Here is a 57,671-nt window from a genome sequence, read left to right as displayed (position 1 = left end):
CTGCCTGGACATCGGCGCGTTCACCTACCTGACGAAGGCCGAGGGCGAGGACCACCTGGTCGCGGCGATCACGGCGGCCGCTTCCGGCGCGCCCTACACCCCGCCCGCGTTGTCCGGGGCGTTCGGCACCGATGACCGTCCACATCGGCCGCGCTTGTCGCCGCGCGAGACCGAGGTGCTGCTGGAATGGTTCCACAGCGAATCCAAGGAGATGGTCGCGCGCCGTCTGCACCTCACGGTGCATCGGGTCAATTCCTGTTTGGAGCGGGTACGCGTCAAGTATGCCAACGTGGGTCGTGCGGCACCGACGAAAGCGGCGCTGGTGGCGCGCGCCCTGCAGGACGGACTCGTCACCACCGACGACCTTTGAATCCCCGTGGGGGTCGAACGACCACCACCACCCATGCGCCTCGGTCGATACGTTTTGAATACGTTCGGCAGGGTGGTGACAGCGGGGGGTAGCGGTGCTTATCGGGCCGTGGCGTATGGTGCTGCGCTGGTCCGCCGCCATGTCGGTGGCGGTGATCCTGGTCGTTCTCGCCGTGGTCGTGGACCGGCAGGGCGAGCGGATCGACCAGTTGTCGCAGGAGGCCGCGGCGGCCCGCCACGGCACCGCCACCGCGAACGCCGTGCAGGACCAGCGGCTGGCCGGGCTCGACACGAGGGCGAAGGGGCTCGAGTCCCGGCTCGCCGCGCTGGACGAACGCAGCCAGCAGGCCTTCGACCCGCGCGCGGTGGCCGCCTCGGCGCTGCCCAGCGTGTTCCTGGTGATCGCCGGTCAGTTCTCCGGTAGCGCCTTCGCGATCGGTAAGCCGCAGGGCGGGCGGACCCGGATCCTGACCGCGTACCACGTGGTCGAGTCGGTGTGGACCAAAGGGCGCACGACGGTGCGGCTCGAACGCGGCGGCACGGCGTTCACCGCGAAGATCGAGGACGTCAGCCCGACGCACGATCTCGCCCTGCTGAGCATCAACGGCAAGGTCAACGGGATCGTCGCGGCCCGGGCGGCGCCCGCGTCCGGGGAGCAGATCCTCGTGGTCGGGGCGCCGCTCGGGCTGACCGAGACCATCACGACCGGGGTGGTCAGCGCCATCCGGGCGCGGGTCGGCGGGCCCGGCACGATGATCCAGTTCGACGCGCCGCTGAACCCCGGGAACTCGGGCGGCCCGGTCGTCAACACCCGCAAGGAGGTCGTCGGTATCGCCGACGCCAAGGCGAAGGACGCGGAAGGCATCGGCCTCGCCGTCCCGATCCAGACCGCATGCAAAGTATTCGATGTCTGCTGAGGAGTAGTCATGTCGTACCCGCCGGCCGAGGGTTATCCGACGCCTGGAACACAACCGACTGTGGGTATTCCGGCGCAGTCGCCGGCGCCCGCGTCTCCCGCATTTCCGCCGGCCGCTCCCGCGCCGGCCCCGACTTCGCCGGCCGTTTTCTCGCCGGCCTCGCCGGCGGCGCCCTCCTATTCGCCGGCCGCCGCTCAGATCTCCGGTACGCCGTACGGGCCGCCGGAGGGTCGCCGCCGTTCGTCGGCGCAGCTCCTGGCCGTGGCCGCCGCGGTGCTTCTGGTGTTCGGCGGGCTGATGCTGGGGTTGTACCTGAACGAGCGCGGCAACCTCAACGACACCAAGTCGACGCTGCGCGACACGCGGGCCGACCTGAGCGCCCAGGTGCAGGAGCAGAAGACGCTCAACGCCCAGCAGGCGGAGAAGCTGGCGGCGTCCGAGAAGCGGGCCGCCGACCTGGACACGCAGCTCGCCACGACGAAGGCGAACCTGACCAAGGTGACCGGCGAGCGCGACACTCTGGTGCCGTGCATGCGGCGGATCCAGGACGCGTTCGACGCGGCCGCCGACGGGAGCGCGTCGGGCGTCAGCAACGCGTTGCGGGCGGCCCGGACGGCATGCGACAAGGCCGAGATCAAAGTCGATTCCTGAGTAGCCCGGGCGGCGAACGAGGCGGCGGCCCTGGGCCTGCCGCCTTCCGGCCTTTCTCACCGGCCGCCGCGCAGCACCTCCAGGCCCACCGTGAGAGCGGCCTGGCGTAGCTCGTCCTCGCTCGCGTCGTCGTGCTCGGCGGACACGGCGACGGTCTGGATGGCGGCCAACGCCGTACGGGCTCGGGTCTTGTCCAGGATGGTGGGGTCCGGGCCGGCCAGGACGTCGAGCAGGCGGCGGTGGGTGGTGCGCAGTTCCTCCCCGACGGGGAGGTTGCTGATCTCGGTGATGTTCTCCCGGATCAGCCGGGTGAGGTTCGTGCCCCAGCCCGCCTGGTAGCCCGCGAAGCGGCGCAGCAGCTCCTCGCGACCGGCCAGCGCCGACGTGTCCGGCGCGTCGTCGCCGACCAGCGCGTCGAGCCCGTCGAGGTAGCCGCGCAGGATGCCGGCCATGATGTCGTCCTTGGTCTTGTAGTGGAAGTACAGCGCGGCCTTGGTGACGCCGAGCTCGTCGGCGATCTCCCGCAGCGACGTCGTGGCATAGCCCTGCCGCGTGAACAGGCCCAAGGCGACCGACAGGATCCGGTCGCGGGTGTCGGTGCGCCGATGGTCGACCCCTGGTGCCATGTGTTACCTCCCGGTCACCATTAGATAACTTGACGACGGGCTAGTCAAGTCGTACGCTCAGAGTACCTAACCGGCCGACTAGCTAGTTCGAAGAGGTGAGCTCATTGGGAGACCTGGAGAAGCCAGGACTCGGGTTCAGTCACCGCCAGATCATGGTGACCATGAGCGGCCTGGTGATCGCCATGCTGCTCGCACTGCTCGACAACATGATCGTGGCGCCCGCGCTGCCCACGATCGTCGGAGACCTGGGCGGTCTCGAACACCTGGCCTGGGTCACCACCGGCTACATCCTGGCCACCACCATCGCGACGCCGATCTGGGGCAAGCTCGGCGACCTGTACGGGCGGCGGATCGTCTTCGTGGCGTCCATCGCGCTGTTCCTGGTCGGCTCGGCGCTGTGCGGGATGGCGCAGAACATGTTCGAGCTGGTCGGGTTCCGGGCGGTGCAGGGCCTCGGCGCCGGCGGCCTCGTTGTCGGCGTGCTGTCGATCATCGGTGAGATGATCCCGCCGCGCGACCGCAGCAAGTACCAGGGCGTCATGATGGCCGTGATGCCGGTGGCCCTGATCGGCGGCCCGCTGATCGGCGGCTTCATCACCGACCACCTGTCGTGGCGGTGGGCCTTCTACGTGAACCTGCCGCTGGGCGCGATCGCGCTGGTCGTCTGCTGGATCACCCTCGCGAAACTGCCGCGCGGCACCGGCCGGGCGCGCATCGACTGGGCCGGCACCGGCCTGCTGACCGTGTGGATCACCTCGCTGGTGCTGATCACCACCTGGGGCGGCACCCAGTACGACTGGGCGTCACCGCAGATCCTCGGCCTGGCGCTGCTGACGATCTTAGGACTGGCCGCGTTCATCATGGTGGAGCGGCGTCAGCCCGAGCCGATCATGCCGCTGCGCGTGTTCAAGAGCCGCAACTTCGTGCTGGCCGGGGGAGTGGCCTTCGTCTCCGGCTTCACGCTCTTCGGCGCGGTCGGCTACCTGCCGCAGTTCCAGCAGTTCGTCCAGGGCGCGTCGGCGACCAACAGCGGCCTGCTGCTGATGCCGATGATGATCTCGGTGATGGCGGTCAGCCTGATCTCCGGCACCATCATCAGCCGCACCGGCCGCTACCGCATCTTCCCCATCCTGGGGTCGGTGGTGGTCACGGTGGGGATGTTCCTGTTCACCACGGTCGGCGTCGGCACCTCGCAGGCGGTCACCGCGATCTACATGGTGGTCCTCGGCGCCGGCATGGGCGCGATCATGCAGACCAGCACGCTGATCGCGCAGAACAGCCTGGAACTGCGGGACATGGGCGCCGGCACGGGCGCGTCGACGTTCCTGCGCAACATGGGCAGCTCGCTCGGGGTGTCCATCCTGGGCGCCCTGTACGCCAGCCGCCTGACGGATTCGCTGGCTCACTCCGCGGCCGGCACCGGCACCGGCGGGCAGGTCACCGCCTCGTCGATGACGCCGCAGGCGTTGCGGGCGCTGCCGGAAGCGGCCCAGCACGTGTTCCAGCAGGCGGTCACGAGCGGTATCACCGGACTGTTCATGCTGGGCAGTGTGGTCGCGGCCCTCGGGATCGTGGTGGCGCTGTTCATCCGGCACGTGCCGCTGCGCGGCGGCAAGGCGGCGCCCGAGCAGCGTGCCGCGACCGAGGTCGCGATGGCCGAGGCGGCGGTCTGAGAAAATGAGGCGGCGGCGCACCGGCGTCGCCGCCTCGCCCCCAGGCCTCACCCAGCCGGACAGCCGTAGGAGCCGTTGTGTACGAGGTTCTCTGGTCGCGGTCGTTGCACATGCGATCCGACGCGGTGGCCGTGGCGCCCGGGTCGGTGGTGGTGGCCGAGCGGCACTCTCGTCTGGTTCGGCTGGACGCCGCGAGCGGGCAGCCACGGTGGGAAGTGCGGGTCGAGGACTGCTGGGGCACGCTCGAAGTCGCGGGTGATCGTTGTCTGTATCTGAGCCAGGCCGGCGTCCTGCATTGTGTCGGCCTGGACAGCGGGCGACTGCTGTGGGCGACGCCCGGCCTCCGGCTGCGAAATCATGTCGCTGTCAGTGGCTCGGTGGTCTTCACCGGCGGCTGGCGGGGCTATCACCCGTTGACTCGGGTGAGCCTGGACGACGGCGTACCGCTGTCGTGGGACAGCACGATGTTTGCCGCGGCGGGACCCCTGGCCCGGCCCCGGCCCGTGCGGTCGGAGCTGGGCGGCGACGCCGTCCTGATCGCCGGTGCCGATGAGGCCGTCCTGTGGCTTGTGGGTTCCGCCGGCACCATCCTGGCCGAGTGGACACTCCCCGAACCGGTGGCCTTCGACGACGTCGGTGACGCGTTCGACGTAGCGGACGACGGCCGTGTCGCGTTCGTCTGCGGACGGCGCACGGTCGCGGTGCTGGAGCCCGGTGGAGGTGTGCGGGTGTTGTGGCAGCACGAGCGTGACGTCGTCCGGCATCCGCCGATGCTGCGTGGCGACACGTTGTGGCTGGTCGACGGTCAAGGGGTCGCGGTGGTCGACCTGACCCGCGGGGTGGTGGGCGAGTTCCCCGGTGTTGTTCGTGCCGCCGCGTCGGTGCCGGGCGAGGCCTTGTTCGCCGGCAAGGACGGCCGGCTAGTCGGCGTCGACCCTGCGGGTTTCGCCCGGCAGCTCGCGACTCGGCCGGCGCTCATCGGGCGGCTTCTGGCGGGCAGTGACGGACTGGTCCACGCGGTCGGTAAAGGACACCTGACCACCTTTTCGCCGACTACGCCGTGATCCGGCGGCGAATGTGGTGGACCATGCCCTCCCAGTCCGGCACCCGGGTGTCCGGAACCAGGCTCGCCGCGGCGGCGCAGCGCACGCTCGCGAGGTTGTCCGGCTCGATTCCGGCCGCGAACAGGACGACGTCGGCCACCTCCGGTGCGGCCATGGCGGCGAGCAGGGCCGCGGTGCCGTAGCCTCGCCGCCACCGCCGCGGGTCCACCACGTACGCGAACCCCATGGCCGGGCCCGGCTCGACCGCGTCGACGACCGGGCCGGCCGGCGTCTCGGCGTACCGGGACCAGCGGTCGTACACCTCCCCGCCGATGTGGGCGACCGCCTGACCGGTGGCGTCGAGTGCCACCCAGGAATGGGTTCTCAGCACCCGGCGCCCGCGGAACATCTCGCCGATGCCGGAATCGAGCAACTGCAACTCGTGTGCCGGCCAATCCGGTCCGCCCAGCCACCGCGACACCTCAGGATGGCGGAACCACGGCTGCACGACGGCCAGCGAATCCGCGGTGAAGGGCACCAGCGAGACCTGCGGCGGGTTCACCATGGCGACCAGTGTGCCGCGCTCTCAGGCCGGTGTGATGATCACCTTCAGGGCGGCGTTGGCGGCCGCGTTTCCGAAGACCCCGTACGCCTCGGTCATCTGATCGAAGGTGAACGTGTGGGTGCCCATCTTCTCCGCCGGGATCCGCCCGCTGGCCACCATCTTCAGCAGCGTGGGGATCGAGACCGTGTCGACCAGACCCATCGTCAGCCGTACGTTCTTTATCCACATGTCCTGCATCGGGATCTCCACCGGCACGCCGTGCACGCCGATGTTGGCGATGGTGCCGCCGGGCCGGACCAGCGACGCCGCGGTCAGTAACGTCTCGGGGAAGCCGACCGCCTCGATCGCCACGTCGACGCCCAGCCCGTCGGTGAGCGCGAGGACGTCGCCCGCCGTGCCCTGACCGGCCTCGAACACGTCGGTCGCGCCGAACTCGAGCGCCTTCTCCAGGCGGAACTTGTTCGAGTCGATGGCGATGACCCGGGACGCGCCCCACAGCCCGGTGGTGAGGATCGCGGCCAGCCCGACCGCGCCCGCGCCGACCACGGCGACGGTGTCACCCGGGCGTACCTGGCCGGCCAGGACCCCGACCTCGTACCCGGTGGGCAGCGCGTCGGCCAGGAAGATCGCCTGCTCGTCGCTGACGTCCGCGGGGACCTGGTAGAGCGACGTGTCGGCGTACGGGACGCGGACCAGCTCGGCCTGGGTCCCGTCGATCAGGTGGCCGAAGATCCAGCCGATCCCGCCGACGGTCTGGCAGTGCGAGGGCATGCCGCGCTGGCAGTAGTCGCACCGGCCGCACTTGGTGATCGCCGGCACCAGCACCCGGTCGCCCGGCCGGAAGCCCTTGACCGCGCCGCCGACCTCGGTGACGGTGCCGACCGCCTCGTGACCGAGGATCCGGCCGTCGGTCACCGCGGCGACGTCGCCGTGCAGGATGTGCAGGTCGGTGCCGCAGATCGTGGTCGTGTCCACCCGGACGACCACGTCGGTCGGCTCCTCGATCGTCGCGTCGGCAACGTCCTCCCAGGCCTTCTGGCCCGGGCCGTGATAGACGAGAGCTTTCATGAGGCCCGACGCTATCGGCGGAGAATCGCGCCGGCCGTCGCAATATGGGACGCGGCATTCGCTTTCTTCGCTACGCTCGCGCGATGACAACAACCGATGAGATCGTCCGTAGCCGGTATGTCAGCCTGACCACGTACCGCAAGGACGGCACACCGGTGACCACGCCGGTCTGGCACGTGCCGCACGAGGCCGCGCTGTGGATCGTGACGGAAGCGGGCTCCGGCAAGGTCAAGCGGATCCGCAACAACCCTCGGGTACTGGTGGCGCCGTGCTCGCTGCGGGGAACGGTCGCGCCGGACGCGCCGACCGCGACCGGCACGGCCCAGCTGCTGGACGAGGCCGGGACGGCGCAGGCGCGCAAGTTGCTGGCCCGCCGCTATGTCATGTCGCGGGCGGGGAACTGGTTCGCGCGCCTGGTGCGGCTGCGGCGCCCGCCGATGATCGGCATCGTCGTGTCCTTCTAAGGACGTTTCCGGTACGCGATGGCCCCGATCAGCAGGCCGGCCAACGCACCCAGCAGTGCGGTGCCGACGGCCGAGTCGACGGCTTCGTAGCCGTCCGCGCCGAACCAGCCCCAGGCGCAGCCGGCCGCCGCACCCAGGACCAGGCCGGCGACGGGCCACCTGGTTCGATTCATGCCCATCATCGTTGCCGGGACGCGCGATACGTCAAGCGGGGGACAACGCGGCGCGAGATCGGGCTCCTGGCTGGCGTGGCGTCCAACATGATCGTCCCGGACACCTCCGGTCAGCAACCGGCGGTCTGGTCAGATCGACATCGGTCGTCCTAAACTCACGCTCAGTCGGCGGGAGGTGCACGCGGTGCGGATCGTGGTGCTCGTCAAGCAGGTGCCGGCCGGGGACACGGAGTTCGGGCCGGATCTCACCGTGCGGCGGGACGGGCGGGCGGCGGGGCTCAACCCGGGGGACTCGTTCGCGGTCGATCAGGCGCTGCGGATCGCCGTGCGGCGGCGGGACGTGCGGATCACCGCCGTCACCATGGGGCCGGGCGAGGCCATCAATTCCTTGCGTACGGCGTTGGTGCTCGGCGCCGACGAAGGCGTGCACGTCAAGGACGCCGCGCTGCACGGGTCGGACGCGCTGGCCACCTCGCGGGTCCTGGCGGCGGCGGTCCGGCGTCTCGGGTTCGATCTGGTGCTCTGCGGCGCGGCGTCGGCGGACTCGGGCATGTCGGCGGTGCCGGCCATGGTGGCCGAGCGGCTCGGGGTGCCCGCGTTGTGCTTCGCCGACGCGCTGCGGGTGCGCGAGCGGCGGGTCGAGATCCACCGCGATGACGGGCGTGGTGAGCTGCGGGTGCTCGTCGCGGCGCCGCCGGCGGTCGTGTCGGTCACCGAGCGGTGCGGGGAACCGCGGTATCCGAGGTTCGCGTCGAGGGCCGACTCGCGGGACAAGCCGTTGTCCGTCTGGTCGCTCGCCGACCTGGGGATCGAACCGGCGGAGGTGGGCACGAGAGGTGCCGCCTCGGTGGTGCGGGCGGTGACGCCGCGACAGAGCGGCCCGGTGGTGGTGCAGGGCGACCCGACCAGCGCGGCGATCCGGGTGGCGGACTTTCTCGCGGAGCGCAGGTTCCTGTGAGCACGGTCCTGGTGCTTGCCGAAGGGCGGGAAGACGGCGGCGAGGACCGGGGAGAGGACCGCGCCACCTGCGCGTTGCTCACGCTGGCTCGCCGGCTTGGCACCCCGACGGTCGCGCTGGCCGGCAAGGGCGACACCCGCCTGCTGGCCGAGTTCGGCGCCGCGACGATCTACCCGCTGGCCACGCCCGCCAGATCAGCGGCGCCCGGCCGGACGACCGCGCCCGCCGCGCTCAGCCCCGTCGCCGCCCGGGTCGCGATGCTGGCCGAGCTCGCCCGCCGCACCCAGCCCGCCGCCATCCTCATCGCCTCCGGCCGCGACGGCCTGGAGATCGCCGGGCGGGTCGCGGTCCGGCTCGACTCCGGCGTGCTCAGCGACGTCATCGACGTCCACGACGGGCCGGTCGCCGTGCAGTCGGTCCCGGGCGGCTCGTACCTGGTGGAATCGCACGTCACGCGCGGCATCCCGATTCTCGCGGTGCGGACCGAGCACGTCGCCGTCCGGCCGGCCCCGGTCACACCCGCCGTCCACCCCCTGCGCATGCGATTTCCGGACAGCACGTACGCCGTACGGGAAATCACGCCCCGGCGACGGCAGTTGTGCACCGCCGCGGTGATCGTCGCGGGTGGGCGTGGGGTCGGCTCCCGGGACGCCTTCGACGACCTCGTCGAGCGGCTCGCCGCGGCCCTCGGCGGGGTGGCCGGCGGCTCGCACACCGCCACCGAGCTGGGCTGGTGCCCGCGGGACGCCCGGGTGGATCAGCTCGGCACCATCGTGCACCCCAGCCTCTACCTCGGCCTGGGCGTGTCCGGCTCGCTGCGGCACCGCGCGGGCATGCGGGACGCGGCCACCATCGTGGCGATCGACCGCGACCCGGCCGCACCGATCTTCCAATTCGCCGATCTGGGCGTGGTCGGTGACGTACACCAGGTAGTACCGGAACTGCTGGCCGAGATCGAGCGACGCCGAGCTCAACCCGTCATCCGTACGAGAGAGGCCTGAACATGGTGGTGCGACTGGTGATCGGCCTGGCAATGGCGGTGGCCGCGTTCGTGGTGGCCGGCCGTCGTCTGCTCGGGCTCTACCGGATCGGCCGGGCGGGGCAGCCGGTCGAGCCGGGTCGCACCCGGGGCGTGGGTCAACGCGTACGGGCTCTGGTCGGTGAAGTGCTCGGCCAGCGCAAGCTGCTCAAATGGAGTGTGCCCGGCGCGGCGCATTTCGCGGTTTTCTGGGGTTTCGTGATCCTGTTCGCCACGATCGTCGAGGGGTTCGGGGCGCTGTTCCAGCGTGACTTCCACATCCCGATCATCGGCACCATGGCGTGGCTGGGCTTTCTCGAAGACCTGTTCATCGTCGCGGTGCTGGCCGGGCTGATCGTCTTCGCGGTGATCCGGCTGATCCAGCGCCCGGAGCGGGAGGGCCGCCGATCACGGTTCTTCGGTTCGCATCTGGGCGCCGCCTGGCTCGTCCTGTTCATGATCTTCAACGTGATGTGGACGCTGCTGCTCTACCGGGGGGCGCAGATCAACACCGGTAACTTCCCGTTCCCGCGCGGTGCGTTCGCCTCCGAGGCGGTCGCGCGGTTGCTGGAGCCGGCCGGGCGTACGGCAAATGATGTCCTGGAGACCGTGGGCCTGCTCCTGTCGCTGGGGGTGGTGTTCGCGTTCCTGGTGATCGTGGCGTACTCCAAGCACCTGCACATCTTCCTGGCGCCGTTCAATGTGGCGTTCTCCCGGCGGCCGCGGGCTCTGGGGGCGCTGCTGCCGGTGTACTCCGGCGGCCAGGAAGTCGACTTCGAGGATCCGGGCGAGGACGACAAGATCGGCCGCGGGGTCATCGAGGACTTCACCTGGAAGGGCCTGCTCGACTTCGGCACCTGCACCGAATGCGGCCGCTGCCAGTCGCAGTGCCCGGCGTGGAACACCGACAAGCCGCTCAGCCCCAAGCTGCTCATCATGGGACTGCGCGACCATGCCGCCGCCAAGGCGCCCTACCTGCTGGCCGCCGACAAGGACGGGCTGCCGCGCGATGTGCTCGCCGAGGCCGAACGTCCGCTGATCGGGACGGCCGACGAGGGCGGCGTGATCGACCCGGACGTGCTGTGGTCGTGCGTGACCTGCGGCGCCTGCGTGGAGCAGTGCCCGGTCGACATCGAACACGTGGACCACATCGTGGACATGCGCCGCTACCAGGTGCTGATCGAGTCGCAGTTCCCGAAGGAGGCGCACACGCTGCTGCGCAACCTGGAACGGGCCGGCGATCCCTGGGGGCGCGGATCCAAGGCACGGCTGGAGTGGATGGCCGGGCTTCCTTTTGACGTACGCGTCCTGTCCGCCGGTTCGCAGCTCCCGGACGACGTCGAGTACCTGCTGTGGGTGGGCTGCGCCGGATCACTCGACGAGAACGCGAAGAAGACGACGCGCGCGGTGGCCGAGCTGCTCGACGAGGCGGGCGTGTCGTTCATGGTGCTCGGCGGCGAGGAGACCTGCACCGGGGACGCGGCCCGGCGGCTCGGGCAGGAGGTGCTGTTCCAGGAACTGGCCAAGCAGAACGTGGCGACGCTCAACAACGCGGGCGCGAAGAAGATCGTCGTGACCTGCGCGCACTGCTTCAACGCGCTCGGCAACGAGTACCAGCAGCTCGGCGGTTCGTACGAGGTCGTCCACCACACCCAGTTGCTGTCCCAGCTGGTGGCGTCGAAGCGGCTGGTGCCGGTGCGGCCGGTGGACGCCGCGGTGACCTATCACGACCCGTGCTATCTGGGCCGGCACAACCGGGTCTTCGACCCGCCGCGGGACCTGCTGGGCAGCGTTCCGGGCGTACGCCTCACCGAGATGCCCCGCAATCGCGAGACGTCGTTCTGCTGCGGGGCCGGTGGTGCTCGCATGTGGATGGAGGAGACGCTCGGCACCCGCATCAACGAGACCCGGACCGACGAGGCACTGGGCACCGGCGCCGAGCTGATCACGGCGGCGTGCCCGTACTGCATCGTGATGCTCACCGACGGCACCGCGACCCGCAAGCAGCAGGGCAAGGCGGGGGAGGAGGTGGAGGTCGTCGACGTGTCGCGGGTGCTGTTGCGCTCGGTACGCCAAACCGACGCCTGAACACGACCATCGGGGGACCGGCGGCGATGATCGGCTATTTCCATGTGCGACGGAGACCCCGCGACGCTTAAGAAGGAGGCATGGCCAACGAGGTGACTGTTCCCCTGCTGCCGTGCGCATCCATCGACGACATTCTCGCCTTCTACGAGGTTCTCGGTTTCCGCACCACCTATCAGCAGCGCAAGCCCAACGCGTGTGCGGGGGTGCAACGGGAAGATCTGCGCCTGCAATTCTTCGAGATCGCCGGATTCGACCCGGATCAGTCCTACGGCTCGTGTCTCGTACTCACCGCGGACGTCGAGGGACTGCATCGGGCATTCGCCGCCGGTATGCGCGCCGCGTACGGCAAGGTACTGGTGTCCGGAACGCCGCGGATGACCCGGCCCAGGGCACGGAAGAACGCCGAAGGGTTGGGCGGGTTCAGCGTCATCGACCCGGGCGGCAACTGGATCCGCGTCTTCCGGGACGCCGCCACCGCCCCCGCAGCGGCCGCCGCGCCTGCCGGGCGGCTGGCCAAGGCTCTGGCGAACGCTGTCGTGCAGGCCGATTCCAGGGGAAGCGCCGGGCAGGCGGTGCGGATCCTCGACAGCGCGCTGGCCCGCCCGCGCGCCGACGACGACCCGGTCGAGCAGGTCGAGGTCCTGGTCTACCGCGCCGAACTCGCGATGGTGCTGCACGATCCGAAGACTGCTGCGGAGATGCTGGCCCGCGCCGGGTCGGTCACGCTCACCGACGACGAATCCGAAAGGGCGGCACCCGCGTTCGACAACGCGGCCGACCTCGCAGCAGCACTGCGGTGACTCAACAGTCCCCTTAGATAACTATCGATGCGGTCTCGAGGCCGTTCCGGGTCGGGGTCCGAATCCGCGTCGTTGCCGGGCCGGGCCCGCGGTGGATCTCGATTCCGTGCGCGTCGAGGCTCCGCGGTCGGCAACCGGCACTGCGCAACCCGCAATCGGCACTACGCGGTCCACAACCGGCAACGGGTAACCGGGTAGGCGGCGGGCAAACCGCAATCGGGCGACACGCGGCAGTCCGCGACGGGCATCGGCCGCCGAGGTGACCGATGAGCCGCGCATTTGTCCAGGCCGACCGCAACCTGGTCCATCCATCCCACTATGCGGCGACCGCGGCCGCATCCTGTAACTGTTCAGCTGGTTCCGTCGGCCGGGAGTCCCCGTGCGAGGCGGCGCCGCCAGGCCCGGGCAGGTGCCAGTTCCCCACAGTGGGCGCCTCACCCGGGTGTGGGCAGTCGCGACGCCGGGAGGCTGTGGTTGCCCACAGCGCGGCCGCCCTCACCCACCTGTGGGGAGTCGCGACGGCGGGGAGGCTGTGGTTGCCCACAGCGCGGCCGCCCTCACCCACGTGTGGGGGGTCGCGACGGCCGGGAGGCTGCGGTTGTCCACACCGCGGCCGCCCTCACCCACGTGTGGGGAGTCGCGACGGTTTGGAGGCTGTGGTTGCCCACACCGCGGCCACCCACAGGGGGTGTGGGCACCCGTCACGGCTGGAACGTCCCAGCTCCCCACAGCGACGGCTCTCAGGTCCGCCGCGGAAGGCCAACGCGTCGGAGGGTGAGCGGCGTGAGAACCAGCTGAACAGTTCCGCATCCTGGACTTTTTCGAGACCTTGGAGACTTACGCCCACATGCGAGCCATAACTCTCCAAGGTCTACAAAACGCCTCGGAAAGCGGTCGAATAAAAGGCGCGAAAGCGGAGGAAAGACACTCCGTTGTGGACGATAATCTCATCTTGTGGACCCGCTGCCACGATGTGGTCGCCGGTCCCGTACAGCGGACACGGATCCCACATTATGGCCTCGTAGGGCGGTGGTCCACTCGTATCGATGATCCCGAAATGAAGAACGCCCGCGGATCCTCCACGCCCTGGCGGTCGGTGTGGTCGTAGTCGTCTCCCGGAGCGAAAGTGGTGGGTGCCCTGTGGAGAACGCTAAGTGATCCGCACCACATGCGACATAGATTGGGGTCATGGTGCAAGATTCAGCCCGCCGGCGGGCCGCGTCCGAGATGTCCCAAGCCGCCCAGGCGTGGCTGAGCTCGCTGACCGCTGACCAGCGCGAAATCGCCGTCGGCCACGCTCCGGACGACGGCGACACGGACCGCGAGCGCCGCCGCTGGTTCTACACGCCGACCGACCACGGCGGCCTGACTCTGCATCAGCAGCGGCCCGCGCAGCAGCGGGCGGCAATGCGGCTGGTCTCCACCGGCCTGTCCCGGCCCGGTTTCGTGACGGTGGCCACCACCATGGGGCTGGAGAACGTCCTCGATCACACCGAGGGCTTCGTCACCCGCTTCGACCGGGAACGCGGCCGCGATCCGGGCCTGTACTACCTGCGTGTCTTCGGCGAGCCGGGCGACGGCCGTACGTGGGGCTGGCGCTTCGGGGGGCACCACGTCTCGCTCAACAATCTGGTCGTGGACGGCGAGCTGGCCGCCACCACGCCGTGCTTCATGGGCGCCGACCCGGCCGTCTCCGAGCTGCTCGGCGGCGCGCTGAACCGCCCGCTCGGCCGGGTCGAGGATCTGGCCCGCGAGCTGGTCGAGAGCCTGAGCCCGGACCTGGCGCGCCGGGCGATCCTCTGCGACAAGGCGCCCTCGGACTTCGTGACCGGCAACCGCACCACGATCGCCGAGGGCGACCGGGTCATCCCGCTGGCCGGCGTCTGGCGCGGCGACCGGTTCGCCGACGCCGCCGAGCAGGCCAAGATGCAGGCGCTCAGCGACGCCATCGACGAGGCGGCCGGCTACGACGACGCCGACCACCGGTCGCTGGAGTACACCGCGCGGCCCAAGGGGATTCCCGCGTCCGTTCTGCGCGACGAACAGCGTGACCTGCTACGCGCCCTGCTCGGCACGTATTTCGGGCGGGTCCCGGAGGCGGTCCGGCCGGACTACGACGACGACGTTCTCGACCTCGTCCATTTCGCCTGGGCCGGACCGACCGAACCGGGCCTGCCGCACTATTACCGCGTACAGGGCCCTCGCTTGCTCATCGAATGGGACAACACGCAGCGCGGCGCCAATCACGCGCATTCCGTCTGGCGCGACCCGGCGAACGATTTCGGCCTCGACGTTCTCGCCGCCCACCGGCAGCACCACCACTGACGGCGCGGGCCCGGCGGACGAAGCGCCGGGCCCGCTTACTACGTCGCGTCGCGGGGGACGCCGCGACGTAGCGTCTAGCCCGCGTGACGCAGCAGCGCCCGCACCGCGCGGTCGACGTCGTCCTCGTCGGTGGCCCAATCCGACACCGAGATCCGCATCAGTCGCTCGCCGTGAAACGTGGTACCGCTGAAGAACGCGCTGCCCTCGGCGCGGACGCCGGCCATCACCCGGTCGGCCAGGGCGCCGTTGTCGCCGCCCGGGTTCAGCCAGCGCACCAGGACCTGGTTGGACACCACGTCGTTGACGATCTCGGCGCGGCCGCTGTCCCGGAGCCGGTCGGCGAACCGCCGCGCGAGCCCGGTGGTGCGGTCGATCAGCTCGGCCACGCCGTCGCGGCCCAGCGAGCGCAGCGTGGCGTAGACGCCGACCCCGCGGGCCCGGCGGGAGAACTCCGGACCCCAGTCCAGCGGATCCCGGGCGCCGGTGTCCTGTTCCAGGTATGCAGCCTGCACGCTCATCGCGGCGCGATGAGCAGCGGCGTTGCGGCAGATGGCGATGCCGCAGTCGTACGCCACGTTGAGCATCTTGTGCGCGTCGGTCGACCAGGAGTCCAGACGGTCAAGGCCGGCCACCTTCGCGCGCATCGCCGGGGCGGCCGCGGCCAGCAGCATGACCGCGCCGTCGACGTGCACCCAGGTCGGGTTGCCGGCGGCGCGATGCCGGTCGGCCAGGTCGGCGACGGCGGTGAAGTCGTCGAACCCGCCGGTGTTGAGGTTGCCGCACTCGACGGTGACGATGGTCGGACCCTCGATCGACCGCAGTGCTTCAGCGAGCGCGTCCGGGCGTACGTTGTCCTGCTCGTCGCAGTCGACGGTGATCACCGAGCGTTCGCCGAAACCGAGGAAGCGCAGCGCGCGCAGCACGGTGGCGTGCCCGCCCGCCTTGATGACGACGTTAACCGCGGGTGCGCCGCTGAGCCCGTCGGCCTCGACGTCCCAGCCGGCCTCGCGCAGCACCTCGTGGCGGGCGGCGGCCAGGCAGGTGAAGGTCGCCATCTGGCCGCCGGTCACGAAACCCAGCGAGCTGGCCGGCGGGAGCCCCAGTAGATCGACGAGCCATCGCGCGGCGAGTTCCTCGGCGACCGCGACCCCGGGCGTGGCGGCGAACATCGGCGCGTTCTGGTCCCAGGCCGACACCAGCACCTCGGCCCCGAACGACGCCGGGTGCAGACCGCCGACGGCGAACCCGAAATATCGCCCGCCGGCCTGGGCCGCGACGTACGGCCCGAGATCGCGGACCAGCTCCTCGACGACCGTTGTGGGGTCGAGGCCGGCCGCGGACGGCGGGTGGTCCAGCGCGGCGCGCACGGCGACGTGGTCGGCCGGCGGCATCACCGGCCGGTCCGGCAGGGACGTCAGGTGCCGCAGCGCGGCCGAGCCGGCCGCGTCGAGCACCGACTTCCAGTCCGAACGACGCATCAATGCTCCCGGGAGTCGTAGAAAAGAGGCACGCACGGCAGGGTGATGGGAAACAGTATCCCCCATATGCGGGCATGTGCCCCCAGTGATTAGGGGCACATGCCCGTGTCAGTCACGCTGTGACCGCCTCCGTGGGCGCCCACTTCTCCAGCTCGGCCAGGCGCGACCGCAGCGAGGCACGGATCGCGTCGACGGCGTCCTTGCCGACCGGCAGCCGCAGCGGCGGCTCGTCCATGGTCACCACCGAGACGATCGCGTCGGCCACCTCCTCGGGATTGCCGAACGCGCTCGGCGGCAGCTGCGAGAAGTCGCTGAGGAACTTGCCGACGGTCGGCGCGTACACCTCGTCCGGCATGATCACGTGCAGCGAGGTCTGGAACCCGGTGCCGTACACGCCCGGCTCGATCAGCGTGACCCGCACCCCGGTCGGCTCCAGCTCCGCCGCCAGGGCCTCGGTGAAGAGCTCGACCGCACCCTTGACCGCCGAATAGAGGCCGGACGAGGCCCACGCGTACTGGCCGTTCATCGACGACATCTGCACGATCCTCCCGCGCGACGCACGCAGGGCCGGTAGCGCGGCACGCAGCACGGTCAGGTTTGCCAGCACATTCGTCTCGAACGCCGTACGGGCCTCGGCGTCGTTGATCTGCTCGACCGCGCCGAACAGCCCGTAGCCCGCGTTGTTGACCAGCACGTCCAGACCGCCCGCCGTTTCGATGGCGGCGCTCAGCGTCGACTGCGCGTCCGGTGCGGTGACGTCCAGGACGACCGGCGTGATCCGCGATCCGGCGGGCGTCCCGGCGGCCAGCTGACCGAGCAGTTCCGCGCGGCGGCCCACCGCGATGACGTGCGCGCCCCGGTCGAGTGCCCGGCGCGCGACGAGGCGCCCGAATCCGGAGGTGGCACCGGTGATCAGCCAGATTTCCGACATGAGTTGACTCCTTTGCTTGACGTCCCTCCATCAACCCATCCCGTACGCCCGTCCGGAGCCGTCAAGCTGGTCCTCCCGACCGTAGGACGCGCAGGGCCAGCCAGCGGGGCCGCCGCACGATCGGCCGAGGCACCATGGGGGCATGGCGCACAACGAGGAGCTGAGCAAGTTCTTACGTGCCCGGCGCGCGGCGCTGAGCCCCGAGTCGGCCGATCTCGGCGGCCCCGGGCGGCGGGTGCCGGGCCTTCGCCGCGAGGAGCTCGCCTCGCTGGCCGGCATCAGCGTCGACTACTACACGCGGCTCGAACAGGGCCGCAACATCGCCCCGTCAGACGCGGTGCTCGACGCGATCGCCTCGGCCCTGCGCCTCGACCCGGCGCAACGCGCCTACCTCTACACGGTCGCCCGCCAGTCGCCGCCTTCCCAGCGGCGCGCCGCGACAAAGGCGCAGTCGGTACGCCCGGGCCTGCTCGCCCTGATCGACCAGCTCGGCGACACCCCGGCGTTCGTGCTGGGCCGGCGCACCGACGTCCTCGCCGCCAACCGCATGGCCCGCCTGCTGCTCGCCGACTTCAACGCGATGCCCGCCCGCGACCGCAACGCCGCCCGCTGGCTGATCCTCGACGAGGGCGCCCGATCGCTGTTCGCCGGCGACTGGGACGGCGTCGCCTCGGACATGATCGGCATGCTGCGCATGGACGCGGCCCGCCACCCCGACGACCCGAAGACGACAGCGCTGGTCGGCGAGCTGTCCATGAAGAGCCACGACTTCCGGCGCTGGTGGGCCGACCAGAAGGTGGTCGAGTTCGGGTACGGGAGCAAGACGCTGCACCACCCGCTGGTCGGTGAGTTGGTCCTCGAGACGGAGGCGATGACGTTCCCCGCCGACCCGGACCAGATGCTGATCGCCTTCCTCGCCAAGCCCGCGTCACCGTCGCGGCACGCCTTGGAATTGCTGGACGCCTTCACCTTGCGCGGGTAAGGGCGCGGTCGGCTCAGGGCAGCCTGGCGTCGCCGTCGGTCGAGGTGCCCGGCGTACGGAAGTAACCGATGAGGGGACGCCGCTCCGGCCTTCCGCGTCATGGGGAGAGCGGTCGGCGTTGGCCACATCCCTGTGGCGATAATTCGTGAGTGGATCCGCTCCCCAATCTTGCGGTCGTGCCGTGGGCGTCGCTGCACGGTACGCATGGCTCGGCTGAAAGCGTCCCCGAGCACATCGCGGCGCTTCGCTCCTCGGATCCGACCGCGTCGGCCGCCGCGCTGAGCCGGTTGTGGGATGTCGTCGTTCATCAAGGGACCCGCTGGCAGGTCAGCGCGCACGTGGTGCGCTTTCTCGTGCTGTTGATCGATGACCCGGGCAATCCGACTCGGGCCGCCGTGACGTCGCTGCTCCGGGAGGTAGGTCTCGGGGCCCGTGACGATCGCGATCTGCCGTTCGATCCGAAGGCGGCCTTCAGCGGACCGACGGTGACAAAGCAGCAGGAAGACATGGTCATCGAACTCGTCTACTACCGCGACGAGGGCTTCACCGAGGACTCGGTGGACATCGCCGACGCCTGCGTCGGAAAGTGGGACGCCGACGCGTATTGGGCCGCCGCGGCGCACGTGGACACCTACCGTCGCTGGCTCGGCGGCGATCCACTGGTCGCGTCCCATGCTGCCGAGCTGCTGGCGTGGTTCCCGCCGGACGAGCGCACGATCACCGCGCTGCTGTCAGCCGACGGCAACGACGCTGTCCGGGCGAGCGCGAACCTCGCTCTGGCGCACCTGACGGTGTCACCCGCCACGATCGCGGCGCGGATGACGGCCCTGCTCAATCACGACTCCTTCGTAGTGCGGCTAACGGCTGCGGTCACGCTCGCATACCGGCTGGGTCAAGGACTTCCTGACGTAGCACTGGACGTTCTGGTCGATGCCAAAGACGCTGCGGCGCTACCGGGCTTCCCACTCGGCTGGGAGCACCGGGCCGCCCGCGGATACGTCGCCTTGGCTTTGCAGCGTGTAGGACTCGGTTGACCTCTCGCGGCGAGCGGCCGACCTAGCCTATTCCTGAGCGCGCGCGCCACCTTCGTCACTCGGAGAACGTCCTCTCATGCCGCGCTTACGACCCCGGCAGGAACAACTTCGGACGTCATGGTCGTAGCCGTGGCGATTCGAACTCACGTCGGCGCACGGTCGCGCGTTCCGAGACCCCGACGTGGACATTATCCGCAGGGTTCTGACGCGGTTGTCGGCGGACGATTACTTCGCCGACCTGGCGGGCGAACTCGCGCTCGGGCGAAATGCCGGTGATAGCAAGGAGCATTACCGGATTGCTTTACCACCTCGTCAGCGACGGCGGTCAACAGGCATTGCCCATTGCGACCAGTTTCGGCGATGCCTACGACCTCGGCAACTGATGCTGTTCGGACAACACGTGGTTACCATCCGGATCTGCCGCAGACCGCTGGACGAGAGGGCCTTGCCGCGCAAGTGATCGGCACCTCGAACGCGTTGGCCTGATCCCGAGGGAACCGGATTGTGCCACCGCGACCGATGAGAACGGGCGGCGGCACCGGTCTATCCAGGCAGAGACGATGGCCGGGAGGACGAAATGACGTCGATCAAGCTAGGCGTGCATCTGCCGTCGGCGGGGCCGGGGGCCTCACCGACCGGCATCGCTGCGGTCGCCGAGGAGGCCGAGCGTGTCGGGCTGGACTCGGTCTGGTCCTGGGAGCGGCTGATGCGGCCGACGGTGCCCATCGCCATGGGCGGCCCGGGCGGGCCGGTCATGGAAGCGCCCGAGGACTTCGCGACGGTGTACGACCCGATCGAAACCTTGGCCTATGTCGCGGCCCGCACCAGCCGCATCAGTCTCGGGACCAGTGTGCTCGACGCGCTCTTCCAGAGTCCGGTCATCCTCGCTCGCCGGCTCGCCACCCTGGACCGGCTCAGCGGCGGCCGGCTCATCGCCGGCATCGGGCAGGGCTGGATGGCACAGGAGTTCGAGGCCGCGGGCGTCCCGATGAGCAGGCGGGGCGCGGGATTCGAGGAGCATCTGCTGGCCATGCGCGCGATCTGGGGACCCGATCCGGTGAGTTTCGCGGGCCGCTACTACCAGATTCCCGAGGCTGACATCGGCCCGAAGCCGGTCGGCCCCAGCGTGGTGGTCGGCGCCGCGTCCGCGTCAGCGGTTCAACGCGTGGGACGCCTCGGTCTGGGGCTGACGCTGGTCATCTTCGACTGGGGTCCGGTTCAGGAGAGCATCGCGACGTTCCGGGCGGCGGCGGATGCCGCCGGTCACGAGCCCGACAGTCTGCCGGTCATGCTGCAGGTCAACGGGAACGTCACCGAAGATCCGGTGCGCGAGCCGCCCCCGCTGGTCGGCTCGCCCGAGCAGGTCGCGGCGGATCTGGAGAAGGCCGCGAAGCTGGGTGTCGAGCACGTCTACTGGCACTTCGACGAGAACCCGCTCCGTTCGCTTCCGCTCCTGGCCCAGCTGCGCCACGCCTGACGGCGTACGGGAGGGAAGAAAGTCTTCACCCGTTCCGGGTACGTCTGCCGTCAGACGCGTTCCGGCTGTCCATTCGACACTATTCTGCGGACCGTTGTTCCTTCATCCTGGGGAGTCTCCGTCGGTGTCTCGCATTATGGTGGTCGGTTCCGGATGGCGTTTCACGAGCGGGATTTCGTATTACACGTGCCGGCTCGCGAACGAGTTGGGAAAAGATCATTCGGTGGCCGCCCTGATGATGCGCGACCTGGTGCCGCGGGTGGCCTATCCGGGGCGGAGCCGCGTGGGCACCGCGGTCAACACGGCCCTCGACTACGACCCGGCGGTGCGGACCTTCGACGGCGTGGACTGGTACTGGATGCCGTCCATGATGCGGGCGCTGGCCTTCATGCGGCAGTTCCGGCCGGACGTGGTGATCTTCCAGTGGTGGACCGGGGCGGTGCTGCACAGTTACCGGATGCTGGCGGCGCAGGCGACCCGGCTGGACGCGTCGGTGATCATCGAATTCCACGAGGTGCAGGACACCGGTGAGGCCGGTCTTCCGTTCGTTGCCGGCTACGTGCGCCGCTGTTTCCCGAAATTGCTTCGCCGAGCGTCCGGCGCGATCGCGCACAGCTCGTTCGACGTGGAACTTCTCCACCGCTCGTACCCGGATCTCGCTTCTGTCCCCACCGTGATCGCTCCGCACGGTCCGTACGATCAGCATTCGCCGGCGATTCCCACGCAGCGGGAGCGGAGCGAGGTGACGCGGCTGTTGTTCTTCGGGACGATCCGGCCGTACAAGGGCTTGGAAGATCTGCTGACCGCGTTCGACCGGCTGGTCGCCGACGAGAACCGGGAGCTGGAACTGCACATCGTCGGGGAGACCTGGGAGGGGTGGACGCTGCCGTTGCGCATGGCCGCGGAGTCGAAATGCAGCGGCCGGATCCACGTGCTCAACCGGTACGTCTCCGACGACGAGGTCAGCCAGGCGTTCGCGGACGCCGACCTGGTCGTGCTGCCGTATCACCGGTCGTCGTCGTCAGGGCCGCTGCACATCGCGATGGCGGCCGGGCTGCCCGTGGTGGTGTCCGAAGTGGGCGGTCTGGTGGAGGCGTCCGAGGGGTACGAGGGCCGGGTGCTGGTGGCGCCGGCGGATCCGGCGGCGTTGTGCGCGGGGATCCGGCGCGGGCTGGAGCTGGTCGGGCGCCGCTACCCGGACGTCCGGTCGTGGGAGGACACCCGGCAGGCGGTGGCGAAGCTGGTCGGCAGCCTGGACGGGGGCTCGTGACCCGCTCCGCCCGGTACCGCCTCGCACTGCTGCTCGGGGTCACCACGGCCGTCTCGGCCGGCTGGTTCGCGTGGGCGTCCGACAGCCCCGCCCCGCCGCGCTCGGTGTTCGTGAGCTGCCACGGCGACGATCGCAACGCCGGGAGTGCGGCCGCGCCGTTACGCACCCCGGACGCGGCCCTCGCCTCCGGGGCGACGGTCGCGCTCGAACGGGGATGCAGCTGGAACGGAAGCCTTTCGCTGCGCGGCGAGGGCAATTCCTTGACCGCGTACGGCGTGGGTCCGGCACCCGTGGTGACCGGCGGCCCGGTTCGTCTGCTCGGCGCCCACCAGCTCGTCCGTGACCTGCACGTGACGACCGGCCCGGAAGCGGGGATCGAGGTCCACGGCCCGGACGCGACGGTACGCGACGTCCAGATCGACCGCGTCGGGATCGGTGTGCTGGTCACCGGCCGGGCCGCGACCGTGACCAGGGCCGACGTGCGCGACCTGCACATGGTGGTCGACACACCCGGCGGCGACGACGACTACGGGGCGGTGGGCTTCAACGTGCAGGCGGCCGACGCCGAGATCTCCGGGAGCAGTTGCGTGAACTGCCGCGCGCCCAGTCACGACTACGGCTTCGACGGCGGCTTCGCGGAGATCTGGAACCACGGCGACCGCCTGTCCCTGCACGACAACGTCGTCCGCAACAGCGACGGCATCCTGGAGGTGGGCGGCGACCGCCCGGACGCGTCGGCGCGCGGCGTTTCGGTCCGGGACAACCGGTTCGACGTCGCGCACGGCGGGTTCGTCCTGCACGCGGTGGGCGACCGCTACGGGATGGCGACACCGTCGCTGGTGGTGTCCGGCAACACGATCGTGAACACGTCCGCCGCCGACGGCCCGGTCCTCAGCGGCCAGATCCGGTCCGTCCGCTTCGACGGCAACCGGGTGTCCACGCCGGGTCTGGTCAGCGCCTCCGGCCCGCCGGCGAGCCACACCTGCAACGTCTACGACCTGGGCGGCACCGGCAGCGTCGGCTTCCCCCTCGACCCGACCGAGCGCACGACAGCCGGGGCGGCGCCCTGCTGAAACCCCTTACCCCAGAAAGCCCGCGCCGTACGCCACGGCGAAGCTGACCGCCGCGGCAACGGCACCCGCGAGCAGCGCCCACAGCCCGCAGCCCAGGCTGAACCGTCCGTCGCCGATCAGCTCCGCCTGGGTGTCGGCCGGCTCCCGGCTCACGATCAGATAGCGGCCCGTGCGGGGCATCGTCAGCCCCGGCACGCCGCCGTCCAGCATGGCCGGCTTCCCGATCACGTGCAGGGGTTGACCGGCTTTGACGTACTCCTCGAGAACGCCCACCTCGTCGACCCGCCGGCGGGCGCCCGGCCCGACCAGGCCGCGGTCGATCGCGGCCCGCAGGTACGGCCCCGGCTCGTCCCGCTTCGCGGTCAGCTCGTCGACGGCGCGGTGGATCAGCTGCTCGCCCGGGTGACCCTCCGGGATGCGTGTGCGTCGCCAGAGCGGTGGATATTCGTGGAAGAGGAACGCTTCGAGGAAGTTGCCGGAGACCGCTGCCGTGCCGGTCGGGTCCGCAACGCCGAACGGCTCCCCGGACGTCTGCTCGAACAGCACGCGCAACTCGCCCCGGTCCTCGCCGACGCTGCGTCGCGTGTAAACCATGGTGCGGCACCACACCGCCGGCGTCCCGGCGAGCAGGGTGCGAACCGTCCCGGCCGGCCCCGGTACCGTCCGCCCGAACACGGCGTAGCGCGGCGGAAGCGCGACACCCAGTCGTACGGCCGCGGCGGGCGAGACAGGGTGCCGCCGGACCCACCGAGCGTCGCGCCGGTTCTTCACGGACAGCCAGACAAGAACGGGGGCCAGCATCACCAGCCCCACCCCGAAGCACGCGGTGATCGCAACGACGAACGTCACTCCGCCAGCCTAGGACCTCAAGCCGGGGGTATCAGGTCGAAGTTGTCACGGAAAACGTTGCCGGGATCGTATCGGAGTTTGAGTTCCCGCAGCCTGGCCAGCGTTTTCGGCGGCCACGCCTGGGCGATCCGTTCCGGTCTCAGGTCCGAGTCGAACGACAGGTAGAGGCCGCGGAAATGGGCCTCCATCGGCTCCCAGGCCGCGCCGAGTTCGCGGTGCGAATTCCCGAAGGCTCCTACCTGGAAGTTGGCCGACCGGTGCGGATAGGCCGTGGCGCCGGGATCGACATCGGCTACCGCCCCGCCCGCGGCCCGGAACTGGAAGAAGTAGGTCGCCCCGCTCCGCGCGAACTGGTGCGCCACGGTCGAGAACTCCGGCGTCAGGTGCTCGATCAAGCCGGAACGAGAGATCGGCTCACCCGTCGCGACCTTCTCCGGGCGGTCGCCGGTATTGTCCATGACCTGCGCGTACGGCAGGTGCCGCACCGTCTGCTGCAGCAGCGGCCCCGCCCGCAGCAGCGGAGCGAACCGTTCGGCGACCACGTCGGGCTCGGCCGAGTTGACCACGCCCATGATGGTGGCGGCCAGTCGCCCGTCCGGCCCCGGCACGATGATCAGGTTGGTGGTGACATCCCGCGGGGCCGCCTCCATGGCGGCGCCCCACCGCGCGATGACGCCGGCGGTGTCGGTCGCATCCAGAACGAAACGGCCGAAGCCGACGTCACCGACGTCGTCAACCTCGAAATCAAAAGACGTGACGATGCCGAAGTTCGCGCCGGCGCCGCGGATCGCCCACCACAGATCGGGATCCGCGTCGGCACCGGCCCGCACGACGCTGCCGTCGGCGAGCACCACGCTCGCACCGCGTACATGGTCGATGGTGAGGCCGTGCTCACGGGCCAGGTATCCCAGCCCGCCCGCCGTGGCCAGGCCGCCGACACCCACACCACCGTAATCTCCCGAACTCAACGCCCACCCGTACGGCGCCAGCGCCGCGGCCACATCCTTCCAGCGCGCGCCGGCCTGCACCCGTACCAGCCGATCCCGCTCGGAGAGCACCTCGATCCGGTTCATGCGCGACAGATCGATGACCACACCGCCGTCGTTGGTCGAGCGTCCGCTGATTCCGTGGCCGCCGCTGCGTAACCCGACCGCCACGCCCCGCCGCCGCGCGACGGCCAAGGCCGCCCGCACCTGAGCGACATCGACCGGCTGCAACACCAGGGCGGGTGAACCCGCCCGCATCGCGGTCGACCGCACCCGCTCATACCCGGCATCACCCGGCCCGATCACCGCCAGACCGTCCGGCATCCCCATCCGGTCAGACCGAAACATGCCTTTAGCTCCCCACAACACCAGCAAACATTGGTCGGCCGAACAGCGGGCTTATTCCACTGGATGCCTCTTTCCAGGATTAATGCGCGCGGCCGCGAACAACCCATCAGGAATGGCGACGAGACTGAGCAATCTCCATCACGCTGTATTCACACACCCGGGGAGCCTCTCTAACAATCGCGAAGGGCGGAGCGCCGCGCTTCGACCATAGGAGCGCACGTTCAGGGTTGCCATGGCCGTGGCGTCGCACGGCGTTGCCTAAAAATCGCACCGGGGAGGATCAGCGCGAACGCTCGACGAACTGGCTGCCGCCGTCACTCCGCATGCCGTTTTCGTCGGAAGGCGGCACGAGCTCGCAGCCCACGAAGCGGAAGTATCGTCGCAGCAAGGCGACCGCGGCGACGCCTCGGCCCGGGCGTCCGCACGTGTCTCCAGATCGACGCGCCTCGTCCATCCATCCCATTATGTGGAACTGTTCAGCTGGTTCTCGCGCCGCTCCGCTCACCCTCCGATGCGTTGGCCTTGCGTGGCTGACCTGAGGGCCGTCGCTGTGGGGAGCTGGGACGTTCCGGCCGTGGCGGGTGCCCACACCTGGTGAGGGAGGCCGCGGTGTGGGGAGCCACGGCCTTCCCGGCGTCGCGATTCCCCACACGTGGGTGGGGGGTGGCCACGTTGTGGGGAGCCACAGCCTTCCCGGCGTTGCGACTTCCCACACGTGGGTGGGGTGGCCGTGGTGTGGGGAGCCACAGCCTCCCCGGCGTCGCTACTGCCCACACCCGGGTGGGGCGCTCACTGTGGGGAGCTGGGACCTGCCCGGGCCGGGCGGCGTCGCCTCGCACGGGGACTCCCGGCCGACGGAACCAGCTGAACAGTTCCATTATGTGGCGATCCCGACCACATTCTGGATTTGGTCGAGACCTTGGAGACTTGCGCCCACATGCGAGCCCAAAGTCTCCAAGGTCTACAAAACGTCAGAGAAGCCGGCCGACCAAAGGGGCGTGAAAGTGGAGGAAAGCATGCTCCATTGTGGATACGATTCTCACGTTGTGGACTCGCTGCCACCATGTGGTCGCCAGTCCCGTACAACGGACGCGGATCCCACATGGTGGCGTTGCAGGGGCGGCGCCGGGCGCCCACCGACGCGACCCGCTCGGCGACGCGCAGCAATGCCCGCCCCGCGCTGCCCGGTCGCCGGGGCAACGAAACGACCCGGGCTGCCATCGGCAGAGCCGACCCGCCCAGACGACGCGAGCAGCACAGTCGACACGACCAGATGGCGTGGCATCAAGTCGATCGACGCCGAAACCTCTGACGCGAAAGGTCTCTATATACGGGCGTGAAGTTCGAGTCTGCGGTCTGGCTGGTGAGGTCACCGGTGGGAGCAGCGGTGAGGCCGACGCCTTGATGACGATCTGGACTTGCGATGATTTCGGGATGGAGGACCAGCAGGCCCGGGTGCTGAGGCGCGACGGTAACGCCGCAGTCGTCCAACTGACGGGCCGCGCGTTTCCGGGAATCCACCTCCAGGGTGACACCTTCGCCGCGATCCAGAAGCAATTGGCCGAAGCTGCCGTCAAGCTGCGCCGCATCGCTGACGACCACGAGGCGCTGGACGACCTCGACTACGCAGTCGAGGAAATGGCGCAGCTACTTCGCTTCTACGAGGCGGTCCTCACCGAAGGCGGGATGCAGCGCCCGTACTGACCCTGGATCCCAGGCCATTAGCGTCCGCCCGTCGCTACGACTGAGGATGCGTTTCGGGTCAGAAGTCCAGGTGCTCGTATTTGACGCTGTCCAGCCAACCGGTCAGCTCCGCGAGCTGGTCGCGGGTGACGCCGTAGGCGATCCATTCGTCCTGCCGGTCAAGGCCCAGAAACCCTTTTGCCGCGAAGGCACGGCGCAAGTAGTCGGTGAAGGTCAGGCCATGCGCTTCGTCGCGGACGAGTGGATCCGCGCCGGCGTGGGGTAGCCAGACGGAGTACGGGGCGCCACCGCTGATGTTGGCCTTATGCAGGTAGTCGGCGGCGATCGTGATTTCCAGCGGTCCGGCGATCTGGGGATGCAGTTCCGCTGATTCCTCCTGCCACTCCTCAACCGAGAACCACGCAGCGCTCAGGTCGATGATCTCCAGCGGGTCGGCGATCGTGAGTTGTTCGGGTACGCCGGGCGGAAACGGGGCATTCCAGGTACCGCGCGGGACGAGGTCGATCGTTCCGACGATGCGCCAGTAGGCGGCCAGGGCCGGCGGCACCGCCGATCCCGTGATCTTCTCCAGCTGTCGCAGCCGGTCCTCAACATCGGCGGCGGGGCCGGGTAGCGCCTACGCGTCGCCGACCGGCCAGCCGCGGTCAATGAGCGCAGCGGTGAGGCTGGCGGCGTTTCGCCGGACACGGGTCCATGGTCAGAACGGCTACCTGCTCGGCCTCCGCGCACATCCGGTGGTCAAGATGGGTGACCGCCCCGAGGTCGCGCCATACCCCTCGATGGTCCCCGTCCCGATAGCGTGCCACGAGATCCCCGGGCCGCATGTGCCCGCCGGCCGGCGCTGTTGTCCGGCCCGCCCGTACGGCTCTGGCAGCGTCCAGAACTGGACCGGTAACGACGGGATCGGCATACCTGAGCACTTTGACCCTCGCGCGAAGCGCGCGCCCGACCGACGGCGGATTCGGACGTCGGCGTCAGGATCTGCCGCGACCTTCGTGCTGCCGTTGATCAGTCAATCGAGCGATTATAGGGAAATGGAACCGGCGACCCGACTTGACGTCGATGGAGAAGTGTTCGAGGTAGCAACGCGGCCTGGACATCCTGGTCAGTACGACTACACCTGGATCTCGGGACGAGACCCCGGATACGGGTTCACCTCGGCGCGCTCGGATGGTGAACCGTCCACGACGGCCGAGCACGTAGAGGCCGTCCGAGGGTTCCTCGCGCAGGTCGACCCGGAGACCGGCCACATGGATTAGCACCGCACGGGCACGGCGATCCCCCGCGCAATTGCGGACCGGAGGGATTTGAGCCCCTGGTGGGGCCATCCACTCCGCCAACCCAGCCCGCGCTGCCAAGATGGCCCAAGCTCTGCGGCACACGGGCTACCCAGTCCGCATCGCGTCGCGCTCCGCAGACGTCGGCTACCTCGACGAGCCCACCACGAGGTGACCGGCAACAGCACGTGGTGCAACAGACCGCGTCGGCAACCCGCGCAAATCGGGGCTCAGACAGGTGCAGGCGACGGGTGGCGGAGTATCGCCGCTCGGCACGCTGACGCGCACGATCGGCGGCATGAGAGTCGCCTTCCGTGAGCTGGTAAAGACGATCTGATGAATAGCCGGAATTGGTGTGCCGGCAATGTGTCTTGTGTGGACGGTTATGGTTTTCTGGGGTTGGCACGATCGTTTTGATGCGAGGCCGTCTGCGGGGCGGGAAAATGTATTCATGCGGTACCAGCAGCTTTCCTTGTTCACCCGGCCGGTGACGGCTGCTATGCGTGACCGCACTAAGGCACGACGATATTCGCCGGACAAGGACGCGTTTCGTCGTGAACAGGCACGGCGGCGGTCTTGGGGGTTGGCGCGCCGGCACGCGCGTAAGCTGTGCCGGGCGCATGGCTGTTCCGACGAATGCGCGATCATCGGCCTGCATGACCTGGCCGAGGCGGTCCCGCCGTTGATCTGGCCCGCCGAGGCAACCCTGACCCAACGCCCGGCACCAGCGGCAGCCAACCAGCCGGATGGAGCAAGCCGTGCCGTACCGGCAGGCTCCCCGGCCCCGGAAGCCACGCCGCATCGTGCCCGGCCTGCCGGCCCGGATGGACGAGCGGCGCCGGCGGGTCACGCCGATAACGTAGTCCGCCGCGACACCGGCCGGCACCGGGAGCTCACCGGTCACACCGGGCCGGTGGACCGCGCCGCACCCCGTAATCCGGCCGCACCCCGTAATCCGGCCGCACCCCGTAATCCCGCCGCACCCCGCGATCCGGCCGCCCCACCCAACCCGGCCATGCTCCACGACCCAGCCGCGCCGCGCGAGACTCGAATCGCATCGGCGCACCGTGGCGACCCGCACAGCGGGCCGCCCCCCGCCGCCCGCAGGCTCGCACCAGCACATCGCGGCCACCAGCACCGGAGGCGACCCACAGCAAGGCCGCCGGCGGGCACGGCAATCAGGCCACCAGCTTGGCGACGACTCACACCCGCCCACCACATCGTGTCCGTATCCCGCTGTCACGCCACCGGCACACGACAACGGCCCGGAAAAACCCGCCACCAACCCGCCTGCCCGGATCAGCGCCTAAAGCCGCGGAATATCGGACCAAAGGACCGCGGACCGCCGCGCGCCAACGTTTCCGATCGACGACGGCGAACACCCTTCAGCGGAACGGCTGTGCGGTCCACCCCGGCAGTTCAGGGCTTCGCTAGAGCTAGACGCGCCTGTCGCCATGTGTTGCACGCACGGCTAGCCGAGCGATTCGCCGCACTGATCTCGGCAAATCCGCGCGTGGCCTGGTGCAACGTCCGACACGTGACGGTACCGCCCAGCTCCACGCGGTTCTGCACCACGGAGGACAACGCCGGCCACCCGCCAAGTCCTCCGAGGACGCCACGACCAGTATCGCGGTAATCCACATCTGAACCGGCAACAGGAGGCCGGGGCCGATGCCGGTCTCCGGCTTTCCACACGTGGGGATTAGCGTCGCGGCCGTAACTGCCAGACCGAGGCCGCACCCTCGCGGTACACCAACCGCAGCCGTGGCGACGTCGCCGCCGCGGCCTCCAAGGCCCGGTACGCCGCCGGGGTCATGATGCCGAAATACTCCAGGTAGCCCTGCTGGCTCGGCGTGAAGACCAGATACGGCGTCCCACCGAGGTCGTCCAGGACGCGTACCGCCTCCGTGATGGACGGGCGGCGCAGGAAGTCCGGGGAGGACAGCAGGTTCGGGCTGGAGTCGCTGCGGATCGGGAAGGCGACGTAGTTCGCGGTCATCCGGCTCGGGAAATTCGGGGCGACGAAACACATCCACTGGCCGGGTGTGGCGTGGGCGTACAGCCAGGCCACCGGCTCGACGTCCGAAGCCCGTACCAGATTGACCTTCTCCTGGCCGTAATAGGACAGCAGGAACGGCGCGGTGCAGAGACAGGCGAGCAGGGCGGCCACGACGGCGCGCGGCCGCGGGTCGGGCACGCGGTACTGGAACAGCGTGACGACCAGCCAGGCGACGAGAAAGGCCAGGTACGGCAGCGCGAACAGGTAGATCCGCAGTTGCCCCTCGCCGCCGTAGTTCTGCATGGCCAGCATGGTAATCGGGGCGACCGCGATCAGGACCGGCGCCATGTCGATGCGGCCGCGGCGCACCCGCAGCAGGCCGGAGGCGACGCCGAGGCCGAACATGCCGAAATACAAGGCGTAGACCGCGTACGAGCGTAGCCGCATCCCGGGCAGCGCGGCGGACGGGTCGATGCCGGAGCCGGACACCGAGGTGTGCAGGGGGTTGAAGTCGAACAGGGTGAAGCCGTTGTGGTCCAGGTACGGGTAGCCGTAGGCGACCCAAGCCAGCTCGGTGAGCACCATGAACGCGAGCAGGTGCCAGCGGACGCGGCCGCGGGCCAGCCCGATGCCGACGGTGGTGAGCAGGGCGAACACCGGGGACAACTGGTGGCTGGTGATCACGGCCAGCCAGAGGATCGCGGCGGTGGTCGTCCGGGCCGCGGTGCCGATGCTGAGTTCGGAGAACACGCCGTAGATGCCGGTGACGTCGTCGTCGCGGCGCCCGGCGATCAAGCGCCGCAGCCGTCCCACGCCCGCGGCGCCGGCCATCGGGGTGGTGCGCAGCAGCAGCCCGGTGAGGACCAGGGTGGCCGTGAAGGCGTACGCCTGGGGTGCGAAGTAATCCTGGCCGACCCAGTTCGTGATGACGAACAGGAGGGTGGTGAGCCAGACGATCCGCAGGTCCTTGGTCAGGCCGCGGGCCACGAACGACACGGCGGCCGCGAAGGCGATGTTGAAGAACGGCGGTGACCAGGTCGCCAGGTCGGTCAGGCTGATGCCGGTGGCCTGGGAGATCCATCCGGCGGCGGTGAAGAAGCCGGGCCAGCCGAAGTAGATGTCGGCGGCCCGGGGCGCGGCGTGCTCGGTGAGGATGACGTTGATGACGCCGATGTGTTTGAACGTCCAGGTGTAGCGGGGGAAGCCGTACAGCAGTGCCGGGGTGGCGTGCACGACCATGATGATCGCGGCGACGGTGGCGCCCAGCAGCGTGGTCCGGGTGGCGTTGATCAGCGCGACGGCCGCGCCGGTGACCACCAGCAGGGCGAGCGCCAGATACCAGGTGACCGGCAGGGCCGGCAGCAGCCCGTAGCCGTCGATGCGGGTCAGGTCGGCGTGCCCCAGCGCGTGGATCCACAGCAGCAGGGCGGCCGCGAGCAGGCCCCACGCGGTCAGCACGAACGGCGTGAACGGGCCCTGGTCGCGGGTACGGTTGCGCCGCAGCGTGAACTGGTCGATCACCACCAGGCGGGTGGTCGGCTCATCCAGCGAGATCACGCACGCTCCCGCAACATCACGACGGCGCCGGCGAGCACCGCACAGCTCGCCGCCGCCAGCACCGCGGTCGCCTGCTCCGGTGCCCACAGATGCGCCACCAGTGCCCCCTGCGAGACCAGGATCAGCAGCGACAGACTGGTGGTGATGGTCGCCGCCGGCGAGCGCACCAGCCGCCAGGCCCGCATCGCGGCGAACAGCGCGACCCCGGGCACCCAGCAGCAGAAGACCAGCACGATCGGGGCACGCAGCAGATGCGGCGCGGGGGTGAGGCTGGCCGCGGCCGCGCCGGCGCCGCAGGCGAGCGCGGCGGCGCAGGTGTAGCGGGTCGCACGGGCGCTGGTCATCGGCGGTCGTCCTTACTGGCGGGGCTACGAGGGGCGATCAGGCGGGTCTTGCGGGCCGCGTACCAGAGGTGTTGCTTGCCGCGGCGCAGCCGGCGCTGCGCGGGTCGCGGCCGCCGGGTCAGCAGCGCGAGCAGGTCGTCACCGCGCATGTCCTGGGTGACGGCGAGCCGGGGCAGGGCGAGCTGTCCGTCGGTGGCGGTGGCCGGCAGCCCGACCACCGCGCACGCGGTGTGAAAACCCGCGTCGCGGGCCGCGTGCCGGGTCTTGCCGGTCTGATATCCGTACGGGTAGGCCAGGGTGGTGATCGCCCGGCCGAGCTGGTCCTCGAGGATGAGCCGGCTGCGGCGCAGGTCCTCGTAGATGCCGTCCGGGCGGCCCAGGTCCAGCGGCGCGTGCTCGTGCCCGTGCGAGCCGATTTCCACCCCGGCGCCGCCCGCGTCGGCCAGATCGGACCAGCCCAGCAACGGGCGGGCCGCCTCGTTGCCGGGCAGCCACCCGGCCCGCCGGCCGACGTGCGCGGTCGGCACGAACAGGGTGGCCTTGGCCCGGGCGGCCGCCAGCGCCGGCATCGCGTGGGTGGCGAAGTCGGCGTAGGCGTCGTCGAAGGTCAGGGCCACCAGCCGGCGGCGCTGGTCGTGGTCGGGCCGGCGCAGCTGGGCGGCCGCCTCGCTCAGGGTGATCGTCTGCCAGCCGCCGTCACGCAGCGCCGCCAGATGCTCGGCGAGCCGGTCGGCGGTGACGGTGAAGTCCCGGAAGCCGTCGGTCATCCGGCCGGCCACGCTGTGGTACATCAGAAGAGGGAGAGCGGAAGCCACCGGCACCTCAGATCAGCCTCGCCAACCGCCGGGCCCGGGCGCGGGCCCGCACGTACCGGTAGGGGCCGGCCAGCATGCCCCGGCGTTTCGCGGCCAGCAGCGACGGCGGGAAACCTTGCCCGGCGTGCCCGGCACCCTGCCCGCCGGTGGTGAACATGTCCCGCACCGCGGCCGGCGCGAGCCGGGCCAGCGGGACCAGCCGTCGCGGGTCGCGCAGCACGAGACTGGTGTAGTAGGCGGTGAGCCCGATCCCGTAGCCCCGCATGGCGTCGACCAGGCCCTGCCAGGTGGCGCGGTGGTAGTGCCAGACCAGCGCCGACGGCTGGTAGACGACGGTGCCGCCGCGCAGCAGCAGACGGGTCAGCATCTCGGTGTCCTCGGCGCCCTGCGCGTCGGTGCCGGCCCCCAGCGCCACGTCGAAGCTGCCGTCCCGGGTGAACACGGTGCGCCGGAACGCCATGTTGCCGCCCGCACCGAACGGTGGCAGCGGATACATCGGATGCTGCTCGCGGGCGGTGGCGGGGGAGAAGACCGCGGCGGTGAACCCGCGGCCCTTGCTGTGCCCGCCGTACTGCTCGAACAGGTCCTGTGCCGGGGTCTCCAGCTCGGCCGGTACGATCACGCCGCTGACCGCGTCCGCCTCCGGATGGGTGGTGAACGCGCGGGCGATCTCGGCGAGCCAGTGCGGGTCGGGCACCTCGTCGTCGTCGATGAACGCGACGATCTCGCCGCGGGCCTGGGTGATGCCGGCGTTACGCGCCCAGGACAGGCCGGGCCGCGGCTGCACGACGTAGTCGACGCTGCGGTCGTTGACCTGCTGCGCCCATTGCCGGGTCCGGTCGTTGGACGGCGCGTTGTCCACAATGATCACCTGTACGCGTGGGTACCGTTGCGCCAGCACGGCGGTGACGCATCGGGCCAGCGTCTCGGGCCGGTCCCGGGTCGAGATCACCACGCTGATCGGCGGGGCCGCCCGCAGCGCCGCCAGCCGTTCGCGCCGGTGCGGCGGCAGCGAGGTCGGGAGAAATCCGGTCGTGGGCAGCCGGCCGGTCAGCCGGACGCCGCCCGCCGCGGCGCGTTCCCGCACGACCGCACCGAGCTCGGTGTCGATCGCCGCCGCCACGCTCTCGGCCGGGCAACCGTCGCGCCCGACCGGCACGGTCACGGTGCCGACCGGCTCGTCGTAGACGCGCACCAGCAGCCAGGCCCGATCGCGCCGGATGCCGTCCGGGCCGGTGGCCGGGATCGCCGGGACGGCGTCGGACAGCTCGACGTCCAGCACCGCCGACGGGATGTAGCCGCCCGGGTTGCCGGCCCGGGTCTCGGCGGGCCGTGCGGACTGACGCCCGGCGGCACCGGGCGTCACGGTCACTTCGACACCGCCTGACGCCGGGGCTCGGTCTCCACGGTCACGGCCACCTGCTTCGCTCCATCGGCGCGGGGCTTGCGAGGCCATTCCCGTACGATCGTGCGCAGCACCCGAAGGCCGTCGCGGACAGTGTTCAGGTTCGTGGTGCCGTGGATGCGCGAGTGCTCGAAGCTGGGGACCTCCACCACCTTCAGCCCGGCGCGCGCGGCCCGCAGGTTCAGCAGCGTCTCGATCTCGAAGCCGTCGCCCCACAACTTGCTGCCGTCCACCGGCCGCGGCGCGGAGGTGTCCAGATCGAACACCGGCAGGCAGTCCGCCCAGAACGCGTTGTAGCCGTAGCACAGGTCGCTGTAGCGGGTCCGGAACATCATGTTGACCAGGGCGTTCAGGCCGAGGTTGCCGAACCGCCGGATCCGCGTGATGTCGGCGCTGCCACCGCGGGGAGCGAAGCGGGATCCCTTCGCGAAATCCGCGCCGTCGCGCAACGCCGTCAGGAAACGGGGGATCTCGGCCGGGTCGGTGGACCCGTCCGCGTCGATCATGACGATGATGTCGCCGGTCGCGGCGGCGAACCCGCAGGCCAGCGCGTTGCCCTTGCCGCGCCGGGTCTGATGCACGACCCGGATGCCGGGACGCAGCCGGCGCGCCACCGCGACCGTGTCGTCGACCGAGCCGCCGTCGACCAGGATCACCTCGTCGACCGGCGGCAGTCCGGACAGGACGTGCGGCAGGTTCAGGGCCTCGTTCAGCGCGGGGACGATGACACTGACCCGCGGCGTACCCCCTGCTCGAACGTCCACATGCGCCGGTCCGGCGGCGGTCGAGGAGTGCCGGAGGCGCCGGCGCCGGGGGATTTGCTGCATGTGCTGCTCCAATCGCGGAATTACCGGGAGGCGAAGATCGACAGAAAGGGATCGATCGAGGAGTCATAGTTAACCGAAGCCGCACTTTGAGCGGAAGAGGCAAAATGGCTCATGCCTCTTTCACAGCCTTTCGGGGTCATACCATCGGACACGGCCGGGAAGATGGGCTACGGCAACGCGCGTACGAGCCGTCCGGTTACGGCGAAAGTTCTGTGAGCTGCGTCGTCGTCCTATCGGGGTCGGCGGGTCGTCCCTTCCGGGTCGCGTACCCTTGACGCCGCCGCAGACAACGATAATCTCGAATCCACTGAGGACCGCGGTTGTTACCCGAGAATTCCTCGGTTCATTCTTCTTATCGCAGAATGCAGAGGAAACCGTTGTGCGTTTTGCGGACCACCTGATATCCACCGAGGCCGCTCCGGTTCCCCGCTGGCGCCGGATTCCGCACCGCGACGTGGTCGTCAACTCCGGCAGCCTGTTCGGGTCCACGGTCGTGACCTCGGTGCTCGGGTTCGCGTACTGGTCGCTGACCGCGCGATCGGCCCCGGCGGCCGCCGTCGGTACGGCGTCCACGCTGGTCTCGGCGCTGAGTCTGCTGGGCACGGTCGGCATGTTCGGCATCGGCACCATGCTGATCGCGGAACTGGGCCGGCAGCCCGGCCGGGCCCGCGACCTGCTGCCGGTGAGCCTGCTCGTGGTGGGTCTGATGTCCGGGGGACTGGCCGCGGTGTTCGCGGCGGGCAGTCACCTGTTCGGCGCGTCGGTCACCGCCGCGCTGGGGTCGCCGGCCGATCTCGCGCTGTTCGTCGGCGGCGTGGTCCTCAGCGCGGTGACCCTGGTGTTCGACGAGGCGTCACTCGGCCTGCAGGTCGCCCCGGTCCAGTTGTGGCGCAACGTCGTGTTCGCGGCCACCAAGATCGCCCTGATCCCGATCATCGTGCTGGCCGGCGGACCCGCCTGGAGCATCCTCGCGACCTGGGTGCTCGCACTGGTCGTCTCGGCGGCCGCGGTGATCCCGCTGCTGCGCCGGCACCGGCTGCTGCCGACCCGGCGGCCGAGCCTGTCGGCGCTGCGCGGACTCGGCTGGTCGGCGGCGCATCACAACACGCTCAACCTGTCGCTGTCGGTGCCGCGTATGGCCGTACCGGTGCTGGTCGGTCTTTTTCAGCCGGGCACGAGGACGGCCGCCTTCTACGCCGCCTGGATGATCGCCAGCTTCCTCTACTCCATCCCGACGCACCTGTCGACCTCGCTGTTCGCGATCGCGGCCGGTGACGTGGGGGCGCTGCGCGGCAAGGTCCGGATGACGCTGACGCTCTCGTTCTGGATCGGCCTCGCCGCGGTCCCCACCATGATCGCGCTCGCCACCCCGCTCATGATGATCTTCGGGCCCGAGTACGCGACCGCGGGCGCCCGCTGCCTGATGGTGCTCGTGCTGCTCTACCCGGCGCAGGTGATCAAGCAGCACTACGCCGCGATCCTGCGGGCCAACGGGCGGATCCGCCGCGCCGGGGTGGTGTGTAGCGTCGCCGCGGTCGCCGAGCTGCTCGCCATCGTCATCGTGGCGGCCCACTCCGACATCACGACGATCGCCACCGCGCAGGGCATCGTCCTGTCGGCCGGCGCCCTGTACATGCTCCCGGCGATCGTGCGCGCTCTGATCTCGGGCGAACCCGTGGACCGGGCGAGCCGGCACCGCCGCGTGGCGGGCTAGCCCGGAGCCCGTCAGGTCAGCGCGCGGCACATCCGCAGGCTGCGGATGTGGTCGTCGACCCGGGACAGCGTCGCCCGGACCGTGTCCATCGGCTGGAAGCCGTGCGCCCGGTAGAAGCTGATGCCCGCGCTGTCGCCGAGGAAGACCGACACCCACAACTCGGTGCCGCCGGCCGCCCGGACCTGGTCGCTGACCCGGTCCAGCAACAGCGTCTCCAGGCCGTGCCCGCGGTGCGCCGACTCCAGATAGACCAGCGACAGCTCGCCGGCCGTAGGACCGGTCATCCCGCCGCCCGCGGCACCCACGACCCGGCCGTCCTCCTCGACGACCTGGTAGCCGAACCACTCCGGCGGCGCCGGCGCCACGTCGTCGGCCACCCGCGGCGGGTCGTAGAACTCGCTGACGCTGCGCTCGATGTATCCCGCGGGCAGCACGTCGCGGTACATCTCGCGGTAGGCGGTGGAGCAGATCATGGCGATGCTGGCCGCGTCGGCCCCGGTGGCGGGACGGACGACGGCGGTCAACGAAGATCCGGGCACCCGGCAAGACTAATCTGACCGCCTCCCGGGCGGTCAGGCTAGGGATGCCACGGATGCGCGACAGCCGATCCGGATGTGAGAGTCGCAGCGTGCGGACTCTCGAACGGAACGACACGTTTGCCGGGCGCGTCCGGCTGGCCGGCCGCGACGACGACCGCCTTCGCGTGCGCACGCTGCTCGACGACCCGATGCCCGGCGGGGGAGCGCTGGTCCTCCTCGGCGAGCCGGGCGTGGGCAAGTCCGCGCTGCTCACCGACGTCGCCGCCACCTTCGCGGCGGAGGGCGCCCGGACCCTTCTCGCGGCCGGCGTCCCGTTCGAGCCGGACGTCTCGTACGCGGCCCTGCACCAGTTGCTGTTCGACGCGCACGACGCGTTCGATCGCCTCGACGAGGCGCACCGGGCGGCCCTGCGGACGGCGCTCGGCCTTGCCGGCGGACCGGTGCCGAGCCGCATCCTGGTCTCGAACGCGGTGCTGCTGCTGGTGCGCGCCATCGCCGCGGACCGCCCGCTGCTCCTGCTCGTCGACGACCTGCACTGGGTCGACCCGGCCAGCGCGAAGGTCCTCTGTTTCGTCAGCCGCCGGCTGGGCGGCAGCGGGGTCCGCTTCCTCGGCGCGGCCCGGCCGGGCGGCACCCGATGCTCCGACGTCGGCGCACTGCCGCAGTACCGCCTCGCGCCGCTGCCGGAGCGGGCGGCGTACGAGCTGCTCGCCGAGCGGTTCCCCGCACTGGCGCCGGGCGTGCGGCGCCGGGTGGTCACGGAGGCCGCCGGCAACCCCCTCGCCCTGCTGGAGCTGCCGGACACGATCAGCGAGGCGCAGCCGCCGCCCGTCCTGCCGCTGACCGACCGGCTGGCCGCCCGCTACGCCGGCCGGATCCGCGACCTGCCGGGCCCCTGCCGGTGGACACTGCTGCTGGGCGCGCTCGGCGGCCGCGACGCCGTCCGGGCGGCGAGCTGGGACCACCTCGAGACGCTGGCGCCCGCCGAACGTGATCACCTGGTCTCGGTCGCCCCGGACGGCCGTGAGTTCACCTTCCGCAACTCGCTGATCCGGGCGGCGGTGGTCGCCGTCGCCACCGCCGAGGACCGGCGACGCGCGCACCACGCGCTGGCCGCCGCGCTCAGCGCACCTCCGGAACGCCGGGCCGGGCACCTCGGCGAGGCCACCGCCGGGCCCGACGAGAACGTCGCCGGGCTGCTCGAACGCGCGGCCGAGCGGCGGCACGCCCGCGGCGACCCCCAAGGCGCCGCCGCCGACCTGGCCCGGGCCGCGGAGCTGAGCCCGGAGCCGATCCGACGCGCGCGCCGCCTCGCACTGGCCGCCTACCTCGGCACCGACGCGGCCGGTGAGATCGACATCGCGGAGCGGTTCGCCGAGCTGGCCCGCCGCCAGGTCGTCGCCGACTCGGGCGGGGCCGCCCGGGCAGACCTCGCGCGCCGGGCGACCCGGCCGCGCAACACCCCGGCGCGGTTCAACCCGCTGACCCCGAAGGAGCGCGAGATCGCCGAGCTGGCCGCGTGCGGGATGAGCAACAAGGAGATCGGCGAGCGTCTCTTCCTGTCGCACCGGACGATCGGTTCGCATCTCTACCAGATCTTCCCCAAACTGGGCCTGACCAGCCGCGCCGGGCTGCGCGACGCGTTGACGGAACTGTCCCGGCGGTAGAAGAGTGGCCCCTAGGTCAAAGGTCGGCATCCGGGAGGGGCGATGCGACCTGCCCCGGGGGACACGCCGCTCGGCCGCGCGACCGAGTGCCGGCGTCTCGATCACCTGCTCGATGCCGTACGCGCCGGGCAGAGCCGCACGCTGGTGCTGCTCGGCGAGGCCGGGGTGGGCAAGTCCGCCCTGCTCGAATACCTGATCGGCAACGCCGCCGGCTGCCGGGTCGTGCCGGTGACCAGCGTCCAGTCGGAGATGGAGCTGACCTACGCGGCGCTGCATCAGCTCTGCCAGCCGTTCCTGCCGCTCACCGACGGCCTGCCGCACCCGCAGCGGGCAGCGCTGATGACGGCGTTCGGCATCCGCGGCGGCCCGCCGCCGGACCGCTTCCTGGTCGGGCTCGCCGTGCTCGGGCTGCTCGCCGCGGCCGCCGACCAGCAACCGCTGCTGTGCGTGGTGGACGACGCCCAGTGGCTCGACCGCGCCTCGGCCCAGGTGCTCACCTTCGTGGCCCGCCGGCTTCTCGTCGAGCCCATCGGTTTCGTCTTCGGCGTGCGCTGCCCGGCGGACGTGACCTCGGACTTCGCCGGCCTGCCGCACCTCGAGGTCACCGGCCTGCCGGACGACGCCGCCCGCGAACTGCTCCGCGCGTCGTCGCCCGGCCTGCTCGACGAGCAGATCCGCGACCGGATCATCGCCGAGGCCGGCGGCAACCCCCTCGCGCTGCTGGAACTGCCCCGCGAGACCGGCCAGGCGAACGGCGGTCCGCAGACCGTGCCGGCACGCCTCGAGGAGATCTTCCGGATGCGGCTGCACCTGCTGCCGCCGCAGGTCCGGCAACTCCTGGTGATCGCCGCGGCCGAGCCGGCCGGCGATCCGCTGCTGCTGTCGCGCGCCGCCCTGCGCCTGGGTAACACGGCCGGCCCCGGGGCGGGCGCGGCCGCCGGCGACCTGGTGCGGTTCGGCGCCCGGACCAGGTTCCGCCATCCCCTCGTACGCTCCGCCGTCTACCAGGCCGCCGCACCCGAGGAACTCCGGACGGTGCACCGGGCGCTGGCCGACGTGACCGATGCCGCGGCCGACCCGGATCGGCGTGCCTGGCACCTCGCGCACGCCACCGACGGCCCCGACGAGCGGGTCGCCGACGAACTCGAACGGTCCGCGGGCCGCGCGCGGACCCGCGGCGGAATGGCCGCGGCCGCCGCCTTCCTGCAACGCGCCGCCGCCCTGACCCCCGATCCGGCCCGGCGGGTCCGGCGCCTGCTCACCGCGGCCGCGGCCCGCAACGACGCCGGGGACCCGGACACCGCGCACGCGCTGCTGGCCGCCGCCGCGTCCGGCCCGATGGACGACCGGCAACGCGCCCGCGCGACGCTGCTCGGCGCCGAGATCGCCTTCACCATGAGCCGGGGTGACCGCGCGGCCGGCATGCTGATCGAGGCCGCCGGGCGGCTCGAGCCCTGGGATACCGAGCTGGCCCGGGAGACCTTCCTGCAGGCGATCTCCGCGGCCATGTTCGCCGGGCGGCTGGCCGAGGGACCCCGGCTGGCCGAGGCCGCCGCGGCGGCCCGCGCGGCGGCGCCCGCACCGGGACGGCCGCGGGCCGCGGACGTCCTGCTCGACGCGCTCGCCCTGCACTACACCGGCGACGGCGCCGCGGGCGAGGTGATGCGCGAGGCGGTCCGGGTGTTCGCCGAGGACGACGTCTCCGTCGAGGACGAGCTCCGGTGGCTGTGGCTGGCGTTCATCGTCGCGCTCGGCATGTGGGACGACCGCTCCGGCGTGCTGCTCGCGGAGCGTTATGTGCGGGTGGCCCGCGAATCCGGGGCGCTCGCCGTGCTGCCGCTCGCGCTGAGCACGCGGGCCACGATGCACGTGCTGGCCGGCGAGGTGACCGACGCCGAGCACCGCAGCGAGGAGGTCGCCACGATCATCGCGGCCACCGGCCTGCAGGTCACGAACTATGGCGGGCTCATGGTCGCGGCCTGGCGCGGCGATCCGGCGGTGTTCGATCGGCTGGCCCGGGACACCACCGACGAGGTGACGGCGCGGCGCGAGGGCGTGGGCCTGTCGGTCGGGGACTGGTGCCGGGCCGTTCTCGGCAACGGGCTGGGCCGCTACCAGGAGGCGCGGGAGGCCGCCGTCCGGGTGTGCGCCGACCCGCCCGCGCCCGGCGTCACCGGCCAATGGGCGCCCGCCGAACTGGTCGAGGCCGCGGTCCGGACGAATCACCGCAAACTCGCGTTCCAGGCGTACGACCGGCTGGCCGCCACCACCGAGGGTGCCGGCACCGACTGGGCTCGCGGCGTCGAGGCGCGCTCGCGGGCCCTGCTGTGCGACGGCGACGAGGCGGAATCGTTGTACCGCACCGCGATCGATCACCTCGGCCGGACGTCGCTGCGGTTCGAGCTGGCCCGCGCGCATCTCCTGTACGGCGAGGCGCTGCGCCGCGGACGCCGCCGTATCGACGCGCGTGACCAGCTGCGGACGGCCCATGAGTTGTTCACCGGCATGGGCGTCGAGGCGTTCGCGGCGCGGGCCGGCCGCGAGTTGCGGGCCACCGGCGCGGCCGCACCCCGGCGGGCCCCGGCGGTCGGCACCGACCTGACCGCCCGCGAGTCGCAGATCGCCCGGCTGGCCGGCGAGGGCCTGTCCAACGCCGAGATCGGCATCCGGTTGTTCATGAGCGCCCGCACGGTCGAGTACCACTTGCACAAGATCTTCACAAAGACCGGCATCACGTCGCGCCGGGGTCTCACCTGAGCCGGCCGGCCGCGACGGGCCGGGCCCGGGCGCGGCGGCGAGGCCATGCCGGACATTTCGCCCGCCGCGCCGGACAGTTCCCGGCCGCGTCGGACAGTTCCCGGCCGCGACGGGCAGTTCGCCGGTCACGTCGGACAGTTCGGTCTTGGCGATCCGTCACGCAGGTGACGCGCCAGTGGACGAACTGGTCAGACGCCGGCCACGCCGGACGGGTCGCCGGCCACGCGGGACAGTCCGCCGGCCGCGGATACGGGATCACCATGATCGCGCGTTGATCTCTGCGGCAGGGGATCCGGGGGAGGGTTCCCGCTATGTGGGACGTCGCGGCCACATCGTGAGCTTTTCGCGAACCTTGGAGAGTTGTGCCCACATACGAGCCATAACTCTCCAAGGTTCACATCTGGCCCGGAAAACCTGCCGCGCGAAAGCCGCATTATCGGGCAAAAATTGCTCCACAATGGACGGGAGTCCCACATCGCGGACGCTGGGTCCAGGACGTGGCCGCCGGTCTCAGTACGTGGCTGCGAGTCCCACGGATTGGGAGCGCCGCGGGTTGCTCGGCGGCCCGGCGGCCCGGCGGCCCAGTCGACTCTCGTTTCAGTCACCGGAAATATCGGATATGCGCGGTGTGGGCGCGGGTGTCGGCGGGGCCGGGGGCGTATGGCGTACGGGCCTCCGCCCGGCGCCGGTCTGCTACGGGCGCGCCGGTCTCAGTACGTGGCCGAGCGTTCCACGGATTGGAAGCGCCGCGGGTTTGGTCGCTGAGCCCGGTGGCCCGGTGGCCCGGTCGACTCTCGCTTCGGTCGCCGGAAATATCGGATATGCGCGGTGTGGGTGTATGGCGTACAACGCGGTGGCGCGTGCGGCGCGCCGCGGCCTTGCCTGGCAGCGGGTCGCGGCGGCAGCGGCGGAGCCGGGGGCGGTGTGGTGCGGTCGGGGACCGGCGGAGGCGTACCTCTCATGGTTGGCGATGAATTTCGTGGACAGCCAGGCGCTATTTATGAACGCCCAGCGCCTGGATGTCGATCGCTCCGGCCTGGACGTGGACGTTCGTCAGGCGGGGGTTGCGGTAAGTCAGCGCCACGTCGAGCGTGAACGGCAAGTAATAGGCGCCTTCCATCACCTTGTGGTTGATCCTGCGGTAAAGGGACGCCGGGTCGCTTGCGGTCGCCGCCGCGTCGAACAGTTCGTTGATGGACGGGTCGTTGATCTCCGCGCGGTTGGTGTTGCCGTTCTGCTGGATCGCGTCGCCGTTGGCCAGGGGCTCCAGCAGACCGCCGCCCGTCGGATAGTCCGGCGCGAAGCTGCTGATGATGATGCCGTAACCCTTTTCCCGCACCATGTTCGGCGAGCCGCCCTGCGACGAGTCCTCGGCCAGGGCGTACCGGTCGATCTTCGCGTTGATGTTGACCTTCTTGAGCGCCGCCTGCAACGCCTCCGCGACCCGGACGGCGCCCGCGTCGGTGAGCACGGCGATCGTGGTGCCGAACCCGTTCGGTTTGCCGCAGGAGCGGAGCTCGCGCAACGCCAGGTCGATCCGCGGTTTGCCTTGCTTGTGCTGGTACGGGTCGTAGTCCGGCTCCGGTACCGGGGTGCCGGACGGCAGCATGCTGGTGGCGATCGTCCCGGCGAACGGCCCGCCGCGCGCCGCCTGGATGCTTGCCAGGTCGGCGGCGTACATCACCGCGCGGCGGCAGGCGATGTCGCCGAACGGCGCGACCGCGGGGACCAGCGCGGCGAACCACAGGTATCCGCCCGCGACAGCATCGGCGTGCGACATCAACCGCGGGTCCGCGAGCACTCTGCTGCGCGCCGCCGCCTGCACGCCGAGCCCTCCGATGTCGAGATCGACCGTCCCCGCCAGCAGCCGGCGGTCCAGGTCGTCCTGGTTGGTCGTGACGGTGAAGTCGACAGCGTCGGGCAGGGCCTTGCGTATCGGGTCGGTCGCCGGATCCCAGCGGGGGTTGCGCACGAGCCGCGCCGACCGGCCCGGCCGGATGTCGTCGAACATGTACGGACCGGACGAGGCCGGCCTCGCCCCGTATCGCGCCCCGGTGTCCCGTGCGCGCGGTACCGGCCCGGCCGCCGGCATGGCCAGCAGATAGAGGAAATCGGGATCGGGCGCGGCCAGCGAGAACGTGATGGTCTTGTCGTCCGGCGTCCGCACCGATCGCAGCCCCAGCCGGGCCGGGTCCCGGTCCTCGTACGGGCCGGGGTAGTGCTGACCGTTGTCCAAAATGTGCGGCAGGTAATACGGCCCGCCGGTGATCACCTTGGTGGCCCAGGACCGCTCGATCCCGTACTTGATGTCGCGTGTGGTGATCGGTGACCCGTCGTCCCACTTCAGCCCGTCCCGCAACGTGAACGTATAGGTGCGCTTGTCCGCGCTGATCCGGGGCTCGGCCGCGGCCAGGTCCGGAACCAGCTTCCCGCCGTCCGGGCCGGCCGGGCCCGCGTAGTCGACGAGCTTTCGGGTGTAGAGCCGATTCATGTTCCAGACCAACGACAGGTATCCGCGCGCCGGATCCCACGAATCGGCGTCCTGGGCCGACCAGAGGTTGAGCGTTCCGCCCCTGGCCGCGCTCGGATTCACGACCGTCGTGAGTGCCGCGTTGAAACCGGAGGGCGTTTCGCCGCGTTTCGTGTCGTCCTGGCACGCACCTGCCGTCACGCCGAGCGCGACGACGACGCCGGCGGCCACCGTCACTCTTGGCGAGGCCACGACATTGACCGTACGCGGTCCGGCGCGCGCGCCACAGGCATCGAACGGCGTCCGTAAATGACGATTTTCGGGGACCTCGGTTCACCCGCGCCGGAATGGTTGTTCTCATGTTGGGGAGCGGGTTTTCCCTGGTTAGCCTCGTCCCCGACGCCAGAGAACTGGGTAAATGGGGGAAGCAATGACAGAGCCATTTTCCGCCGCCGCACTGCGCGAAACCGTGACCGGGCCGGTGCTGGAGCCCGGCGACGACGGCTACGACGCCGAGGTGGTTTCGTTCAACCTGAACCTGCCGCTTCGCCCGGCGCTCGCCGTCGGCGTGACGAGCGTGGCCGACGTGCAGGCCGCCGTTCGCTTCGCCGCCCGGCACCGGATGCCGGTCGCGGTGCGGGCCAGCGGGCACCAGGCCGCCAAGGACGTGCGGGGTGCCGTCCTGATCAACACGTCCCGGATGGACGGTGTGCGGATCGACGCGCCGAACCGGCGGGCGCGGGTGGAGGCCGGCGTGCTCTGGGCGGCGGCGGTGGCCGCGGCCGCCGAGCACGGGCTGGCCCCGATGAGCGGGTCCGCGCCGACGGTCAGCGCGATCGGTTACACCCTGGGCGGCGGGCAGAGCCCGGTGTTCGGCCGATCCGAAGGGTACGCCGCCGACCACGTGCACCTCGTCGAGATCGTCACCGCCGACGGGCAGCTACGGCAGGTCACCGCCGATTCCGATCCGGATCTGTTCTGGGCGGTGCGCGGCGGCAAGGGCAACATGGGCGTGGTGACCGCGATCGAGTTCGACCTGTTCCCGGTCACCGAGTTCTACGGCGGCGGCCTGCACTTCGCGGGCGAGCGGATGGCCGACGTGCTGCGGGTCTGGCGCACCTGGGCGCCCAGCCTGCCGGAGCAGGCCACCACCTCCGTCGCGGTGCTGCGGTACCCGCCGGTGCCGGATCTGCCGGAGCCGCTGCGTGGTGCGTTCGTGTTGCACGTGCGCTACTCGTACCTGGGGGAGGCCGCCGAGGGGGAGCGGTTGCTCGCCCCGATCCGCGCGGTCGCCGAGCCGCTGATCGACGGGGTGCGGACCCTGCCGTACACGCAGAACGCGCTGATCCACCTGGATCCGCCCGGGCCGGAGGCGTTCTTCGACCGCACCACCACGCTGCGCGAGTTCACGCCCGAGGTGCTCGAGGCGCTGATCGGGTTCGCCGGGCCGGACTCGGGCAATCCGTTGCTGGGCTTGGAGATCCGCGCGCTCGGTGGCGCCCTCGACCGCGAGCCGGCGGTGCCGAACGCGGTACCGAGCCGCGGAATCCCGTACATGATGTGGGGTCTCGGGGTGGGCGGGCAGGATCAGGCGGACCTGCTGGGTAGCTGGCTCGACCGGATGGTCGAGACGTTCGCGCCGTGGGTGTTCGACGAGCGCCGGATGGTGAACTTCCTGTCCAAGGACCAGGCCACCACTGCCGCGCAGGTGCGGCTCGCGTACGGCGCGGAACGCTACGACCGGCTCGCGCGGATCAAACGCCGCGTCGACCCGGACAACGTGTTCCGCCTGAACCACAACGTGGAGCCCGCCTAAAGACTGTCGGTGCGGACCACGGCGCCGATCTCGACGAGTTGTTGCGGCAGCGCCAGCGCGACCACACCGCTGATCGTGCTGGTCGGACGGTGGGTGCCGAAGTACCGGGAGTGGGCCGCCGCGGCCGCGTCGAAGTGGTCGCGCAGGCCCACGACCAGCACGGTGGTCTCCACGACCTGACGCCGGGAGGCACCGAAGTGGGCCAGCACCTTGTCGAGGTTCGCCAGGGCGGCCTCGATCTGGGTGCCGAAGTCGCCCTCGCCGATGAAGGTGCCGTCCGCGTCGTGCGCGAACTGCCCGGCGACGTAGATCGTGTCGCCGACCTGTAACGCCTGGCTGAAGCCGTAGAGGTCTTCCCAGGGAACGTGATACTCGAAAGTGTTCATGAACCCTGGGACGATTTCGGCGCACCCCGGTTCGACGAGGGTGACGACCGCCACGGACCGTTCAGGCAGGCACCACGTACGGGAAGGCGGCGGCCCGCTGCGCCGCGGCCGTGGCGGGCCCCAGACCCGACTGTACGGAGGTGCCGGTCACCAGCGACAGCATGAACTCCGGCGCGTCGTCGGCCATGGTCCGGCCGTTGCGGATGGCGAAGCCGTAGGTGGCCGGGGTGCCGATCACGTACGGCAGCACGTCGGGCAGCAGCTCCGCGGCCACCGTCCGCCCGTAGCCCTGCGGGTCGCCGGACGTCCCGGCGGCCTCCACCACCGCGGCCACCTGGGCGGCGATCGTCGCGCCGTCGCCCGCCATGTCCTGCGACGGGTGCCGGGTGTTCGACGGGTCCGAGAAGTCGGTGTCGCCCGGCCAGAAGATCGGCCACATCATCGGGTGCCCGGCGCGGTTGATCTGCCGGCGCCCGCCGGCGTCGGTGAGAAGTTTGGTGGCGCACCAGACGCCGGTCCGCGCGCCCGGCCGCAACCGCGGGTGCCGGTGCGAGATCTCGAGCACTATCGAATCGACCTTCGTGCCGGCGAAACTGTTCTGCGCCCGCGCGGGGTGCCACTGCGAGAAGTCCGGGGCGGTGCCCTTCGCCACCGCCTCGTTGACGACCGCGAGCAGCGAGAGGTCGATGTAGAACGGATCGGCGATCCGGCCGGCCCACAGGCGGAAGTCGCCGGCCGTCGTCGCGTCGCCGGTCGTGCCCTCCAGCACGCGCTCGCCGGTGGCGGCGTCGTCGCGCGCCTCGTCGCCGGTCAGGGCGTCGAGTCGCAGGGGCTGGCGGCCGCCGGCGCCGGGCTCGTCGAACGACACCCGATAGGTCAGGTCCTCGTTCGCCGACCCGTCCAGGTGGATCTTGAACTCGTACCGCGCCTCGGGGTGGAAACCGGGCTCGGAGTGCTTGCCGGTGATGTCGGAGTTCACGTCCATCACCAGAACGGTGCTGTCGTCGCCCTGGAACACGTACAGATCATCGATGTACAGCGAGCCGTTCTGCGCCGCGAGCGGGGTGTCGAGATGATGGGACATCGCTTCGTCCTTTCGGCGAGGGGTGATGCCTCCTGTCTACGCGTGCCACCAGCGAAAGTTCGCTGTTACGTGGCACACACCTACCGCGCGCGCAGCGCGGCGACCACCACCTGCCGGACCGCGATGATGATCGCGACACCGAGCAGTGTCGTGAGGGCGTTCGGCTCGGCGAGCCGGAGCAGCCCGGCCGCCAGCCAGAAGTCCAGGGCGACCCGCAGTCCGGCCAGCGCGTCGCGCCCGGCCAGCAACGCCAGCGCACCGCTGATCAGCCCGGCCCCGACGCAGAGCAGCGACGCGTACTGCAGCAGCGCCGTCACGGCAGCGTCCCCCGGGTGTCCAGCTCGGCCCGTTCCTCCTTGATCTCGCGGCCCAGGAAGTAGTTCAAGGCGGTGCGGATCGCCGCGATGGCCGCCAGCTCGGCGATCTCCTGCAGGGTCGGGGCGATCGCGGTGCGCAGGATGTCGGAGGCGAGCTGGAATTCGAGCCCCAGCGTGAGGAACCGGCCCATGTCGAGGCGGATGGGGACGAAATAGGCCGTCCTCCGGTCGCGGATCCCGACGATCACGAACCGTACGAACGCCACCATCGCGCCGACGAAGATGATCAGCGCCCCGGCGCCCTCGACCAGGCGTACGAGGAAATCCACCGCCTCGGACAGCCACTGCTCGCCGACGATCTCGTGCATGGGGCCGACACTATCGTCAGGCGACCGCCGGCATGGTCGGCGAAAGGCCGAACATCGCGAACAATGACGGGTCGGCGAAGGTCACGCAGCGGCGGATCAGGCCGTCGCGCACCTCGAACAGCTGCACGGAGTGCGCCTTGTCCCCGGCGTAGGCGGCCAGGCCGGTCCCGCCGTTGACCCGCACCGGCACGAGGTGCCAGTCCGTGCCGCGCCGCACGAACACCCGTCGCATGAACTCGCCGTAGTCGTCGCGGCCGGCCAGCCACAGCGCCACCGGCGGCATCTCCAGCACCACGTCGTCGGCCAGCAGCCGGGTCAGCCGCGGGATGTCGGCGGCCTCGAACGCGGCCAGGTAACGCTCCACCACCTCTCGCTCGTCCGGGTCGGCGGGCTCGCGCAGGTCGTCGAGCACCGGCCCGGCGGCCTGCAGCGTGGCCCGGGCGCGTTGCAAGCTGCTGTTCACCGACGCGACGCTGCTGTCCAGCGCCTCCGCGACCTCGGTGGCCGGTAACTGCAGCACCTCGCGCAGCACCAGGGCGGCGCGCTGGCGGGCGGGCAGCAACTGCAGGGCCGCGACCAGTGCCAGCCGCAGCCCGGCGCGCTGCTGGGCGGCGTCCGCCGGGTCGCCGAGCCGGGCGTCCGGGAACGGCTGCAACCACGGCACGTCGAGGCTCGGCGTCAGCGGCGCGTCCGGCTCGCCTGCGCCGCCCAGCCCGCTCGGCAACGGCCGCCGCGATCGGCCCTCCAGCGCGGTGAGGCAGACGTTGGTGGCGATCCGGTGCAGCCAGGTGCGCAGCGAGGCGCGCGCGGGGTCGTACCGGTCGGCGGCCCGCCAGGCGCGCAGCAGCGTCTCCTGGACCAGGTCCTCGGCCTCCTCGACCGAGCCGACCATCCGGTAGCAGTGCGCCAGCAGGTCGCCGCGGAAGGCCTCGTGCTGCGTCGTCTCGGCCACCGGCGCATTATTTCGCGCCGCGGCGATGAGTTCACCAGCCCCCGCCGGTATGTGTCGGGTGAGAGCGGCCGGACGGGCCGCCCGCAGACGGGAGTTCGTGATGGGCGACGTGATCGTCATTCAGTTCAGCACGCTCGACGGCGTGGTCTCCGACCCGGACGGAAGCTCGGGAACCCCGTATGGGGGCTGGGCGTTCCGGTACGGGTCGGGTCCGGTCAGCGATGACAAATTCCGGCTCGGCGCGCGGATGGAGCAGGGCGTGCAGCTTTACGGAAGGCGTACGTGGGAAAGCTTTTCCAAGGTCTGGCCCGGCCGCGACACCGACTATGCGCGGCTGATGAACGCCGTGCCCAAGCGGGTCGCCACCCGCACCGGCATCGACGCGAGCGCCTGGCCGAACTCGGCGGCGATCGACGGTGACCCGCTCACCTGGGTCAAGAGCGAACGCGAACGCCGCGACATCGTGGTGATCGGCAGCCTGAGCCTGGTGCACGCGCTCGCGGCGGCCGACCTGGTCGACGAGTACCGGCTGATCATCTTCCCGTTGGTGGCCGGCGAGGGCGACCGCCTGTTCGCCGCCGGCGTCCCGGCAAATCTTCAGTTCACCACCGCCGAACCGGTGGGCGCGGGTGTGCTGACGATCGTGCGGCGAGCCGTATAATTTTTCCGAAATATGCCATTATCGGCAGAATGGGAGACGCGATCGGGGCCGTGCTGCCGGCGGCCGTGGGGGTCGCGGTCAGTCCCATCCCGATCATCGCGGTGATCCTGATGCTGACCTCCGCGAAGGCGCGGGTGAACGGGCCGGCGTTCGTGCTCGGCTGGCTTGCCGGTCTGGGCGTGGTCGGGGCGATCGTGCTGCTGGTGGCCGGCTCCGCGGGCGGCGGCTCGACGCGTGCGCCGTCCGCGTGGTCCGGCTGGCTGAAGCTCGGCCTCGGCCTGCTGCTGCTCGTGGTCGCGGCCCGGCAGTTCCGGTCCCGCCCGCGCGGCGACCAGGAGCCGGAAATGCCGCGCTGGATGGCCCGCGTCGACCGGATCAGCCCGCTCGCCGCCGCCGGATTCGCCGTCGCGCTCTCCGCCGCGAACCCCAAGAACCTGCTCCTGGCGATCAGCGCGGCCGCGTCCATCGTCGCCACCGGCATCTCCGGCGCGCAACAGGCCATCGCGTACGTGATCTTCGCGGTGATCGCCAGCCTGAGCGTCGGCATCCCCGTCGGGCTGTATCTGGTCCTCGGTCAGCGCTCGCAGCGGATGCTGGCGGCCCTCAAGGACTGGATGAGCCACAACAACGCCGTCATCATGGCGGTCCTGTGCCTGGTCTTCGCGGCGAAACTGATCGGCGAGGCGATCAGCCTGCTCACCTGAGCCCTAACAGAAGCGCGGCAGGTGATGGGCCAGCTGCGCCCGCCACGACGGCCAGTCGTGCGGCACGTCGTAACCCCACAGATCCAGTTCGTGCCGTACGCCCTTGGCGGTCAGCAGCCCGGCCATCCGCCGCGTCGAGTCGAGCGACCCGGTGGTGTCCTCCCACTGCCCCTGCCCGCAGACGAGCAGCAGCGAAAGCCGCGACCGCAACCAGTCGAGGTGGTCGCCGTGCAGGTTCGCCACGTACGCCATCGGGTTGTTGAAGTAGAGCGCGTCGCCCTGCTCACCCCAGCCCCGCCAGGTCGCCGGGTCGTAGTTGCCGGAGAAGCAGAGCGCCAGCGGAAACAGGTCGGCCCGCTTGAACGCGAAGTTCAGGGCGTGGAACGCGCCCAGCGAGCACCCGGCCGTCACGATCTCGGTGGCTCCGTCGCTGTCCGCCGCGATGTGCGGCACCACGGCGTCGAGGATCCACGACTCGTACGCGCCGTGCCGCCGGGCGCGTTCCTCCAGCGGAAGATGACCGGCCGACCAGGTCCCGCCGTCGAACGAGTCCACGCCGTACAGCTTGACCCGGCCCGCGTCGATGAGGTCGGCGACCGCGGCCACCATGCCGCGGTCGGCGAACTCGCTCGCATGCCCGCTCTCGCTGGGAAACATCAGGACCGGGCGCCCGTAGTGGCCGTACGCGGCCAGCCTGCCGCGGGCGCCGTCCGGAGATTGAAGTTCCGCCATATAGTGCCGCACGACCTCATCATCCAGGTCGTGTCTACCTGTTCCAGGGAGCGACCCGGTGCTGATAGCTGTACCGCGGCTCCCAATGCCCCCGGCGTGCGTGCCGGGCAAGCCCCATGAACAGGAAGAACAGCGGGATGATCGGCCAGAAGAAGTGCGCCCCGGACAGGATCCACAGCCCGGTCAGGATCGCGGTGATGGACAGGACGACGGTGGCGTGCCGGGCCAGTCCCCGCCGCAGCTCGGGGGTTTCCACCGGCGCGCGCCGGCCGGCGTCCGGGAGATCGGCCGTCAGCGGCCCCAGCTCGTCGCGGAATTTCGCGGCGTACGCGGCGGCCAGCCGCTCCTCGCCCTCCTCCAGCGTCAGGCGCCCCTCGGTCATCGCGGCGCGCAGGGTCCCGGCGATCTGCTCGCGCTCGGTGTCGGAGGTCCGCAGGCGCTTCGGCCCGGACCATGTCTCGTTGCTCATCGCTCCTCCAAGGGCTGGCTTCGTGCCTCAAGAGTCGCCTGTATCGACCGCCGTCACGTCGCCCCGGCGGCGCATCTTCCGGGAGGCTTTCCACCCCTTCAACCCCGCTCCCGTACGCCTGGAGAACCATCACACCCGCAATCCCGTACGCCCGGGGGAGTACCTGTCGGGTCAAGCGGCAGGCGGGTCGTCCGGCGGCGGCGGTTCGGCACGCGGGTCGCCGCCGTAGTGCAGGTCGGGTCGCCACGGTGACTCCGAGCGTTCCACGTCCGGGCGCGTCGGTGGCTTCGAGCGGTTCCGGTCCGGCCATGCCGGTGGCTTCAAGCGGCTCCCGTCCGGACGTGGCGGTGGCTTCGGGCGTCTGCGGTCCGGCAGGGGCGGCGGCTCGGCGTAGCGTTCGATGTAGGCCGCCCACCGGCGTACCAGGGCCTTGGCCTCGGCGCGCGGCATCGGCCCGGTGCGTCGGCGCTGACCCTCCACATCGAACGGGCTGATCACGTAGGCGACCACCGGCCACCGGTTCGTCGCGATCCGCCACGGCAGCACCACGATCGTCGCGAGCAGGGCACCCGCCCAGGACAGCATCTCGGCGCTCTCGTCCGCCCGTAGACCGTAGGGGTCGTACGCGTGCAGCCCGGCCCGCCGCGTCGGCCGCCAGGCGAGCCGGTGCCGCCCGACCCGCCACAGTGTCCACTCGCCGGCCCGCGACCGCGCCATCACCAGCACACCCTCATGCTCCTCCGGGCCGGCAAGCCGGCCTCCGGCCGAGTCATGGTTTCCCGCGAGACGCTGGTATCGCGGCTGGCGACAGCCCTCGACGAGTAAGTCCTAGCCGTGGTGGTGGGCGGTGAGTGCCCTGGTCACAGCCTGGCCGGTGGTGTGGTGGTGCCAGAGCTGACGCGCTGTGGCGATCCGCTCGCGGCCAGGCTGTCCCACTATGTGGACACCGCGGTCACATCGTGGATTTTTGTGAACCTTGGCGAGTTGCGCCCACATACGAGCCGTAACTCTCCAAGGTTCACATTCGGCCGGAGAAAGCTGTCGGGCGAAAGCCTCGTTACGCGACAAAAGTATTCTCTACAATGGACTTTGATCCCACATTGCGAACGGTGGGTCCATGATGCGGGCGCTGGTCTCAGCAGGCGGTCGCCCGTCTCACGGAATGGAAGCAGGCGCAGCCGCGCGCCGAGCCCAGCCGTCCAACGGCTCAGCCCATCCGAGAAATATCTGGAAATGTCGGATATGCGGGAGCGATGGCGGCGCCCAGCGATCACCCGCTGGCGGCCCTCTCGGTGCTGTTCGGAATCCCGGCCGCCGGTTTCGTCGTGGCGTGCCTGGCGGGCTGATCCGGCGATCAGACTTCGGCGGGCTGCTGCTCCTGGCCCAGATCGACGAGGTGGATGCGGGGGTCGTCGGCGAAGCGGACCTCGTACGCCGCGGGCGGGCCGGACTGCGGCCAGCGCGCCCCCACCACCGTGGCCGTCCGCGTGCCGAGGCTGACGTGCGCGCCCGGCACCTTCAGCCGGTGCGCCGCGAGCAGCACCGCGTCGAGGGTCTGGCGGGCGCCCGGCAGCGAGGACCGCAGGCTCGCCGCCCGCAGCTCGCGGCCCAGGGTGATCGTCGCCTCGGCGCGCGGGTCACCGGCGTCGACGGCGGCCTCGACCCGGCTCCACAGCCGCCACTCGTCGTCGTCGGCCACCGCGCGGGCACCCCGGTCGAGGGCCGCGCACGTGATGTCGACGGCCGTCTCCTCGCCCAGCTCGGCCACCCACGCCAGCTCCTCGGCGGCGGGCAGCAGATCGGCCGACTCGTGCGCCACCACGGCGTACAGCATCGCCAGGACCGTCTGCCGGTCGCGGCCGTCGTAGAGCCGCCCGGCCGGGGTGTGCAGGCGCGGGAAGCGGGCCGTCAGGTGGGCGGCACGGCCCAGTGGGGGAGCGGCGGCGTCGCGGGTGTCGCTCACGCGGGCGTGGAACGGGCGTTGTTCGCGGTGGGCGAACATCAGCGCGCGGTGCGGGTCGGCGATCAGGCGTGCGGCGACCGAGTAAGGCACTCCCATCTGGGCCGCGAGGGCCCGGATGGCGCGCCTGCGGGCCCGGTCGTTGGCCTGGCGACGGCGTTCTGCAGCGGTCATGGCGCCCCCTTCGATGCGGCCATCGTAGGTTCTTCGTTGTACGTTGGTGGGGCAGCCGCGCCTGCACGAGCGTGCGAGCCCCCCACGCGGGCCCGCGTCCACGCCAAGAGGCTCTGACTCAGCGCACACCACCCTGACGCGCGCCCGCGTGCGCCCACCGGGTGGGGTGCGTGGGCCCTCGCCGCGAGGACGTGAGTGTCGTGTTCGAACGGTTTACCGATCAGTCCCGCCGGGTCGTCGTCCTGGCGCAGGAGGAGTCCCGCCTCCTCGATCACCACTACATCGGCACCGAACATCTGCTGCTCGGCATGATCAGCGAGGGCGAGAGCGTGGCCGCGCAGGCCCTGGCCGCCGTGGACGTGACGCTCGAGGCCGCCCGGGCCAAGGCCGCGGAGTCCGCCGGCGAGGGCCACGAGCCGGCGGGTGGCGTGCACGTGCCGTTCACCCCGGCGGCGAAGGACGTCCTCGAGCTGTCCCTGCGGGAGGCTCTCAAGCTGGGGCACAACCACATCGGCCCCGAGCACATCCTGCTCGGCCTGCTCCGCGAGGGCGCGAACGTCGCGGTCGCGATCCTGGCCGCGCTGGGTGCCGACCCTCGAGGCGTACGGGAAAAGGTCTTGTGGTTGTTGTCCGGCCATCCCGCGCTGAGTGCCCCGCCGCCGGCCAGCTCGGCGGTGCTCGACCAGTACGGCGAGAACCTCACGCAGCGCGCCCGCGACGGCGGCCTCGACCCGGTGGTCGGCCGCGACCGCGAGATCGACCGGATCATGGTGGTGCTGTCGTGCCGCACCAAGAACAACCCGGTCCTGGTGGGCGAGCCCGGCGTCGGCAAGACCGCCGTGGTGGAGGGGCTGTGCCGGCGCATCGTGGCCGGTGACGTGCCCGAGACGCTGCGCGCCAAGCAGGTCTACACGCTCGACCTGGGCTCGCTGGTGGCCGGCTCGCGCTACCGCGGCGACTTCGAGGAACGCCTCAAGAAGGTGGTCAAGGAGTGCCGCACCCGCGGCGACGTCATCCTGTTCATCGACGAGATCCACACGCTGGTCGGGGCGGGCGCGGCCGAGGGCGCGATCGACGCCGCATCGATCCTCAAGCCGATGCTGGCCCGCGGCGAACTGCAGACGATCGGCGCGACCACCACCGCGGAATACCGAAAATACTTCGAGAAGGACGCCGCGCTGGCCCGCCGCTTCCAGGCCGTCCCGATCGGCGAGCCCACCTCCGCCGAGGCCGTGGAGATTCTCAAAGGCCTCCGGCGGCGGTACGAGGAGTATCACCACGTCTCGTACACGGATGTCGCCCTGTCCACCGCCGTGCGCCTGGCCGACCGGTACGTCGCCGACCGCTTCCTGCCGGACAAGGCGATCGACCTGATCGACGAGGCCGGCGCGTGGGCGCACGTCCGCGCGTCCGGCGACGGCCGGGTCGGCGGCGAGCAGATCGCCGAGGTGCTGGCGGGCTGGTCGGGCATCCCGGTGCAGCGGCTCACCGAGGAGGAGACGTCGCGGCTGCTGCGGATGGAGGACGAGCTGCACAAGCGGGTCGTCGGCCAGGAGGAGGCGGTGCGGGCGGTGTCCCGGGCGATCCGGCGCACCCGGGCGGGCCTCAAGGACCCGGCGCGGCCTGCCGGGTCGTTCATCTTCGCCGGCCCGTCCGGCGTCGGCAAGACCGAGCTGTCCAAGGCCCTGGCCGAGTTCCTGTTCGGCTCGCCGGACGCGCTGATCCCGCTGGACATGTCCGAGTTCCACGACCGGCACATGGTGTCGCGGCTGGTCGGCGCCCCGCCCGGGTACGTGGGTTACGACGAGGGCGGGCAGCTGACCGAGAAGGTCCGGCGCAAGCCGTTCTCGGTGGTGCTGTTCGACGAGATCGAGAAGGCGCACCCGGACGTGTTCCACACGTTGCTGCAGATCCTGGAGGACGGCCGGCTGACCGACGGCCAGGGCCGGGTGGTGGACTTCAAGAACACGGTGATCATCCTGACCACCAACCTGGGCACCCGGGACGCGTCGAAGCCGTTGTCGCTGGGCTTCCAGGCCACCGAGGGCGTACGGGACCGGATGGCGGCCAAGGTGCACGACGCGTTGAAGGAGCACTTCCGTCCCGAGTTCCTGAACCGCATCGACGACACCATCGTGTTCCCGCGGCTGACCGAGGCGGAGATCCTCGCCATCGTCGACGTGCTGCTGGCCCGTGTCGACCTGCGCCTGCGCGACCGGGGGATGGGCGTCGAGGTGACCGCCGCGGCCCGCCGCCACCTCGCGGAGCGGGGCTTCGACGCGGCGCTGGGGGCGCGGCCGCTGCGGCGCACGATCCAGCGCGAGGTGGAGGACGTCCTGGCCGAACGCATCCTGCAGGGCGAGCTGCGCCCGGGCCGGGTGACCGGGATCGACGTCGCGGACGCCACATTGGTCTTTCACGAGCGGGCGGAGGGTGCCGTGCGGGCGCTTTCCTGAGCGGGCAGGGCCTGGCGGAGGCGTACGGCCAAGGGTTTGACGACGTCAGGCAAGGCGGGCCGTGCGATACCCGGCGGGTGCGACCGGGGAATTCCTCATCCGCCTGCTCCTGACCAGGACGACGAACCCGGAACCCGGACGACGGCCGAGGTAGCGTTTGCGTGACGCAACACGCAAGGAGTGCCGCAATGCAGACGAAGTATTGGGTTGCGCCCCGGTTCGGCGACCTCGAGCTCGCCGACATCGAGGTGCCCGCCCCGGGACCGGGCGAGGTCACCATCGACATCCGCGCGGTGGGGATGAACCCGACCGACTTCAAGGCCATCGCCCCCGGCGGCGACCCGTCCCGCTTACCGATCCGTATCGGCCAGGAGATCGCCGGAGTCATCGCGGCCGTCGGTCCGTCGGCCGGCGCCCACGCGGTCGGCGACGAGGTCCTCGCGTTCCGCGTGCAGGGCGGGTACGCGCAGCGGCTCACCGTCCCCGCCCGCACCGTCTTCGCCAAGCCCCCGTCGCTGCCGTTCCCGGAGGCCGCGAACCTGCTCCTCGCCGGCACGACGGCCGCCGACATGATGCGGGTCATCGGCGTCCAGAAGGACGATCACGTCCTGGTGCACGGCGCTTCCGGCGCGGTGGGCGTCGCTCTCTTACAGTTGCTGCGGATCGCGGGTGCGCGGGCGATCGGCACGGCATCCGCCACACGAGCCGATGTTGTACGCCGATTCGGCGGTACCCCCGTCGAGTACGGAAGCGGGCTCGCCGACCGGGTTCGCGCGCTCGCACCCGACGGCGTGGACGCGTCGTTCGACTGCGTCGGCACCGACGAGGCCCTGGACGTGTCGCTCGAGCTCGTCCCCGAGCCGTCCCGGATCGTCACGATCGCGGCGTCCGCCCGGGCGAGGCGCGAGGGCATGAAGGCCGTGGCCGGCGCCGACCCGGAAAGCGCGGTGTTCCGCGACTCCCAGCGGCAGCGGCTCATCGACCTGGCCGGCGCCGGCGACCTGATCGTGCCGGTCGCCCGGACCTTCCCGTTCGCGGACGCCAGGGAAGCGCTCAAGGTGCTGAGGTCCGGCCACCCGGGCGGCAAGCTGGCGCTCATCATCTGACCACGTCTCATGATTAGCTGAGGGCCGTGCCATCCACCGTGGCACGGCCCCTCTTTTCTGTCTGCGCTCGGCGTCCATGTCGCCGCGTCGGCCGGCTAGCCGTCCCCGGGCCCCGTCGGCTTTCCTCGATTGCGTGGGAAATGCGAAAAGCCGCCGGAGTCTTTCTTGAGACAGCGTCGGCGGTGCTGAGTGAGGGGGCAGCATCGCCGACGCTGTGAGCCGGAATAATGGGCATCGGTTCGGCG

General features: G+C 70.8%; 51 protein-coding genes (1 of these 51 cut by a window edge). 25 read left to right on the top strand and 26 right to left on the bottom strand.

The window, feature by feature from the left end; genetic code table 11:
- The 3 genes from HH310_RS17095 to HH310_RS43180 all read left to right on the top strand — a co-directional run.
- Positions 1–370 carry the 3' portion of a response regulator gene (locus tag HH310_RS17095; RefSeq protein WP_312034148.1) on the top strand. It extends 272 nt beyond the left edge of the window, so only the last 370 of its 642 coding nucleotides appear in the window; the start codon falls outside the window, past its left edge; the stop codon is at positions 368–370.
- 94 nt (positions 371–464) lie between these two features.
- Positions 465–1,286: a trypsin-like peptidase domain-containing protein gene (locus tag HH310_RS17090; protein WP_312034147.1), complete on the top strand. Its 822-nt coding sequence runs from the start codon at positions 465–467 to the stop codon at positions 1,284–1,286.
- A 9-nt stretch (positions 1,287–1,295) separates the two neighbouring features.
- On the top strand, positions 1,296–1,937 hold the full coding sequence (locus HH310_RS43180; protein WP_211192218.1) for a hypothetical protein: 642 nt from the start codon (positions 1,296–1,298) through the stop codon (positions 1,935–1,937).
- Positions 1,938–1,993: 56 nt separating this feature from the next.
- On the opposite strand, the gene HH310_RS17080 is transcribed toward HH310_RS43180, so the two are convergent.
- A complete protein-coding gene (locus tag HH310_RS17080; protein ID WP_169176537.1) occupies positions 1,994–2,563 on the bottom strand; it encodes a TetR/AcrR family transcriptional regulator in 570 nt (189 codons plus the stop codon).
- A gap of 95 nt (positions 2,564–2,658) precedes the next feature.
- Between HH310_RS17080 and HH310_RS17075 the strand changes: the two genes are divergently transcribed.
- The gene (locus HH310_RS17075; protein WP_312034146.1) at positions 2,659–4,236 is read left to right on the top strand and encodes an MDR family MFS transporter; all 1,578 of its coding nucleotides are present in this window, start codon (positions 2,659–2,661) and stop codon (positions 4,234–4,236) included.
- 77 nt (positions 4,237–4,313) lie between these two features.
- Positions 4,314–5,300, top strand: coding sequence for a PQQ-binding-like beta-propeller repeat protein (locus tag HH310_RS17070; RefSeq protein WP_169176536.1), 987 nt, complete (start codon positions 4,314–4,316; stop codon positions 5,298–5,300).
- On the opposite strand, the gene HH310_RS17065 is transcribed toward HH310_RS17070, so the two are convergent.
- Both HH310_RS17065 and HH310_RS17060 read right to left on the bottom strand, forming a co-directional pair.
- Positions 5,290–5,844 carry a GNAT family N-acetyltransferase gene (locus tag HH310_RS17065; RefSeq protein ID WP_169176535.1) on the bottom strand — a complete coding sequence of 185 codons (555 nt, stop codon included), beginning with the start codon at positions 5,842–5,844 and terminating at the stop codon, positions 5,290–5,292. The genes HH310_RS17070 and HH310_RS17065 overlap by 11 nt on opposite strands.
- A 21-nt stretch (positions 5,845–5,865) precedes the next feature.
- The gene (locus HH310_RS17060) at positions 5,866–6,912 is read right to left on the bottom strand and encodes an alcohol dehydrogenase catalytic domain-containing protein (RefSeq protein ID WP_169176534.1); all 1,047 of its coding nucleotides are present in this window, start codon (positions 6,910–6,912) and stop codon (positions 5,866–5,868) included.
- An 83-nt stretch (positions 6,913–6,995) separates the two neighbouring features.
- Here HH310_RS17060 and HH310_RS17055 point away from each other — a divergent pair, with 83 nt between their 5' ends.
- Positions 6,996–7,376 carry a PPOX class F420-dependent oxidoreductase gene (locus HH310_RS17055; protein WP_169176533.1) on the top strand — a complete coding sequence of 127 codons (381 nt, stop codon included), beginning with the start codon at positions 6,996–6,998 and terminating at the stop codon, positions 7,374–7,376.
- Here the strand turns inward: HH310_RS17055 and HH310_RS17050 are convergent.
- A complete protein-coding gene (locus HH310_RS17050) occupies positions 7,373–7,549 on the bottom strand; it encodes a hypothetical protein (protein WP_169176532.1) in 177 nt (58 codons plus the stop codon). The two genes, HH310_RS17055 and HH310_RS17050, sit on opposite strands and share 4 nt — an antisense overlap.
- 184 nt (positions 7,550–7,733) lie before the next feature.
- Here HH310_RS17050 and HH310_RS17045 point away from each other — a divergent pair, with 184 nt between their 5' ends.
- From HH310_RS17045 to HH310_RS17025, 5 genes are all read left to right on the top strand, one after another.
- Positions 7,734–8,507 carry an electron transfer flavoprotein subunit beta/FixA family protein gene (locus HH310_RS17045; protein ID WP_169176531.1) on the top strand — a complete coding sequence of 258 codons (774 nt, stop codon included), beginning with the start codon at positions 7,734–7,736 and terminating at the stop codon, positions 8,505–8,507.
- The gene (locus HH310_RS17040; RefSeq protein WP_169176530.1) at positions 8,504–9,508 is read left to right on the top strand and encodes an electron transfer flavoprotein subunit alpha/FixB family protein; all 1,005 of its coding nucleotides are present in this window, start codon (positions 8,504–8,506) and stop codon (positions 9,506–9,508) included. The genes HH310_RS17045 and HH310_RS17040 overlap by 4 nt, the downstream gene beginning before the upstream one ends.
- A 2-nt stretch (positions 9,509–9,510) precedes the next feature.
- On the top strand, positions 9,511–11,613 hold the full coding sequence (locus tag HH310_RS17035) for a (Fe-S)-binding protein (protein ID WP_169176529.1): 2,103 nt from the start codon (positions 9,511–9,513) through the stop codon (positions 11,611–11,613).
- An 80-nt stretch (positions 11,614–11,693) separates the two neighbouring features.
- Entirely contained in the window at positions 11,694–12,413 is a 720-nt protein-coding gene (locus tag HH310_RS17030; RefSeq protein ID WP_169176528.1) for a VOC family protein, read from the top strand.
- Positions 12,414–13,601: 1,188 nt separating this feature from the next.
- Positions 13,602–14,738 carry a DUF3500 domain-containing protein gene (locus tag HH310_RS17025; RefSeq protein WP_211192217.1) on the top strand — a complete coding sequence of 379 codons (1,137 nt, stop codon included), beginning with the start codon at positions 13,602–13,604 and terminating at the stop codon, positions 14,736–14,738.
- 74 nt (positions 14,739–14,812) lie between these two features.
- Here HH310_RS17025 and HH310_RS17020 read toward each other — a convergent pair whose 3' ends face one another.
- Positions 14,813–16,216 (bottom strand): pyridoxal-dependent decarboxylase, encoded by a 1,404-nt coding sequence (locus HH310_RS17020; protein ID WP_169176527.1) that lies wholly within the window; start codon positions 16,214–16,216, stop codon positions 14,813–14,815.
- 112 nt (positions 16,217–16,328) lie between these two features.
- The gene (locus HH310_RS17015) at positions 16,329–17,147 is read right to left on the bottom strand and encodes an SDR family oxidoreductase (RefSeq protein ID WP_169176526.1); all 819 of its coding nucleotides are present in this window, start codon (positions 17,145–17,147) and stop codon (positions 16,329–16,331) included.
- A gap of 142 nt (positions 17,148–17,289) precedes the next feature.
- Between HH310_RS17015 and HH310_RS17010 the strand changes: the two genes are divergently transcribed.
- From HH310_RS17010 to HH310_RS16990, 5 genes are all read left to right on the top strand, one after another.
- Positions 17,290–18,129: a helix-turn-helix transcriptional regulator gene (locus HH310_RS17010; RefSeq protein WP_169176525.1), complete on the top strand. Its 840-nt coding sequence runs from the start codon at positions 17,290–17,292 to the stop codon at positions 18,127–18,129.
- A gap of 149 nt (positions 18,130–18,278) precedes the next feature.
- Complete coding sequence (locus HH310_RS17005) at positions 18,279–19,163, top strand: hypothetical protein (protein WP_169176524.1); 885 nt, start codon at positions 18,279–18,281, stop codon at positions 19,161–19,163.
- Positions 19,164–19,740: 577 nt separating this feature from the next.
- Positions 19,741–20,640 carry an LLM class flavin-dependent oxidoreductase gene (locus tag HH310_RS17000; protein WP_169176523.1) on the top strand — a complete coding sequence of 300 codons (900 nt, stop codon included), beginning with the start codon at positions 19,741–19,743 and terminating at the stop codon, positions 20,638–20,640.
- Positions 20,641–20,764: 124 nt separating this feature from the next.
- Positions 20,765–21,910 (top strand): glycosyltransferase, encoded by a 1,146-nt coding sequence (locus HH310_RS16995; protein ID WP_312034144.1) that lies wholly within the window; start codon positions 20,765–20,767, stop codon positions 21,908–21,910.
- Positions 21,907–22,983, top strand: a complete 1,077-nt coding sequence (locus HH310_RS16990) for a hypothetical protein (RefSeq protein WP_169176522.1) — start codon at positions 21,907–21,909, stop codon at positions 22,981–22,983. Before HH310_RS16995 ends, HH310_RS16990 begins: the two co-directional genes overlap by 4 nt.
- A gap of 6 nt (positions 22,984–22,989) precedes the next feature.
- Here HH310_RS16990 and HH310_RS16985 read toward each other — a convergent pair whose 3' ends face one another.
- The 3 genes from HH310_RS16985 to HH310_RS16975 all read right to left on the bottom strand — a co-directional run bounded on the left by HH310_RS16985 (position 22,990) and on the right by HH310_RS16975 (position 25,620).
- On the bottom strand, positions 22,990–23,832 hold the full coding sequence (locus tag HH310_RS16985; protein WP_169176521.1) for a hypothetical protein: 843 nt from the start codon (positions 23,830–23,832) through the stop codon (positions 22,990–22,992).
- Between the two features lie 17 nt (positions 23,833–23,849).
- Positions 23,850–25,166, bottom strand: coding sequence for an FAD-binding oxidoreductase (locus tag HH310_RS16980; protein ID WP_169176520.1), 1,317 nt, complete (start codon positions 25,164–25,166; stop codon positions 23,850–23,852).
- 280 nt (positions 25,167–25,446) lie between these two features.
- Entirely contained in the window at positions 25,447–25,620 is a 174-nt protein-coding gene (locus HH310_RS16975) for a hypothetical protein (protein ID WP_169176519.1), read from the bottom strand.
- 980 nt (positions 25,621–26,600) lie between these two features.
- Between HH310_RS16975 and HH310_RS16970 the strand changes: the two genes are divergently transcribed.
- The gene (locus HH310_RS16970) at positions 26,601–26,870 is read left to right on the top strand and encodes a DUF6959 family protein (RefSeq protein ID WP_169176518.1); all 270 of its coding nucleotides are present in this window, start codon (positions 26,601–26,603) and stop codon (positions 26,868–26,870) included.
- 58 nt (positions 26,871–26,928) lie between these two features.
- On the opposite strand, the gene HH310_RS16965 is transcribed toward HH310_RS16970, so the two are convergent.
- The 6 genes from HH310_RS16965 to HH310_RS16940 all read right to left on the bottom strand — a co-directional run bounded on the left by HH310_RS16965 (position 26,929) and on the right by HH310_RS16940 (position 35,094).
- Positions 26,929–27,417, bottom strand: a complete 489-nt coding sequence (locus HH310_RS16965) for a hypothetical protein (protein WP_169176517.1) — start codon at positions 27,415–27,417, stop codon at positions 26,929–26,931.
- A gap of 2,432 nt (positions 27,418–29,849) precedes the next feature.
- A complete protein-coding gene (locus tag HH310_RS16960; protein ID WP_169176516.1) occupies positions 29,850–31,703 on the bottom strand; it encodes a hypothetical protein in 1,854 nt (617 codons plus the stop codon).
- Positions 31,700–32,047 carry a hypothetical protein gene (locus HH310_RS16955; RefSeq protein ID WP_169176515.1) on the bottom strand — a complete coding sequence of 116 codons (348 nt, stop codon included), beginning with the start codon at positions 32,045–32,047 and terminating at the stop codon, positions 31,700–31,702. Before HH310_RS16955 ends, HH310_RS16960 begins: the two co-directional genes overlap by 4 nt.
- Entirely contained in the window at positions 32,044–32,838 is a 795-nt protein-coding gene (locus HH310_RS16950) for a polysaccharide deacetylase family protein (protein ID WP_169176514.1), read from the bottom strand. The genes HH310_RS16955 and HH310_RS16950 overlap by 4 nt, the downstream gene beginning before the upstream one ends.
- A gap of 31 nt (positions 32,839–32,869) precedes the next feature.
- A complete protein-coding gene (locus tag HH310_RS16945) occupies positions 32,870–34,234 on the bottom strand; it encodes a glycosyltransferase family 2 protein (protein WP_169176513.1) in 1,365 nt (454 codons plus the stop codon).
- On the bottom strand, positions 34,231–35,094 hold the full coding sequence (locus tag HH310_RS16940; RefSeq protein WP_169176512.1) for a glycosyltransferase family 2 protein: 864 nt from the start codon (positions 35,092–35,094) through the stop codon (positions 34,231–34,233). Before HH310_RS16940 ends, HH310_RS16945 begins: the two co-directional genes overlap by 4 nt.
- 379 nt (positions 35,095–35,473) lie before the next feature.
- Between HH310_RS16940 and HH310_RS16935 the strand changes: the two genes are divergently transcribed.
- Entirely contained in the window at positions 35,474–36,808 is a 1,335-nt protein-coding gene (locus HH310_RS16935; RefSeq protein WP_169176511.1) for a lipopolysaccharide biosynthesis protein, read from the top strand.
- An 11-nt stretch (positions 36,809–36,819) separates the two neighbouring features.
- Here the strand turns inward: HH310_RS16935 and HH310_RS16930 are convergent, their stop codons facing one another.
- Complete coding sequence (locus HH310_RS16930) at positions 36,820–37,347, bottom strand: GNAT family N-acetyltransferase (protein WP_169176510.1); 528 nt, start codon at positions 37,345–37,347, stop codon at positions 36,820–36,822.
- 89 nt (positions 37,348–37,436) lie between these two features.
- Here HH310_RS16930 and HH310_RS16925 point away from each other — a divergent pair, with 89 nt between their 5' ends.
- Positions 37,437–39,014: a LuxR family transcriptional regulator gene (locus tag HH310_RS16925; RefSeq protein ID WP_169176509.1), complete on the top strand. Its 1,578-nt coding sequence runs from the start codon at positions 37,437–37,439 to the stop codon at positions 39,012–39,014.
- 42 nt (positions 39,015–39,056) lie between these two features.
- Positions 39,057–41,771, top strand: a complete 2,715-nt coding sequence (locus HH310_RS16920; RefSeq protein ID WP_169176508.1) for a LuxR family transcriptional regulator — start codon at positions 39,057–39,059, stop codon at positions 41,769–41,771.
- A 994-nt stretch (positions 41,772–42,765) separates the two neighbouring features.
- Here HH310_RS16920 and HH310_RS16915 read toward each other — a convergent pair.
- Positions 42,766–44,493 carry an ABC transporter substrate-binding protein gene (locus HH310_RS16915; protein WP_169176507.1) on the bottom strand — a complete coding sequence of 576 codons (1,728 nt, stop codon included), beginning with the start codon at positions 44,491–44,493 and terminating at the stop codon, positions 42,766–42,768.
- Positions 44,494–44,671: 178 nt separating this feature from the next.
- On the opposite strand from HH310_RS16915, the gene HH310_RS16910 reads away from it, so the two are divergent.
- Positions 44,672–46,057 carry an FAD-binding oxidoreductase gene (locus HH310_RS16910; protein ID WP_169176506.1) on the top strand — a complete coding sequence of 462 codons (1,386 nt, stop codon included), beginning with the start codon at positions 44,672–44,674 and terminating at the stop codon, positions 46,055–46,057.
- Here the strand turns inward: HH310_RS16910 and HH310_RS16905 are convergent.
- The 5 genes from HH310_RS16905 to HH310_RS16885 form a co-directional block, all read right to left on the bottom strand.
- Positions 46,054–46,443, bottom strand: a complete 390-nt coding sequence (locus HH310_RS16905; protein WP_169176505.1) for a Rid family hydrolase — start codon at positions 46,441–46,443, stop codon at positions 46,054–46,056. The two genes, HH310_RS16910 and HH310_RS16905, sit on opposite strands and share 4 nt — an antisense overlap.
- 61 nt (positions 46,444–46,504) lie before the next feature.
- The gene (locus tag HH310_RS16900; RefSeq protein ID WP_169176504.1) at positions 46,505–47,527 is read right to left on the bottom strand and encodes a DUF4331 family protein; all 1,023 of its coding nucleotides are present in this window, start codon (positions 47,525–47,527) and stop codon (positions 46,505–46,507) included.
- A gap of 80 nt (positions 47,528–47,607) precedes the next feature.
- Positions 47,608–47,844, bottom strand: a complete 237-nt coding sequence (locus HH310_RS16895) for a hypothetical protein (RefSeq protein WP_169176503.1) — start codon at positions 47,842–47,844, stop codon at positions 47,608–47,610.
- On the bottom strand, positions 47,841–48,212 hold the full coding sequence (locus tag HH310_RS16890) for a DUF1622 domain-containing protein (protein WP_169176502.1): 372 nt from the start codon (positions 48,210–48,212) through the stop codon (positions 47,841–47,843). The genes HH310_RS16895 and HH310_RS16890 overlap by 4 nt, the downstream gene beginning before the upstream one ends.
- 16 nt (positions 48,213–48,228) lie before the next feature.
- The gene (locus tag HH310_RS16885) at positions 48,229–49,191 is read right to left on the bottom strand and encodes an RNA polymerase subunit sigma-70 (protein ID WP_396027524.1); all 963 of its coding nucleotides are present in this window, start codon (positions 49,189–49,191) and stop codon (positions 48,229–48,231) included.
- A 73-nt stretch (positions 49,192–49,264) separates the two neighbouring features.
- Between HH310_RS16885 and HH310_RS16880 the strand changes: the two genes are divergently transcribed.
- Entirely contained in the window at positions 49,265–49,825 is a 561-nt protein-coding gene (locus tag HH310_RS16880) for a dihydrofolate reductase family protein (protein ID WP_169176500.1), read from the top strand.
- Positions 49,826–49,854: 29 nt separating this feature from the next.
- Positions 49,855–50,529, top strand: coding sequence for a GAP family protein (locus tag HH310_RS16875; RefSeq protein WP_169176499.1), 675 nt, complete (start codon positions 49,855–49,857; stop codon positions 50,527–50,529).
- A gap of 3 nt (positions 50,530–50,532) precedes the next feature.
- Here HH310_RS16875 and HH310_RS16870 read toward each other — a convergent pair whose 3' ends face one another.
- The 4 genes from HH310_RS16870 to HH310_RS16855 all read right to left on the bottom strand — a co-directional run bounded on the left by HH310_RS16870 (position 50,533) and on the right by HH310_RS16855 (position 53,864).
- The gene (locus tag HH310_RS16870; RefSeq protein WP_312034142.1) at positions 50,533–51,273 is read right to left on the bottom strand and encodes an alpha/beta hydrolase-fold protein; all 741 of its coding nucleotides are present in this window, start codon (positions 51,271–51,273) and stop codon (positions 50,533–50,535) included.
- A 22-nt stretch (positions 51,274–51,295) separates the two neighbouring features.
- Positions 51,296–51,730 (bottom strand): DUF1707 domain-containing protein, encoded by a 435-nt coding sequence (locus HH310_RS16865; RefSeq protein ID WP_169176498.1) that lies wholly within the window; start codon positions 51,728–51,730, stop codon positions 51,296–51,298.
- Positions 51,731–51,901: 171 nt separating this feature from the next.
- Complete coding sequence (locus tag HH310_RS16860; protein WP_169176497.1) at positions 51,902–52,450, bottom strand: hypothetical protein; 549 nt, start codon at positions 52,448–52,450, stop codon at positions 51,902–51,904.
- Between the two features lie 634 nt (positions 52,451–53,084).
- Positions 53,085–53,864: a hypothetical protein gene (locus tag HH310_RS16855; protein WP_169176496.1), complete on the bottom strand. Its 780-nt coding sequence runs from the start codon at positions 53,862–53,864 to the stop codon at positions 53,085–53,087.
- A 200-nt stretch (positions 53,865–54,064) separates the two neighbouring features.
- Here HH310_RS16855 and HH310_RS16850 point away from each other — a divergent pair, with 200 nt between their 5' ends.
- Both HH310_RS16850 and HH310_RS16845 read left to right on the top strand, forming a co-directional pair.
- Positions 54,065–56,320 (top strand): ATP-dependent Clp protease ATP-binding subunit, encoded by a 2,256-nt coding sequence (locus HH310_RS16850; RefSeq protein ID WP_169176495.1) that lies wholly within the window; start codon positions 54,065–54,067, stop codon positions 56,318–56,320.
- 188 nt (positions 56,321–56,508) lie between these two features.
- Positions 56,509–57,426, top strand: a complete 918-nt coding sequence (locus HH310_RS16845; RefSeq protein ID WP_169176494.1) for an NADP-dependent oxidoreductase — start codon at positions 56,509–56,511, stop codon at positions 57,424–57,426.
- Positions 57,427–57,671 lie beyond the last annotated feature (245 nt).

Source organism: Actinoplanes sp. TBRC 11911, assembly GCF_012933445.1.
In the GTDB taxonomy this organism is placed as follows: Bacteria; Actinomycetota; Actinomycetes; order Mycobacteriales; family Micromonosporaceae; genus Actinoplanes.
Note: the sequence above shows the minus strand (reverse complement) of the source record. Positions and strands in the feature narration are given on the sequence as shown.

Coding starts and splice junctions, on each gene's coding strand:
- HH310_RS17050 (WP_169176532.1), bottom strand. CDS start 7,549: ATGAATCGAACCAGGTGGCCCGTCGCCGGCCTGGTCCTGGGTGCGGCG.
- HH310_RS16865 (WP_169176498.1), bottom strand. CDS start 51,730: ATGAGCAACGAGACATGGTCCGGGCCGAAGCGCCTGCGGACCTCCGAC.
- HH310_RS17015 (WP_169176526.1), bottom strand. CDS start 17,147: ATGTCGGAAATCTGGCTGATCACCGGTGCCACCTCCGGATTCGGGCGC.
- HH310_RS16855 (WP_169176496.1), bottom strand. CDS start 53,864: ATGACCGCTGCAGAACGCCGTCGCCAGGCCAACGACCGGGCCCGCAGG.
- HH310_RS16950 (WP_169176514.1), bottom strand. CDS start 32,838: ATGTACCACAGCGTGGCCGGCCGGATGACCGACGGCTTCCGGGACTTC.
- HH310_RS16940 (WP_169176512.1), bottom strand. CDS start 35,094: ATGCAGCAAATCCCCCGGCGCCGGCGCCTCCGGCACTCCTCGACCGCC.
- HH310_RS16875 (WP_169176499.1), top strand. CDS start 49,855: ATGGGAGACGCGATCGGGGCCGTGCTGCCGGCGGCCGTGGGGGTCGCG.
- HH310_RS16980 (WP_169176520.1), bottom strand. CDS start 25,166: ATGTTTCGGTCTGACCGGATGGGGATGCCGGACGGTCTGGCGGTGATC.
- HH310_RS17055 (WP_169176533.1), top strand. CDS start 6,996: ATGACAACAACCGATGAGATCGTCCGTAGCCGGTATGTCAGCCTGACC.
- HH310_RS17065 (WP_169176535.1), bottom strand. CDS start 5,844: ATGGTGAACCCGCCGCAGGTCTCGCTGGTGCCCTTCACCGCGGATTCG.
- HH310_RS17080 (WP_169176537.1), bottom strand. CDS start 2,563: ATGGCACCAGGGGTCGACCATCGGCGCACCGACACCCGCGACCGGATC.
- HH310_RS16910 (WP_169176506.1), top strand. CDS start 44,672: ATGACAGAGCCATTTTCCGCCGCCGCACTGCGCGAAACCGTGACCGGG.
- HH310_RS16955 (WP_169176515.1), bottom strand. CDS start 32,047: ATGACCAGCGCCCGTGCGACCCGCTACACCTGCGCCGCCGCGCTCGCC.
- HH310_RS16890 (WP_169176502.1), bottom strand. CDS start 48,212: ATGCACGAGATCGTCGGCGAGCAGTGGCTGTCCGAGGCGGTGGATTTC.
- HH310_RS16905 (WP_169176505.1), bottom strand. CDS start 46,443: ATGAACACTTTCGAGTATCACGTTCCCTGGGAAGACCTCTACGGCTTC.
- HH310_RS17035 (WP_169176529.1), top strand. CDS start 9,511: ATGGTGGTGCGACTGGTGATCGGCCTGGCAATGGCGGTGGCCGCGTTC.
- HH310_RS43180 (WP_211192218.1), top strand. CDS start 1,296: ATGTCGTACCCGCCGGCCGAGGGTTATCCGACGCCTGGAACACAACCG.
- HH310_RS17020 (WP_169176527.1), bottom strand. CDS start 16,216: ATGCGTCGTTCGGACTGGAAGTCGGTGCTCGACGCGGCCGGCTCGGCC.
- HH310_RS17000 (WP_169176523.1), top strand. CDS start 19,741: ATGACGTCGATCAAGCTAGGCGTGCATCTGCCGTCGGCGGGGCCGGGG.
- HH310_RS16900 (WP_169176504.1), bottom strand. CDS start 47,527: ATGTCCCATCATCTCGACACCCCGCTCGCGGCGCAGAACGGCTCGCTG.
- HH310_RS16970 (WP_169176518.1), top strand. CDS start 26,601: ATGGAGGACCAGCAGGCCCGGGTGCTGAGGCGCGACGGTAACGCCGCA.
- HH310_RS17025 (WP_211192217.1), top strand. CDS start 13,602: ATGGTGCAAGATTCAGCCCGCCGGCGGGCCGCGTCCGAGATGTCCCAA.
- HH310_RS16845 (WP_169176494.1), top strand. CDS start 56,509: ATGCAGACGAAGTATTGGGTTGCGCCCCGGTTCGGCGACCTCGAGCTC.
- HH310_RS16975 (WP_169176519.1), bottom strand. CDS start 25,620: ATGGACGAGGCGCGTCGATCTGGAGACACGTGCGGACGCCCGGGCCGA.
- HH310_RS16880 (WP_169176500.1), top strand. CDS start 49,265: ATGGGCGACGTGATCGTCATTCAGTTCAGCACGCTCGACGGCGTGGTC.
- HH310_RS17060 (WP_169176534.1), bottom strand. CDS start 6,912: ATGAAAGCTCTCGTCTATCACGGCCCGGGCCAGAAGGCCTGGGAGGAC.
- HH310_RS17030 (WP_169176528.1), top strand. CDS start 11,694: ATGGCCAACGAGGTGACTGTTCCCCTGCTGCCGTGCGCATCCATCGAC.
- HH310_RS16920 (WP_169176508.1), top strand. CDS start 39,057: ATGCGACCTGCCCCGGGGGACACGCCGCTCGGCCGCGCGACCGAGTGC.
- HH310_RS17010 (WP_169176525.1), top strand. CDS start 17,290: ATGGCGCACAACGAGGAGCTGAGCAAGTTCTTACGTGCCCGGCGCGCG.